Annotated in this window: 48 protein-coding genes and 1 tRNA gene (1 of these 49 cut by a window edge); 31 read left to right on the top strand and 18 right to left on the bottom strand. The window is 66.6% G+C overall.

Features of this window, described 5'->3' with window-relative positions; genetic code table 11:
- The 18 genes in view from MBENS4_RS03680 to MBENS4_RS03595 are tightly spaced (at most 28 nt apart) and all read left to right on the top strand, a layout consistent with a single transcriptional unit that may run on beyond the window.
- A protein-coding gene (locus MBENS4_RS03680; RefSeq protein WP_052321982.1) for a HyaD/HybD family hydrogenase maturation endopeptidase crosses the window boundary here: on the top strand, nt 1–253 show its 3' portion. It extends 476 nt beyond the left edge of the window; 253 of the gene's 729 nt are visible here — the last part of the coding sequence; the start codon falls outside the window, past its left edge; its stop codon occupies nt 251–253.
- A complete protein-coding gene (locus MBENS4_RS03675; protein ID WP_039388869.1) occupies nt 253–567 on the top strand; it encodes a HypC/HybG/HupF family hydrogenase formation chaperone in 315 nt (104 codons plus the stop codon). Before MBENS4_RS03680 ends, MBENS4_RS03675 begins: the two co-directional genes overlap by 1 nt.
- Nucleotides 567–1,001 carry a hydrogenase-1 expression HyaE gene (locus MBENS4_RS03670; protein WP_039388866.1) on the top strand — a complete coding sequence of 145 codons (435 nt, stop codon included), beginning with the start codon at nt 567–569 and terminating at the stop codon, nt 999–1,001. Before MBENS4_RS03675 ends, MBENS4_RS03670 begins: the two co-directional genes overlap by 1 nt.
- 14 nt (nt 1,002–1,015) lie before the next feature.
- Complete coding sequence (locus MBENS4_RS03665; RefSeq protein ID WP_039388864.1) at nt 1,016–1,906, top strand: hydrogenase expression/formation protein; 891 nt, start codon at nt 1,016–1,018, stop codon at nt 1,904–1,906.
- Nucleotides 1,907–1,908: 2 nt separating this feature from the next.
- Nucleotides 1,909–2,145 (top strand): rubredoxin, encoded by a 237-nt coding sequence (locus tag MBENS4_RS03660; protein WP_039388862.1) that lies wholly within the window; start codon nt 1,909–1,911, stop codon nt 2,143–2,145.
- A gap of 28 nt (nt 2,146–2,173) precedes the next feature.
- A complete protein-coding gene (gene hybE, locus MBENS4_RS23865) occupies nt 2,174–2,839 on the top strand; it encodes a [NiFe]-hydrogenase assembly chaperone HybE (protein ID WP_199904334.1) in 666 nt (221 codons plus the stop codon).
- Nucleotides 2,839–3,858 (top strand): hypothetical protein, encoded by a 1,020-nt coding sequence (locus tag MBENS4_RS03650; protein WP_039388860.1) that lies wholly within the window; start codon nt 2,839–2,841, stop codon nt 3,856–3,858. The genes hybE and MBENS4_RS03650 overlap by 1 nt, the downstream gene beginning before the upstream one ends.
- On the top strand, nt 3,858–4,199 hold the full coding sequence (gene hypA / locus MBENS4_RS03645; RefSeq protein ID WP_039388858.1) for a hydrogenase maturation nickel metallochaperone HypA: 342 nt from the start codon (nt 3,858–3,860) through the stop codon (nt 4,197–4,199). Before MBENS4_RS03650 ends, hypA begins: the two co-directional genes overlap by 1 nt.
- Nucleotides 4,199–5,179: a hydrogenase nickel incorporation protein HypB gene (gene hypB / locus MBENS4_RS03640; protein WP_039388856.1), complete on the top strand. Its 981-nt coding sequence runs from the start codon at nt 4,199–4,201 to the stop codon at nt 5,177–5,179. Before hypA ends, hypB begins: the two co-directional genes overlap by 1 nt.
- 12 nt (nt 5,180–5,191) lie before the next feature.
- Nucleotides 5,192–5,446 carry a HypC/HybG/HupF family hydrogenase formation chaperone gene (locus MBENS4_RS03635; RefSeq protein ID WP_039388854.1) on the top strand — a complete coding sequence of 85 codons (255 nt, stop codon included), beginning with the start codon at nt 5,192–5,194 and terminating at the stop codon, nt 5,444–5,446.
- A complete protein-coding gene (hypD, locus tag MBENS4_RS03630; protein ID WP_039388852.1) occupies nt 5,443–6,609 on the top strand; it encodes a hydrogenase formation protein HypD in 1,167 nt (388 codons plus the stop codon). The genes MBENS4_RS03635 and hypD overlap by 4 nt, the downstream gene beginning before the upstream one ends.
- On the top strand, nt 6,606–7,652 hold the full coding sequence (hypE, locus tag MBENS4_RS03625; RefSeq protein ID WP_039388849.1) for a hydrogenase expression/formation protein HypE: 1,047 nt from the start codon (nt 6,606–6,608) through the stop codon (nt 7,650–7,652). The genes hypD and hypE overlap by 4 nt, the downstream gene beginning before the upstream one ends.
- Nucleotides 7,652–9,181 carry a sigma-54-dependent transcriptional regulator gene (locus tag MBENS4_RS03620; protein WP_039388846.1) on the top strand — a complete coding sequence of 510 codons (1,530 nt, stop codon included), beginning with the start codon at nt 7,652–7,654 and terminating at the stop codon, nt 9,179–9,181. The genes hypE and MBENS4_RS03620 overlap by 1 nt, the downstream gene beginning before the upstream one ends.
- Nucleotides 9,182–9,184: 3 nt before the next feature.
- Nucleotides 9,185–10,567, top strand: coding sequence for a sensor histidine kinase (locus tag MBENS4_RS03615; RefSeq protein WP_199904333.1), 1,383 nt, complete (start codon nt 9,185–9,187; stop codon nt 10,565–10,567).
- Nucleotides 10,564–11,598, top strand: coding sequence for a HupU protein (locus tag MBENS4_RS03610; RefSeq protein ID WP_039388844.1), 1,035 nt, complete (start codon nt 10,564–10,566; stop codon nt 11,596–11,598). Before MBENS4_RS03615 ends, MBENS4_RS03610 begins: the two co-directional genes overlap by 4 nt.
- Nucleotides 11,595–13,046 (top strand): nickel-dependent hydrogenase large subunit, encoded by a 1,452-nt coding sequence (locus MBENS4_RS03605; protein WP_039388842.1) that lies wholly within the window; start codon nt 11,595–11,597, stop codon nt 13,044–13,046. Before MBENS4_RS03610 ends, MBENS4_RS03605 begins: the two co-directional genes overlap by 4 nt.
- Nucleotides 13,046–15,409, top strand: a complete 2,364-nt coding sequence (hypF, locus tag MBENS4_RS03600; RefSeq protein ID WP_039388840.1) for a carbamoyltransferase HypF — start codon at nt 13,046–13,048, stop codon at nt 15,407–15,409. The genes MBENS4_RS03605 and hypF overlap by 1 nt, the downstream gene beginning before the upstream one ends.
- Nucleotides 15,403–16,686 (top strand): DUF3422 domain-containing protein, encoded by a 1,284-nt coding sequence (locus MBENS4_RS03595; protein WP_039388838.1) that lies wholly within the window; start codon nt 15,403–15,405, stop codon nt 16,684–16,686. Before hypF ends, MBENS4_RS03595 begins: the two co-directional genes overlap by 7 nt.
- Before the next feature lie 9 nt (nt 16,687–16,695).
- Here the strand turns inward: MBENS4_RS03595 and MBENS4_RS03590 are convergent, their stop codons facing one another.
- The 5 genes from MBENS4_RS03590 to MBENS4_RS03570 all read right to left on the bottom strand — a co-directional run bounded on the left by MBENS4_RS03590 (nt 16,696) and on the right by MBENS4_RS03570 (nt 25,757).
- Nucleotides 16,696–18,066 (bottom strand): tryptophan halogenase family protein, encoded by a 1,371-nt coding sequence (locus MBENS4_RS03590; RefSeq protein WP_340140785.1) that lies wholly within the window; start codon nt 18,064–18,066, stop codon nt 16,696–16,698.
- 226 nt (nt 18,067–18,292) lie between these two features.
- Nucleotides 18,293–21,259 carry a TonB-dependent receptor gene (locus MBENS4_RS03585; RefSeq protein ID WP_242404763.1) on the bottom strand — a complete coding sequence of 989 codons (2,967 nt, stop codon included), beginning with the start codon at nt 21,257–21,259 and terminating at the stop codon, nt 18,293–18,295.
- Nucleotides 21,260–21,517: 258 nt separating this feature from the next.
- Nucleotides 21,518–22,312, bottom strand: coding sequence for a GDSL-type esterase/lipase family protein (locus MBENS4_RS03580; RefSeq protein WP_039388834.1), 795 nt, complete (start codon nt 22,310–22,312; stop codon nt 21,518–21,520).
- Nucleotides 22,309–23,307: an alpha/beta hydrolase gene (locus MBENS4_RS03575; protein WP_039388833.1), complete on the bottom strand. Its 999-nt coding sequence runs from the start codon at nt 23,305–23,307 to the stop codon at nt 22,309–22,311. Before MBENS4_RS03575 ends, MBENS4_RS03580 begins: the two co-directional genes overlap by 4 nt.
- Nucleotides 23,308–23,321: 14 nt before the next feature.
- Entirely contained in the window at nt 23,322–25,757 is a 2,436-nt protein-coding gene (locus MBENS4_RS03570; RefSeq protein ID WP_084592109.1) for a glycoside hydrolase family 3 protein, read from the bottom strand.
- A gap of 138 nt (nt 25,758–25,895) precedes the next feature.
- Here MBENS4_RS03570 and MBENS4_RS03565 point away from each other — a divergent pair, with 138 nt between their 5' ends.
- Nucleotides 25,896–26,990 (top strand): LacI family DNA-binding transcriptional regulator, encoded by a 1,095-nt coding sequence (locus tag MBENS4_RS03565; protein WP_084591938.1) that lies wholly within the window; start codon nt 25,896–25,898, stop codon nt 26,988–26,990.
- Between the two features lie 6 nt (nt 26,991–26,996).
- On the opposite strand, the gene MBENS4_RS03560 is transcribed toward MBENS4_RS03565, so the two are convergent.
- From MBENS4_RS03560 to MBENS4_RS03540, 5 genes are all read right to left on the bottom strand, one after another.
- Nucleotides 26,997–27,830, bottom strand: coding sequence for an aldose 1-epimerase (locus MBENS4_RS03560; protein ID WP_039388828.1), 834 nt, complete (start codon nt 27,828–27,830; stop codon nt 26,997–26,999).
- Nucleotides 27,831–27,832: 2 nt separating this feature from the next.
- A complete protein-coding gene (locus MBENS4_RS03555) occupies nt 27,833–29,230 on the bottom strand; it encodes a sugar porter family MFS transporter (protein ID WP_039388826.1) in 1,398 nt (465 codons plus the stop codon).
- A 64-nt stretch (nt 29,231–29,294) separates the two neighbouring features.
- Nucleotides 29,295–30,167, bottom strand: coding sequence for an SMP-30/gluconolactonase/LRE family protein (locus MBENS4_RS03550; RefSeq protein ID WP_039388824.1), 873 nt, complete (start codon nt 30,165–30,167; stop codon nt 29,295–29,297).
- Nucleotides 30,168–30,217: 50 nt separating this feature from the next.
- Entirely contained in the window at nt 30,218–31,003 is a 786-nt protein-coding gene (locus MBENS4_RS03545) for an SDR family NAD(P)-dependent oxidoreductase (RefSeq protein WP_039391693.1), read from the bottom strand.
- Nucleotides 31,004–31,052: 49 nt separating this feature from the next.
- Entirely contained in the window at nt 31,053–32,168 is a 1,116-nt protein-coding gene (locus MBENS4_RS03540) for a fumarylacetoacetate hydrolase family protein (protein ID WP_039388822.1), read from the bottom strand.
- A 254-nt stretch (nt 32,169–32,422) separates the two neighbouring features.
- On the opposite strand from MBENS4_RS03540, the gene MBENS4_RS03535 reads away from it, so the two are divergent.
- The 6 genes from MBENS4_RS03535 to MBENS4_RS03515 all read left to right on the top strand — a co-directional run bounded on the left by MBENS4_RS03535 (nt 32,423) and on the right by MBENS4_RS03515 (nt 42,699).
- On the top strand, nt 32,423–34,558 hold the full coding sequence (locus MBENS4_RS03535) for a hypothetical protein (RefSeq protein WP_242404762.1): 2,136 nt from the start codon (nt 32,423–32,425) through the stop codon (nt 34,556–34,558).
- Nucleotides 34,558–36,189 (top strand): DUF5597 domain-containing protein, encoded by a 1,632-nt coding sequence (locus MBENS4_RS03530; RefSeq protein WP_039388819.1) that lies wholly within the window; start codon nt 34,558–34,560, stop codon nt 36,187–36,189. The genes MBENS4_RS03535 and MBENS4_RS03530 overlap by 1 nt, the downstream gene beginning before the upstream one ends.
- Nucleotides 36,190–36,216: 27 nt before the next feature.
- On the top strand, nt 36,217–36,348 hold the full coding sequence (locus tag MBENS4_RS27135; protein ID WP_255352638.1) for a hypothetical protein: 132 nt from the start codon (nt 36,217–36,219) through the stop codon (nt 36,346–36,348).
- A complete protein-coding gene (locus tag MBENS4_RS03525; protein WP_242404761.1) occupies nt 36,345–39,092 on the top strand; it encodes a glycoside hydrolase family 31 protein in 2,748 nt (915 codons plus the stop codon). Before MBENS4_RS27135 ends, MBENS4_RS03525 begins: the two co-directional genes overlap by 4 nt.
- A gap of 282 nt (nt 39,093–39,374) precedes the next feature.
- Nucleotides 39,375–41,027: an alpha-L-fucosidase gene (locus MBENS4_RS03520; RefSeq protein ID WP_039388818.1), complete on the top strand. Its 1,653-nt coding sequence runs from the start codon at nt 39,375–39,377 to the stop codon at nt 41,025–41,027.
- 40 nt (nt 41,028–41,067) lie between these two features.
- A complete protein-coding gene (locus tag MBENS4_RS03515) occupies nt 41,068–42,699 on the top strand; it encodes a DUF5597 domain-containing protein (RefSeq protein ID WP_084591936.1) in 1,632 nt (543 codons plus the stop codon).
- Nucleotides 42,700–42,834: 135 nt separating this feature from the next.
- On the opposite strand, the gene MBENS4_RS03510 is transcribed toward MBENS4_RS03515, so the two are convergent.
- The 3 genes from MBENS4_RS03510 to pdeM form a co-directional block, all read right to left on the bottom strand.
- Nucleotides 42,835–43,479, bottom strand: coding sequence for a trimeric intracellular cation channel family protein (locus MBENS4_RS03510; protein WP_039388813.1), 645 nt, complete (start codon nt 43,477–43,479; stop codon nt 42,835–42,837).
- A gap of 169 nt (nt 43,480–43,648) precedes the next feature.
- Nucleotides 43,649–44,170 (bottom strand): translation initiation factor IF-3, encoded by a 522-nt coding sequence (gene infC / locus MBENS4_RS03505; RefSeq protein ID WP_039388811.1) that lies wholly within the window; start codon nt 44,168–44,170, stop codon nt 43,649–43,651.
- 168 nt (nt 44,171–44,338) lie between these two features.
- Nucleotides 44,339–45,031: a ligase-associated DNA damage response endonuclease PdeM gene (pdeM, locus tag MBENS4_RS03500; protein ID WP_039388808.1), complete on the bottom strand. Its 693-nt coding sequence runs from the start codon at nt 45,029–45,031 to the stop codon at nt 44,339–44,341.
- A gap of 66 nt (nt 45,032–45,097) precedes the next feature.
- Between pdeM and hemF the strand changes: the two genes are divergently transcribed.
- Together hemF and map are read left to right on the top strand one after the other, a co-directional pair.
- Entirely contained in the window at nt 45,098–45,961 is an 864-nt protein-coding gene (gene hemF / locus MBENS4_RS03495; protein WP_039388806.1) for an oxygen-dependent coproporphyrinogen oxidase, read from the top strand.
- Nucleotides 45,958–46,779 (top strand): type I methionyl aminopeptidase, encoded by an 822-nt coding sequence (map, locus tag MBENS4_RS03490; RefSeq protein WP_255352637.1) that lies wholly within the window; start codon nt 45,958–45,960, stop codon nt 46,777–46,779. The genes hemF and map overlap by 4 nt, the downstream gene beginning before the upstream one ends.
- Nucleotides 46,780–46,981: 202 nt before the next feature.
- On the opposite strand, the gene MBENS4_RS03485 is transcribed toward map, so the two are convergent.
- The 3 genes from MBENS4_RS03485 to MBENS4_RS03475 all read right to left on the bottom strand — a co-directional run bounded on the left by MBENS4_RS03485 (nt 46,982) and on the right by MBENS4_RS03475 (nt 51,738).
- Nucleotides 46,982–48,604 (bottom strand): alkaline phosphatase D family protein, encoded by a 1,623-nt coding sequence (locus tag MBENS4_RS03485; protein WP_039388804.1) that lies wholly within the window; start codon nt 48,602–48,604, stop codon nt 46,982–46,984.
- Between the two features lie 95 nt (nt 48,605–48,699).
- Complete coding sequence (locus MBENS4_RS03480; protein ID WP_039388801.1) at nt 48,700–50,997, bottom strand: TonB-dependent receptor; 2,298 nt, start codon at nt 50,995–50,997, stop codon at nt 48,700–48,702.
- Between the two features lie 282 nt (nt 50,998–51,279).
- On the bottom strand, nt 51,280–51,738 hold the full coding sequence (locus MBENS4_RS03475) for a PilZ domain-containing protein (RefSeq protein WP_144400840.1): 459 nt from the start codon (nt 51,736–51,738) through the stop codon (nt 51,280–51,282).
- 266 nt (nt 51,739–52,004) lie between these two features.
- Here MBENS4_RS03475 and MBENS4_RS03470 point away from each other — a divergent pair, with 266 nt between their 5' ends.
- On the top strand, nt 52,005–54,098 hold the full coding sequence (locus MBENS4_RS03470) for a RelA/SpoT family protein (protein WP_039388796.1): 2,094 nt from the start codon (nt 52,005–52,007) through the stop codon (nt 54,096–54,098).
- On the opposite strand, the gene MBENS4_RS03465 is transcribed toward MBENS4_RS03470, so the two are convergent.
- On the bottom strand, nt 54,095–54,412 hold the full coding sequence (locus tag MBENS4_RS03465; protein ID WP_039388794.1) for a DUF1905 domain-containing protein: 318 nt from the start codon (nt 54,410–54,412) through the stop codon (nt 54,095–54,097). The two genes, MBENS4_RS03470 and MBENS4_RS03465, sit on opposite strands and share 4 nt — an antisense overlap.
- Nucleotides 54,413–54,415: 3 nt before the next feature.
- Nucleotides 54,416–55,417 carry a peptidylprolyl isomerase gene (locus tag MBENS4_RS03460; protein WP_039388791.1) on the bottom strand — a complete coding sequence of 334 codons (1,002 nt, stop codon included), beginning with the start codon at nt 55,415–55,417 and terminating at the stop codon, nt 54,416–54,418.
- 74 nt (nt 55,418–55,491) lie between these two features.
- Here MBENS4_RS03460 and MBENS4_RS03455 point away from each other — a divergent pair.
- From MBENS4_RS03455 to MBENS4_RS03445, 3 genes are all read left to right on the top strand, one after another.
- Nucleotides 55,492–55,582 (top strand) — tRNA-Ser (locus MBENS4_RS03455).
- A 60-nt stretch (nt 55,583–55,642) separates the two neighbouring features.
- Nucleotides 55,643–56,875, top strand: a complete 1,233-nt coding sequence (locus tag MBENS4_RS03450; protein ID WP_445321500.1) for a tyrosine-type recombinase/integrase — start codon at nt 55,643–55,645, stop codon at nt 56,873–56,875.
- Between the two features lie 428 nt (nt 56,876–57,303).
- Nucleotides 57,304–57,671 (top strand): ArdC-like ssDNA-binding domain-containing protein (locus MBENS4_RS03445; RefSeq protein WP_039391687.1); only part of this gene is annotated, 368 nt, incomplete at its 3' end.

Below are 57,671 nucleotides of genomic sequence, written 5' to 3'. Positions count from 1 at the left end.
GGACTTTGGCATCGTGGGCGAGCGCCGCACCGTGCCGCTCGGCGATGCCGAAAGCATCGGCAGCTTGGAGATGGTGCTCGAACGCTACGAGGGTGAGCGTCCCGACGCCGAGATCGCGCCGCGCCATGGCGATGACCGCGTGCTGGGCGCAGGCTTCGTGCCGCCCGCCGACTTCGATGCCGAGATGGCCGAACTGGTCAGCCGGATGCCGCTGGATGCGGGCGACGCGGCAGGCGGGGAGGGCGCGCGCTGATGTGCCTGGGTATTCCCATGAAGGTGATCGAGGTCGCCGGGCCCGGCCGGGCGCTGTGTGCCAACGGCGATGTCTGGGTCGAGATCGACACGTTGCTGGTGGGCGATGTTGCCCCCGGCGAATGGCTGATGACCTTCCTTGGTGCCGCGCGCGAGAAGATGGACGAGGTGAGCGCACTGCGCAGCCGGGATGCCCTGAGCGCGCTCGAAGCCATCATGAACGGCGGTGAAGTCGATATCGAGGCGGCCTTTGCCGACCTCATCGACCGCGAACCCCAATTGCCTGAACACCTGCGCAGCGGAGCCCCCAATTGATGACCCCCGTACTCGATTTCTCGCCGCTGCTGGAAGGCATCTGCCAGCGCCATGGTTACCCTATCGTGGGCGAGGCCGATCTCGACGCCGTCCTGGCCGACACGCCGCTGGCCCTGCTGTTCTTCTGCGGGGACCACCGCCGTCTGGCCGAAAGCAACGATGTGGCCGTGGTCCTGCCCGAACTCGACAAGGCGCTGGCCGGGCACGCGCGTGTCTTGGTCTGCGCGCGCGAGGACGAGCGCGCGCTTCAGCGCCGCTTTCGCTTCACCGCCTTTCCCGCGCTCGTCTTCCTGCGCGAGGGACGCTACCTCGGCGCCATCGAGGGGATCCGCGACTGGTCCGACTACCTAGTTGAAATCCCCGAGATCCTGGGGCGCGAGCCGAGCGATCCGCCTGCCTACAAACTGCCCGCCGGTTGCGGCGAGAGCCGCTGAGGAGCCCCCATCCCATGACGTCCTTCCTTTCTGTGCCTGGTATGGGCGCGCCCGGTCTCGGTGCACTCGTCGGCCCGGGCAGCCAGCCCGAGAGCTTCGACGGCTCCAAGCTCGACTACATGATCATGCCCAGCGGCATGAACACTTTCTCCGCCGCCCACGTGCCCGAGGCGGACGATGCGGCGGGGCACGGCCCCGCGCTGGCCGCGCTCGGCGCGATGCTGGACGCGCTGCGCCACGCCGAGGCGACAGGTGAGGGCGTCCGGATCGACCTTATGGGCCTTGCACCGAGCGACCTTACCTTCGTCGACCAGTTGCTGGGCGAGGGCGAAGTCTCGGTTGTCGCAGGCGGCGATGCGCAGGCGCAGGAATCGGTGCTGGCCGGGCTCTGGCGGGTGCGCGTGGCCAGTGCCGATGGCCGCCGCAGCGCGGACTACGCCGAAGTCGGCGCCTTCCCGCAGGACCTTCTGGCACAGGCCTTCGCGGGCGCGCAGGCCCATGTGGACCTGCCCGAAAGCGCTGGCCCCAACATCTTCAACGCGCCTGCCCTTGTCAGCGAGATCAACGAGCACGTGCCCCATGCGCGCGAGGCGGGTCGGGGCCCGCACATCATCAATCTCTCGCTCCTGCCGCACACCGAGGAGGACCTGGCTTTTCTCGAGAACGTGCTGGGTCCGGGCGAACTGATCGTCCTGTCGCGCGGCTACGGCAACTGCCGCATCCGGGCGAGCGGCACGCGCGACACCTGGTGGGTGCGCTACTACAATTCGCAGGACACCCTGATCCTCAACTCGATCGAGATCAGCCCGATCCCCGAAGTGGCGCTGGCCGCGCCCGAGGATATTGCGGATTCGGTCGAGCGTCTGTCCGAGATCCTCGACATCTACGCCCCGGCGGACGCCTGAGCATGTCCGGTGCTCCCTCCACCGACCATTTCTTTGCGGGAAGCTATGGCGGCGATGCGTCCAAGCTGTCCGACCACACGCGGCTGGAATGCAAGATCTGCTGGCACGTGTACGAGCCCGCGGAGGGCTGCACGTACTGGCAGATACCGGCGGGTACGCCGTTCGCGGCGCTGCCCGATCACTGGACCTGCCCGGAATGCGACGGCGCGAAGGGCGACTTCATGGTCATTCCGGACTGACGCCATGGATGGCCTGAGCGAACTTCGCATGTCTGACCTCTCCATGTCCGATCTCTCTGCTCGGATCGAAGGTCTTTACGAGACCATCGCCCGCACGCGCATGGCGGACATCGGCATACTCAATCCCCGTCTCGGTGTTTCGATGCGCGGCTTGCGGCGCTATGGGGAGAACCATGTCGGTATTCTGGTCACGCCCTGGTTCATGAATCTCCTGTTCCTTCCCGTGAATGTGCCGGGTTCGCCGGGCGGGGGGATCCCGCCGCGCATCGGCAGTCCGCGCACCTTCGCCCTGCCCTCGGGGACCTACGAGGGCATCGCGGGACACGAGCTTGACCTGGGCTGGCACTGGAGCTGTTCGCTGTTCTCGCCGATGTTCGAGTTCGCCGACATGGAGGGCGCGGTGGAGACCGCCGACGTTTCGCTCGACCTGCTGTTCGACGCCCCCGAAGGCGCGCGTGGGAACGAGGCGGGGCAATCGGGAACCTCGGAGGAATTTCGCGCCGCAATGGTACGCCCCGAAAACCATGGCACTCTGGATTCGCGGCTTGCGGCAATCGAGGCACGCGAGGCCGAAGCTGTGGCCGAGGCGGAGGCGCGCATTGCCGAGAGTCCCGAGCTGGAAACCGACGCACCCCGCAGTCTCGACCGGCGCGCGCTGTTCGGTCTGCGGCGCAGCGAGGAGCAGCAGGGCTGATGGCGCAGGGGCCTTTCCTTCGCATCGACGTGCCTTTGCCCGGCCCGGGTGAGGGCGAGCCGATCTTCATCGACTACGCGGGCACCGGCCCGGTCGCGCGGCTGGTGACGGGCGCGCGTGCGGACGCGATGCCCGCGATGATCGGGCGGCTCTTCGCAATCTGCGTAGAGGCCCAGCAACTGGCCTGCCGTCTGGCGCTTGCGGCGGCGCAGAACCTCGAAATCGATGGGGCCGAGCTGGAGACGGCCCGCCAAGGCGTCAGCCTGGAGGCGGTACGCGAGACCGGGCTCCACATCCTCCTGGGCTGGCCCGCGCTTCTGGGCGAAGGCCCGGACCATGCGGCGGCGGCGGCGTTGCTGGCGGCCACGCGAGGTGCCGGGGACGCCGGGGCGCTTGAAGAAGTGCTGACGCGGGCGGTTTTCGGATGCTCGCCGGGGCAGTGGCTCGCAGTACAGACAGGCGGCGGTGCCACGTTGCGCTGGGCCTTCGCAGGCGCAACGCCCGCCGCGCGGCTGCTGGCGCGCGCCATCGATGCGAGCGAGGTGCCGCCCCATCCCGCGCCCGCGCCGGGAAGTCCGGTCGAGCGCTGCGCGGCGCAGGTGTTCGTCGCCCAGCTCGATCCCGGAAGCCTCGCCGCCCACCACGCGGCACGCCTGTTCGAGCTCGCCCGGCTGGCAGCCCCCTACATTGCTGGCATGCCCCACGCCGCATTCCTTGCCGCGCGGTCCCACGCGCCCGGCCATGGCCGGGCGGAGATCGCCTGCGCGCGCGGAACCCTTGTTCACGAGGTCGAGGTGGCCGATGGGCGTATCGCGCGGTGCGAGATGCGCTCGCCTACCGATGTCGCCTTCGCGCCCTATGGGCCGGGCCGCATGTGGTTGCAGACCGTGGCCGACGGTACGCTCTCCTGGCCACGCGAACAGCGCGAGGCGGTCATGCGCGAGGTCGTCGCCGCAATCGATCCCTGCATGGAGTATCGCCTCACCTTCGCCGCGCTGGCCAAGCAGGGAGCGCTCTGATGCATGAGATGGCGCTGTGCGAATCCATCCGCCAGATCATCGAGGAGCAGGCTGGCGCCCAGGGCTTTACGCGGGTCGAGCGTGTCGCGCTGGATGTCGGGGCCTTCTCCGGCGTCGAGGTCGAGGCGCTGCGTTTCGGGTTCGATGTCGTGATGCGCGGGTCCCTCGCGGAGGAGGCGCGGCTCGAGATCCACCAATCCAAGGGGCAGGGCTGGTGCCTGCCTTGCGCGCGCGAAGTCGAGATCGCGCAGCGCTACGACGCCTGTCCGCATTGCGGCAGCTACCAGCTGCAGGTGACGGGCGGCGAGAACCTGAGCATTCGTGAACTGGAGGTCTTCTGATGTGTACCGTGTGCGGCTGTAGCGACGGGGAAACCCGGATCGAGGGCAAGGCGCAGGCCCATGCGCACGGCCACGATCACCACCATCATCACGACCATGGGCATCACCACCATGACCATGACCATGACCATGACCATGACCATGACCATGACCATGACCACGATCACGGGCATGATCATCACCATGATCATCATCACGATCACGGGGGCCATCACCACCATGGTGAGCACGGCGATCTGCACTATGGCACGGGCGCGGCGGGGACCTCGGTCCCGGGGATGAGCCAGACCCGCCTGATCCAGCTCGAAGCCGATATCCTGGGCAAGAACAATGGCTATGCGCAGGCCAATCGCGCGCAGTTCGCGCACGATGGCATGTTCGTGCTCAACCTCGTTTCCTCACCCGGCTCGGGCAAGACCACGCTTCTGTGCAAGACGCTGGAGGCCCTGAAGGACACGCTCGACCTCGCCGTCATCGAGGGCGACCAGCAGACCAGCGCCGATGCCGACCGCATTCGCGCAACGGGCGTTCCCGCGATCCAGGTCAACACCGGCAAGGGGTGCCACCTCGATGCGCACATGGTGGGCCACGCGGTGGAAAGCCTGAAGCCAGCCAAAGGCTCGGTCCTCCTGATCGAGAATGTCGGCAACCTCGTTTGCCCGGCGGGTTTCGATCTTGGCGAAGCGCACAAGGTGGCGATCCTTTCGGTCACCGAGGGCGAGGATAAGCCGCTCAAGTATCCCGACATGTTCGCCGCCTCCGATCTTGTCCTCCTCAACAAGGTGGACCTTCTGCCCTACCTCGATTTCGATATCGAGGAGGCCGAGGCCAACGTGCGCCGGGTCAATCCGCGCGCCCGCGTGCTGCGTGTTTCCGCGCGCTCGGGCGAGGGGATGGAAGCCTGGATGCAGTGGCTCAAGGGCGGGGCGATGATGGCCTCGGCCACGCTGCCTGCCAACGCGCCGCTCGCGGCTGAATAGGACCTTCACGCCATGTGCCTTGCCATTCCCGCTCTTGTCACCGCCGTCCTTGCCGACGACATGGCCACCGTGTCGCTGGGCGGGGTGGTCAAGACCGTGTCCGTCGCGCTGCTCGATGAGGTCGCGGTGGGCGATTACGTCCTCCTCCACGTGGGCTATGCGCTCCACAAGATCAGCGAGGAGGAGGCCGAGCGGTCCCTGGCAATGATGGCCGAGGGCGGACTGCTCCAGGCCGAACTGGACGAGATCGCGGGAGACGCTGCATGAAGTACGTGGAGGAATTCCGCGACCGCGTGCTGGCCGAAAAGCTGTCCGCCGCAATCCGGGGCGAGGCCGATCCGGCACGCAGCTACAACTTCATGGAGTTCTGCGGCGGGCACACCCACGCGATCTTCCGCTACGGCGTTCAGGACCTCGTGCCCGCCAACGTCCACTTCGTCCACGGTCCGGGCTGCCCCGTCTGTATCCTGCCGATCCGCCGCCTCGATGATGCCATCGAACTGGCCGAGCGGCACGGCGTGATCCTGTGCTCGTACGGAGACATGCTGCGCGTGCCCGGCTCGAAGCGGCGCTCGCTCCTGAGCGTGAAAGCACAAGGCGCGGACGTGCGCATGGTCTATTCCACGCTCGATGCGCTGGATATCGCGCGCGAGAACCCGGACCGGCAGGTCGTGTTCCTCGGCATCGGTTTCGAGACCACGACCCCGCCCACCGCGCTCGCCATCCGGCAGGCTGAGGACGAAGGGCTCACCAATTTCTCGGTCTTCTGCAACCACGTCCTGACGCCCGCGGCGATCCGCCATATCCTCGATGCGCCCGACATCGACCCCGAGGAGGCCGTGCATCTCGACGGGTTCCTGGGCCCCAGCCACGTCTCGACCGTGATCGGCTCGAAGCCCTACGAGTTTCTCTCCGAGACCTACCGCAAGCCGGTGGTCATTGCAGGGTTCGAGCCGCTCGACGTCCTGCAGTCGGTGCTGATGCTGATCCGTCAGGTCAATGAAGGCCGCGTCGAGGTGGAGAACCAGTACGCCCGTGTCGTCACGCGCGAGGGCAACACCAAGGCACAGGACCTCGTCGACGAAATCTTCGAGCTGCGCCCGGCCTTCGAATGGCGCGGGCTTGGCATGGTGGCCAGGAGCGCACTTGCGATCCGGCCCGCCTATGCCGCCTTCGATGCCGAGGCGCGCTTTGACTTGAGCGAAAAGACCTCGCGCGAGGTCAAGTCGTGCGAATGTCCCGCGATCCTGCGCGGGGTGAAGAAGCCCAAGGACTGCAAGCTCTTCGGCAACGTGTGCACGCCCGACAACCCGATGGGCAGTTGCATGGTCAGCTCCGAAGGCTCGTGCGCGGCCTACTGGACGTACCGCCGCGCCGAGACACTGGCCGAGATGGCAAAGGACAAGGCCATGGCGGAGCAGGCCGCATGACCGCGATGCAGCCGATCCGGGCCAAGCGCTTTCCCGCCGACGCGCGCGTGACGATGAGCCACGGCGGGGGCGGACGTGCGACAAGCGAACTCATTGCCTCTGTTTTCGCGCCCCATTTCGCGAACCCGCTGCTGGAGCAGGGCCATGACACGGCGCGGCTGGACCGTCCGGCCGGGCGCATCGTCGTCTCGACCGATGGGCACGTGATCTCGCCGCTGTTCTTCCCCGGCGGTGACATTGGTTCGCTCGCCGTCCATGGTACGCTCAACGATGTGGCGATGGGGGGCGCGCAGCCGATTGCGCTGACGGCCGCCTTCGTGATCGAGGAGGGCTTCCCGCTTGCCGATCTCGAACGTATTGCCGCCTCGATGGGCGAGGCCGCCCGCCGCGCCGGGGTGCCCATCGCAACCGGGGACACCAAGGTTGTCGAGCGGGGCAAGGGCGACGGCGTCTTCATCACCACGACTGGGATCGGTGTCGTGCCGGAGGGTGTCGAGATCGGCCCGGACCGGCTTGCTGCGGGCCAGGCGATCCTCCTTTCGGGCACGCTGGGCGATCATGGCGTCGCGATCATGTCGCAGCGCCAGGGGCTGGAGTTCGAGACCACGATCACCTCGGACAGCGCCGCGCTCCACTACATGGTCGCCGACATGGTGGCCGCGGTGCCGGGCATCGCGTTGCTGCGTGATCCCACGCGCGGCGGGCTCTCCTCCACGCTCAACGAACTGGTCGAGGGCACGCGGCTGGGCGTGCTGATCGAAGAAGCGGTGATCCCGGTGAAGGGCGAGGTCGCCTCGGCCTGCGAGCTGCTTGGCCTCGATCCACTCCACATCGCCAACGAGGGCAAGCTGGTCTGCATCTGCGAGGAAGCCGATGCGCAAACGCTGCTCGCCATCATGCGCACCCATGGCGAGGGCACCGATGCCGCGCGGATCGGCTCGGTCACAGCCGAAGAGCCCGGCTTCGTGCGCATGACCACCGCGATCGGGGGCACGCGCATTGTCGACTGGCTTTCGGGCGAACAATTGCCGAGGATCTGCTGATGCCCGATTCCGTCTCCAGCTTGCCGGTGGTGCTTGTCGTCGACGACGAGATCCGCTCGCTCGAATCGCTGCGCCGCATTCTCGACCACGATTTCGAGGTCCTGACCGCCGCCAGCACGGCGGCGGCCGAACGGCACCTGGAGGCGCAGAACGTCCACGTCATCCTGTGCGACCAGCGCATGCCCGAACGCACCGGCGTCGACTTCCTGACCGAAGTGAAGACCCGCTGGCCCGACGTGATCCGCATGATCATCTCGGGCTACACCGACGCCCACGACATCATCGATGGCATCAATGACGCGGGGATCTTCCAGTACATCACCAAGCCTTGGCATCCCGACAACCTGCTGCTGACACTGAAGGCCGCCTGCCGCCTGTTCGACCTCCAGCGCCAGAATGACCTGCTGGCCATCGAGCTGAAGATGCTGCCCGAAGCGGCCGACAAGCTGGTGGGCGAGAGGCGCGACAAGCTGCGCCGTGCCTACAGCTTCGAGGACGGCATCGTGCGCGCGCCGGGCAGTCCGATGGAGGATGTCTGCCGCCAGCTGGCCGATGTCGCGCCGTATGACCTTCCCGTCCTTCTGTTCGGCGCATCGGGCACCGGCAAGGAACTCGCCGCGCGCGCGCTGCACTATGGCTCGCACCGCTGGGACAAGCCTTTCGTGGTCGAGAACTGCGGCGCGCTGCCCGACGAGCTGCTGGAAAGCGAGCTCTTCGGCCACCGCAAGGGCGCCTTTACCGGCGCGGTTGCCGACCACATCGGCCTGTTCGAGCGCGCCGATGGTGGCACGGTCTTCCTCGACGAGATCGGCGAGGTTTCGGCCGCTTTCCAGGTCAAGCTGCTGCGCGTGCTCCAGGAGGGCGAGGTGCGTCCGCTTGGCGGAACCGTCACGCGCAAGGTCAATGTGCGCGTGATCGCGGCGACCAACCGCAACCTCGACGAGGAAGTGCGCGCCAAGCGCTTCCGTGCCGACCTGTTCTACCGCCTGGCCGGGATGATCGTGCGCCTGCCTGACCTCAAGGACCGTACCTGCGACCTGCCCGTCCTTGTCGAGGCCATTCTCGGGCAGGCGACGAAGTCCATGGACAAGCCGGTCCGGGGCGTGAGCGAGGCGGCCATGGCGCGGCTCGTTGCCTATCCCTGGCCGGGCAACGTGCGCGAACTCCAGAACGAGGTGCAGCGCATGGTGGTGCGCGGGCGTGAGGGCGACTGGCTCGATGTCGATGTTCTTTCCTCGCGCGTGCGCGGCGGCGGCGAAGGGGCCGCCCTGCGCGTCGAGACCGCGAACGAGGCGCCTGCCGAGAGCCCGGCTCCCGCACCCCGTTCGGGCGCCCAGGAGAGCGGTACGCTCAAGGAGCGGGTCGAGGCTTTGGAGGCCGAGATGATCCGCGACGCCCTGATCCGCCACCGCTGGAACAAGAGCCAGGTTGCGCGTGAACTGGGTCTCTCGCGCGTGGGGCTGCGCTCCAAGCTCGACCGCTACGGGCTTGAGAACGTCCATCCTATCGCCCGCCGGGTGGCGCACTGATCCGTGGCGGACCAGGGACACCGAGGGACCCCGACACCCCCGCCGCTGCTGGCGGGCGGGATCGACGGGATCGCCGGGGCCCTTGGCGAGGGCGGCGGCGAGGAGCTGTGGATCGAGGTCATCCAGCAGATGGATGCGGTCTATTCCGAGCTCGTGGAATCGCAGACCGCGCTGGAGGAACAGCACCGCGAGCTGGGCGAGGCGCACGACTTCATCGGTTCGGTACTAGATGCCATGACCGATGTCGTCATCGCCTGCGATGCCGAGGGGCATATCCTGCGCACCAACCGCGCCCTTGTCCGCATCCTGGGTGAGAGCGAGGAGGCGCTGCTCGGGCGCGAGGTCGAGGCGCTCTTTGCGCCCGGCGAGCGCAAGGACGTGCATGCGGCCATGAACGAGGTGCGCGCAGGCACGCTGGTCGACCAGCGCGAATGGCACCTCCAGATGCCGGGCGGAGCGCTTGGCCTCATCTCCACCAATATCGCCCCGCGCCGCGAGGGAAGTGTGCGCTCTTGCGGCTTCGTCTTCGTGGGGCGGCCGCTGGGCGAACTGCAGCGCGCCTACCGCGAACTCGACGAGGCGCACAGCACGCTGAAGCGCACGCAGGAACAGCTCCTGATGAGCGAGAAGATGGCCGCACTCGGCCGCCTTGTCGCGGGCGTCGCGCACGAGCTCAACAACCCGATCAGCTTTGTCTTCGGCAACATGTACGCGCTCAAGCGCTACGGCGAGGCAATCGCGCGCTATCTGGAGGCGACGGGGCGCGCGCCCTCCGACCCCGAACTGGAGGCGCTGCGCACGCAGCTGCGCATCGACCGTATCCTCGAAGACATCGGCCCACTCGTCGACGGGACGCTGGAAGGCGCCGAGCGCGTGCGCGACATCGTCCAGGACTTGCGGCGCTTTTCCTCCAACCAGGAGGAGACGCCCGAGACCTTCAATCTCACCCGGCTTGTGCGCACCGCGGCGGAATGGGTGGCCAAGGCCCAGCGCGCGCGGCCCGACTTCCACTTCGAGCTGCCCGATCCGCTCGACGTGACAAGCCGCAAGGGCCAGCTGCACCAGATCGCGGTGAACCTGATCCAGAACGCCTGCGACGCGCTGGAGGGGCGCGAGGCCGGCGAGGTGCGGGTGACGGCCTGGCGGGAGGGCGCGCTGGTCTACCTGGAGGTAGCGGATAACGGACCGGGCATCGCGCCCGCCAACCGCGACAAGATCTTCGAACCTTTCTTTACCACCAAGCCGATCGGTTCGGGTACGGGGCTGGGGCTCTACGTCAGCTACAACATGGCCGCTAAGCTGGGCGGCAGCCTTGCCTACGCCGAGAACGCGTCGGGGGGCGCCTCGTTCATCCTGGCGCTTCCGGCTGGCGAGGGTACGCCATGACGAGGCCCGTGCGCCTGCTCTGGCTGCAATCGGGGGGCTGCGGGGGGTGCACGCTCTCGCTGCTCGGCGCGCAGGGGCCCGATCTCGTCTCGGCCCTGGAACTGACCGGGGTGGAGATCGTCTGGCACCCATCGCTAAGCGCGGCCAGTGGACGCGAGGCGCGCGCGCGGATCGAGGCGGTGGCCTCAGGAGACGAACCTCTCGACATCTTCTGCCTCGAAGGTTCGGTGATGACCGGCCCCGATGGCACCGGCCTGTTTCACCGCATGGCCGGAACCGACGAGGCGATGATGCGCGTGATCGAGCGCGTGGCGGTTCGGGCCGATTATGTCCTGGCGGTTGGCAGCTGCGCGGCCTTCGGCGGGATCACGGCGGCGGGCGGCAACGAGGTCGGCGCGGTGGGGCTTGCCTACGACGGGCGCCAGGCAGGCGGTTTGCTGGGCCCCGAATTTCGTTCGGGCAAGGGCCTGCCGGTCATCAACATTGCGGGCTGTCCGATCCACCCCGACTGGTTTACCCAGACCGTTCAGCAGATTGCGGCAGGGGTCTTCGATGAACGCGATATCGACGAGTGGCAAAGGCCGCTCGCCTACACCGGGCATCTTGTCCACCATGGATGCGCGCGCAATGAGTTCTACGAGTTCAAGGCGAGCGCGGAGAACCTGTGCGACATGGGCTGCATGATGGAGCACCTGGGCTGCAAGGGCACGCAGGCGCGCGCGGACTGCAACATCCGCGCCTGGAACGGCTCGGGCTCCTGCCTGGATGGCAACTATCCCTGCATCAACTGCACCGCGCCGGGTTTCGAGGAGCCGGGCCATGAATTCACCCAGACGCCCAAGATCTCCGGCATCCCGGTGGGCCTGCCGACCGACATGCCCAAGGCCTGGTTCGTCGCGCTCGCCTCATTGTCCAAGGCGGCCACGCCCGCACGCCTCAAGGACAACGCCGCGCGCGACCGCATGGTGACGTTGCCCAGGGACAAGGCGCGTGGCGCAGCTGCGGCCAAGCCGGACAAGGGCAAGCGATGAGCGGGGAGGGCACGCGCCTCATCATGGGGCCCTTCAACCGGGTCGAGGGTGATCTGGAAGTACGCCTCGACACCAGCCTCGACACGGTGGTCAGCGCCGAGGTTTCCTCGCCGCTCTACCGGGGGTTTGAGCGCATGCTGGTGGGAAAGCCGGTCCACGACGCGCTGGTCTATGCGCCGCGCATCTGCGGCATCTGCTCGGTCTCGCAGTCGGTCGCGGCCGCGCGCGCGCTGGCAAGGCTCAGTCCCGCTGCCGTGCCTGAGGCGGGGGCCTACGCGGTGAACCTTGTCCACGCGGTTGAGAACCTGGCGGACCATTTCACGCATTTCTACCTCTTCTTCATGCCCGATTTCGCGCGCGAGGTGTACGCCAGGGAAGCCTGGTACGCGCCCGTCGCGGCGCGGTTCCGCGCGATCAAGGGCAGTGCCGCGCGCGAGGCCTTGCAGGCGCGCGCAAGCTGGATGGAGATCATGGGGCTGCTTGCCGGCAAGTGGCCGCACACGCTCTCGATCCAGCCTGGCGGATCGACCCGGGCGATCTCGCGCGCCGAGAAGGTCCAGGTCCTCACCCTCATCCGCCGCTTTCGCCAGTACCTGGAAACCACGCTCTTCGGGGACAGCCTGGAAGCCGTGGGCGAGCTGACAAGCGCCGAGGCTCTCCACGCCTGGAGCGAGGGGCGCAGCAGCGACTTTGCGCAGTTCCTCCAGGTGGCGCGCGCGCTGGAGCTGGACCGGCTCGGGCGCACGCGCAACGCGCACATGAGCTTTGGCGCCTATGAACTGGGTGCAGGGCATCTTTTCGCGCAAGGGGTGTGGGTGGCCGGAGCGGTGCAGCCGCTCGAGACCGCCTCCATCGCCGAGGATGTGAGCCATGCGTGGTATGCGCAAGGCCCCGGGGCGAAGGGGCCGCTGCGCGATGCGCCGGTGCCCGACGTGCAGAACGAGGATGCCTACTCGTGGTGCAAGGCGCCGCGTCTGGGGGGGCAGGTGGTGGAGGTCGGCGCGCTCTCCCGCCTCCTCGTGGAGGGCCATCCCCTCGCACTCGATATGGCCCGTAAGGGCGGCCATGTCGCCGCGCGTATCGCGGCGCGCATGCTCGAACTCGCCCTCGTCGTACCGGCGATGGAAACGTGGATTTCCGCGATCGATCCCGAGGCGCCCTTCATCGATCACAGCGCGCTGGCTCCGGCCGGGGAAGGTGCCGGGCTGACCGAGGCCGCGCGCGGATCGCTCGGGCACTGGCTGCGCGCGGACGCAGGGCGGATCGACCATTACCAGATCATTGCGCCCACCACCTGGAACTTCAGCCCGCGCGACAAGCGCGGCGTTCCGGGCCCCTTGGAGCAGGCGCTGGAGGGAACCCCGATCCGGCCCGGCGAAGAGGAGCCGGTGGCGGTGCAGCATGTGGTTCGCTCGTTCGACCCCTGCATGGTCTGCACGGTGCACTGATGGCGCGCGTCACCGATGCCCTCACCGGGGATCGCAGCTACAAGGCCCTGCGCGTGCGTGGACAGGTGCAGGCGGTCGGCTATCGCCCCTTTGTGTGGCAATGCGCCCACGCGCTCGGGCTGGCGGGCGATGTTGCCAACGATGGCGAGGGCGTTCTTGTGCGCGTCGCAGGCCCATCCGAGGCGCTTGACCGTTTCGAGGCGCGGTTGCGCCTTGAGGCTCCGCCGCTCGCCCGCGTGTTCTCGGTGGAGGTCGTGGACACTGCGCCGTTCGCCTGCGATGAGGAGTTCACGATTGCGCGCAGTGGCGGCGGGGCGGTGGCAACGGGCATCGTGCCCGATGCGGCGACCTGCCCGGCGTGCCTTTCCGAACTGCGGGATCCGGCCGACCGGCGCCATGGCTATGCGTTCGGAAACTGCACCCATTGCGGTCCGCGTCTCTCGATCATGTCCGCGCTCCCCTATGACCGCGCCCGCACCAGCATGGCCGATTTTGCGCTGTGCGAGCCTTGCGCGTGCGAATACGCAGACCCGGCCGACCGGCGCTTTCACGCCCAGCCCATCGCCTGCCCCGCCTGCGGCCCCCGGCTCGAGCTGACCGGCGAAGGGAAGGGCGCGCCCGATCCGCTGGCGAGAAGCGTCGACCTGCTGCGCAAGGGGCGCATCGTCGCGATCAAGGGGCTGGGGGGCTACCATCTCGCCTGCCTTGCCACCGATGCCGAGGCCGTGGCGAAGCTGCGCACGCGCAAGGCGCGCGATGCCAAGCCTTTTGCGGTCATGGTTCCCTCTCTGACAGCCGCTTGGGAGCTGTGCGAGGTGTCGGACGAAGCCGCGCAGGCGCTGGCGAGTCCGGCCGCGCCCATCGTCCTCCTGCCGCTTCGCAAGGACGGGCCCGCCTTGCCTGAGGGCGTGGCACCGGGGCAGGATCATCTGGGGCTCCTGCTGCCCTACACGCCGCTCCACCACCTCCTGATGGATGCGCTGCAGGCGCCGCTGGTGATGACCTCGGGCAACCGCAGCGACGAGCCGCAGGTGACCGATGATGGCGAGGCGCGCACGAAACTTGCGGGGATCGCCGATGCCTGGCTTGGCCATGACCGCGCCATCGTCAACCGTATCGACGACAGCGTGATGGCGTTCGATGCGCGCGGGCCCGTGGTGCTGCGCCGGGCACGCGGACTGGCACCCGATCCCATCCTGCTGCCCGATAGCCTCGCCGCGGCCACGCCGATCCTGGCCATGGGGGGCGAGCTCAAGGCGACCTTCTGCCTGCTGCGCGGGCGCGAGGCCGTCCTGTCGCCCCATATCGGAGACCTGGAGGACGCCGTCGCGCGCGCCGACTATCGGCGCATGCTTGACCTTTTCTGCGATCTCTATGCCTTCACGCCGGGCGCGATTGCGGTGGACGGACACCCGGACTATGCCTCCACCCGGATCGGCATGGCCCTGGCGCAAGAGCGGGGCCTGCCGCTGGTCACCGTCGATCACCACCACGCGCACCTCGCGGCGTGTCTGGCCGAGAACGGCATCGCGGCGGGCGAGACGGTCACGGCCCTGGTGTGCGATGGCCTTGGCCTTGGCGGCGATGGTACGCTGTGGGGCGGCGAGGTGCTGCGCGGCGGCTATGCCCGCGCCGCGCGGACCGGCGCGCTGCCTGCCGTGGCGCTGCCGGGTGGAGCGGCGGCGATGAAGCAGCCCTGGCGCAACCTGCTCGCGCACCTCCTTCATGCTTTCGGGGACGAATGGGTCGAAGCGGTGCCCGTGCTGGCCGAGCGCGTGCCCGCAGGACCATCGCGCCAGGTCCTGCAACGCATCATTGCGCAGGGGCTCAACAGTCCGGTCTGTTCCTCGGGCGGGCGATTGTTCGATGCGGTGGCTGCGGCGCTTGACCTGTGCGGACCGAGCATTTCCCACGAAGGCGAGGCGGCCATGGCGCTGGAGGCCGCGGCCCGGCCTTTCGTGACGGGGGAGACCGGCTATCCCTTCGCGCTCACCCATGATGCGGGGGGGCTTGCGCGGCTGGACTTCGCGCACCTGTGGCAAGCGCTCGCGCGCGATCTCGGCGCGGGCGTGCCGCGAGGGATGATAGCTGCGCGCTTCCACCTGGGACTGGCTGACGCCCTTGTCGCGCTGGCGGGCGTATGGGAGGCGTCCTTATCCCATGGTCGGGTGGCGCTGAGCGGCGGGGTGTTCAACAATCGCATCCTGCGCGAGGCGGTGGCGCAGCGGATCGAGGATGTGGGCGCTGTGCCGCTTGTCCATCGCCGCGTTCCGGCAGGCGATGGCGGGCTTTCGTTGGGGCAGGCGGTGGTAGCCGCAGCGCGGCTTGATGGGGACTGGCAGGAGGACACGGGGACATGCTGAACGAACACGACCTCAGGCGGCGTATCGTCGGGGAAATGCACCTGCGGCGCTGGCCCCACGTCTGCGCGCCCTCCACGATCATACAGTTCGTGCGCGTGCTTGAGCCGGACCAGCGCGAGGCCGAACTGCGCTGTGTCGAGACACTGCCCTCGGGCGGTGTCGCCGGGCGCAGCGAGAACCCGCGCCACCGCGCCGGATCGCTCGGGCCCGGTATTGCCTTTGGCTGGGAGCGCCAGAGCGAGGCCAGCACGACGACGCTCTTCATCGACCGCCTGCTGGTGGACGCGCAGGGCAACTTCGCGCCCGATCCGGCCGCGCTGGAAGCTCTGAGCTGGGCCAAGGGGATGCCGGGCAAGGTCCTGCGCGCGATCCGCGTGCTGATCGTGCCTGACGAGGACGCTGCCCGCACGCTGATCCCGGCGATGGGTTACGATCCGCTCGACCTCGTCAGTTGCCATATCTCCTGCCAGGACGGCGAACAGGCCGCGCGGGTGTGGTCCGATTTCCGCTTTCGTGATGAGGGCTACGGTCAGATCCTGGTGGCGGCCAACGGCATGGCGGGCGGCGATCTCTCGCGCTCGGTCCAGCGCCTGCAGGAACTGGGTAACTACCGCAACCTGGCGCTGCTCGGCCTGCCGGTGGCGCAGGATGGCTGGAAGCTGCTTGACCGGATCGAGGATGAACTCAGCGATCTTACCTCGCAGGTCGCCGATCCCGAAGTGCGCGACGATGATCTCCTGAGCGAGGTCACGCGCCTCTCGATGGAGCTGATCGCCCATTCGACCGAGACCGATTACCGCCTGAGCGCGACCGAGGCCTACGCCACCATCGTCGAGGATCGGCTGGAGGGCCTCCACATTCGCGCCTGTCCGGGGCATCCCTCGCTTGCCGACTTCACCCAGCGCCGCTTCCTGCCCGCCGTGCGCACCTGCGCGGCCCATCGCCGCCGCGAGGAGCAGCTGGCCCAGCGCACCGAGCGGTTGGTCTCGCTGCTGCGCACCCGCGTCGAGACCCGCATCGAGAACCAGAACGGACGCCTGCTTGCCTCGATGGAGCGATCAAGCACGCGCCAGCTGCGCCTGCAGCAACTGGTCGAGGGGCTCTCGGTCGTGGCGCTCAGTTACTACGGGATCAGCCTCATCGCGCACATGCTCGAAGGGGTGGAACTGCTGGCTCCGCACTTCCATGCGCACCTTGTCGTCGCCGCGCTGACCCCCGTCATGGTGATCGGCATGTATCTGGGACTGCACCACCTCAAGAAGCGCATCCTCGATTGAGCGCGGGTATTATGCCGCCGGGGCGGGCTTTGCGGCGCAGGTCCTGGCGATGAAGGTCGCGTGGTCGGGCAGCCGCTCGGCGGCGCGGGCAAGCGTGGTGCGGCGCTGGTCAAGAAGGGCGCGCAGGTCCCCCTCGGGGAGCAGGTGCGTGCGCGGATTGACCGCACGTGGGAGCACGCCCTGACCCAGCAGGATGGCAACCCAGCTGGGTTCCTGGTGGGATTCCAGATCGTACATGGGAACCCGGCCGCAGGCTTCCCAGGCGTCGAGCTTGGCGCGAAGGGTGCCCGGCAAGTCCATGGCCGCGACCTGGCGCCAGAGCGGTTCGGTCCGGCGGGTGCGGCAATAATGGGCGATGATGAAGTCGCGGATGCGCTCGTACTCGAGCGCGGTCTGGCGGTTGTATTCCGCGGCGAGCGCAGGATCGGGGACCTTGCCGGGCAGGAACTCGACGAGCCGGGTCACGCCGGTCTGGATCAGCTGGATCGCGGTCGATTCCAGCGGTTCGAGGAAGCCTGCGGCAAGGCCGATGGCAATTACGTTGCCCTCCCAGAAACGGCTGCGGCGTCCGGGCGTGAAGCGCAGCAGGCGCGGTTCGGCCAGGGCCTCGCCGTCGAGACCGGCGAGGAGCTGCGCGACAGCCTCGTCGTCCGAGATGTGGGCGCTGGAATAGACATGGCCGTTGCCGGTGCGGTTCTGGAGCGGGATGCGCCACTGCCAGCCCGCCTCTTTTGCGCTTGAGCTGGTGAAGGGCGTGAAGCGCCCGGCGCGTGCGCAGGGAACAGCCGCCGCGCGGTCGCAGGGGAGCCACTGGCTCCAGTCCTCGAAGCCCACGCCCTGCGCCTGGCCCAGGAGCAGGCTGGCAAAGCCGGTGCAGTCGAGGAACACGTCGCCCTCGACGCGTCGATCCCCGTCAAGCTGGAGCGCGCGGACGTGGCCGCTCTGCGCATCGAGCGCGACATTCTTGATGCGCCCCTCGATGCGGGTCACGCCCATGCCCTCGGCCAGACGGCGCAAGTAGGCGGCGTAGAGTGCAGCGTCGAAGTGGAAGGCGTGGCGGAACTGCGCGGCTTCGCCCGAAAGCGCTTCGTGCGGCACGAACCGGTCCTGGGAGGCCAGCACCTCGGCCATCGCGAAGTCGCCGAGCGCCGGAACCTGCCCCTCGCGGGCAAGGCGCAGCCAGTGCTGGTGGACGGGAAGTCCGGCAATGTCGGCGCCGTAGTCGCCAAAGCCGTGGAAGTGGCGGTTGCCGATCTCGCCCCAGTCGGCGAATTCGATCCCCAGCTTGAAGGTGCCGTTGGTGGCGGCCACGAACTCGGGTTCGTGGATGCCCAGGAACCGGTTGAGCTCGCCGATCAGGGGGACAGTCGCCTCGCCCACGCCGATGATGCCGATGTCCTCGGATTCGACGAGGGTGATCCGCGCGGCGGGGGAGGCAGGAAACGGGCCAGTACCGCGGCCGAAATCCAGCCTGCGCTGCCGCCTCCGGCAATCACGAAGTGGACAGGCGGGGTATCGGGTCCGGCCATTGGCATGTTGCTCCCGTCAGAAGTCGGCCCCGACCTCTTCCTTGCGGAAAAAGCCGGGGCCTTGGGAGGAGCTGGTATCAGAAGCGCGTGCGCACGACCATGGCGACGCGGCGGTCGGTCTCGGTCCAGCTGTAGCGCGGCTGGAAGCTGGGATCGCCCACGCGCAGGTACGTGCGCGAGGTGAGCAGGTTGGTGCCCTGCACGCCGACCTTCAGGTGCTCGTTCACGTTGACCAGGATCGAGGCATCAAGCTGGCCGTAGTCGTCGTTCCAGACCGGGTAGTTGATGTTCGCAGCCGACGTGGTCAGCAGGTACTTCTTGCGCCAGTTGTAGGCGACGCGGGCCGAAACGCCGGGCGTCTCGTAGATCGCGGCCACGTTGTAGGACCACTTCGAGAGGCCTTCGAGCGGCAGGTTGAGGCCTGCATTCTCGCCGTTGGCGGTATCGAACACGTTGACCGAGGAGTTCGCGCCACCGGTCGAGTCGACGTAGGTCAGGTTGCCGGTGAAGCCCAGGCCCGAGAGCGGTCCGGGAAGGAAGTCGAGGAACTGGGTGTAGGCCAGCTCGAAGCCCTTGATCTTGCCCTTGGCGCCGTTGGTCTGGCGGTTGACGTCGAAGGTGATCGTCTCGCCGCCGCTGGTGTATTCCTGCTGTTCCAGGCCGACGAAGATGTAGTCGCTGATTTCCTTGTAGAAGAGCGCCAGCGTCAGGCTGTTCGAACGGCCGTAGTAGTACTCGAAGCTGAGGTCGAAGTTGTTCGAGCGGGTCGGCTTCAGGTCCGGGTTGCCCGCGGTGCCAGTGAACGCGGTGGTTACGCCGCCTACGCCCGTGCCGTTGGGGTTGCCGTCGTTGTCGAACGAGAAGTTCAGCGAGGTGTACGGGTTGAGCTGCGCGAAGGTCGGACGCGAGATCCCCTTCGAGGCCGCGAAGCGGACCTGGAAGTCGTCGGTCACGAAGTAGCGCAGGTTGAAGCTGGGCAGAACATCGGTGTAGCTGTTGCTGCCCGAGGTGATCGAAGTGCCGAGGTCACCCGAGGCGAAGGCGAGTGCACGTTCGTAGTCGGAGCAGTCGGTCGTGGCCGAGTTGCAGTTGACGCTCAGTGTTCCGACGTTGATCGCCGAACCCAGCGAGTTGAGCTTGGTGTGCACCACACGCACGCCCAGGTTGCCGTCGAAGCGGCCGACCGGGCTGTAGTCCATGCCGAAGCGCGCCATGGCGTAGCCCGCGAGAACTTCCTGGCCCTGGTTGTTGATGCCGCCCTGGCCGGTGGTCTGCGAGAAGTCGTCGCTGAGCGGAGCCCAGCCCCAACCGTTCGAGAGCGTGGCGCCCAGGTAGTCGAAGGCATGGCCCGTGCCCTGGTTGACGAGGCTGGGGGCTGGCAGCCACAGGCCCGAAGTCGGGTTGCTGGCTTCGCCGCGGAAGAAGTTGTTGAAGTCCACGAACGTCGACTGGTTGGGCAGGTCCGCGATCTGCGGGCCACCCGGGTAGCCGGTTTCATCAAGGCGCACTTCGTTGCCCGGAAGCCAGTACTGGCCCGAAAGAAGACCCCAGTTGTAGGTGGTCTGACGCGTGATCGCGGTGCGGTCCGACCAGCGGCCGCCGACCTTGAGCGACTTCAGGAAGCCTTCGTCGAACTTGTATTCCACATCGCCGCGGATCGCCCACTGGTCCGCCTCGTTGTCCTCGAGGTGGTCCATCGCGGCCGCCCACCAGTTCGCGCTCTTTTCCGCCAGCGACTGCGAGGGGTCGGTGGGACGCATGTTCAAGTAGGGCGTGTTGCCGTCGAGGTCGAAGTCGAAGGTCGTGCCCACGTCCGTACCGGTGAAGGCGGTCATCGAATAGACGCTGGCGGTCGACTTCGAGTACTGGACATCGGCCGTGACGGTCCAGTGGCTGTCAGGCTCCCACAGGGCCTTGAACGAGTAGTCCTGGTTCTTCTTGTCCTGGCTGCCCGCGCGCGTGTCGAGCAGCGGCTGCTGGTTGTCGGCCACGCCCGAGACGAGCTGGTTCTGCTCACCAAAGACGAAGCCCGGGGTCGTCGGGTCCATCTGGGTTGAGTTGCCGATGTAGTATTCGGTGTCGCGCGGCTTGGCGGTCGAGATCAGCGCCTCGGCGGTGAACTCGAGCGTGCTCGAGGGACGCCACTGCAGCGAGGCGTCGAAGGCGCGGCGTTCCTGCTGCCAGTCGATGCGGCGGAAGCCAACGCTGTTGGGGACGTAGACCGTGTCGCCTTCGGCATAGCCATTGGCATCCTCGGTCATCTCGCGCTGGAGGAAGCGGTCGGCCGAGATCGAGTCGGTGCGGTTGCCGATGTTGCTGATCGAGTAGGAGACGAGGACGCCGATTTCGCCCAGGCCCGTGTCGAAGCGGTCGCTGACGAGCGCGCTGCCCGACAGGAAGCTCTTGGAACGCAGGTCCGCGTAGTTCACGTCGCCCGAAACCGCGGCCACGAAGCCCGGCGCATCGAAGGGCTTGCGCGTGCGCAGGTCGATGGTGCCGCCGATGCCGCCCTCGACCATGTCCGCCGAGGGGTTCTTGTAGACGTCCACGCCCGACATGAGATCGGCCGAGATGTCCTCGAAGGAAAGCGAGTTGCCGCTGTTGGCCGAGAACACGTCGCGGCCGTTGAGCTCGGAGCGCACGAAGGACAGGCCGCGGATGAAGACGCCGCCGCCTTCACCCGAGAGACGCGCGGGGTCGCGCGCTTCGCTGGTGCGCTGGAGGGTGACGCCCGGGATGCGCTGGAGCGCTTCGGAAACCGAACGGTCGGGAAGGGCGCCGATGTCCTGCGCGGTGATCGAATCGACGACGACTTCGGCGTCGCGCTTGCGGTCGATCGCGCTCTCGAGCGAGGCGCGGATGCCGGTGACGATGATCGCCTGCTCTTCGTTCAGCGTGGCTTGGGCAGGCGTGTCCGCCTCCTGGGCCGCGGCGAGCGCGGGCATGGCGCAGATCGCGAGTGCGGTCGCGGACGTGCCTGCGCGCAGGAGCATGTCCCCACGGATTCCGGTGAAACTGTTACGAATGCGAGTGAACGCTGCCATTTCGGTGCCCTCCTGTCCCAACTCTGCTGCGCTGCATCTATTGGATAGCGCTATCATTTTGCGATGCGGCAAAACTATAGGTACGAATGCTGACGATTGCCGCGCCGTGGCGCTGGCTACTATCACCGGTGAAATACCCGCGCAACACAAAATGATGACCGCTAACATTTGTCGGTGCAGTGTTGCGCGAACGCGTCACGGTGCGCGCTTCCTATTGGAAAAACGCTTGGAAATCTCCGATTTGGGTGAACTGATCGCTTAGCGAGTACCCTCGTTCAGGGCCCGTGCGATCGCCGCTGCGGCGATGGGGGCCATGACGTCATAGCCGGCCGCGCTGGGATGGATGCCGTCCTTCGTGAATTCCGGTTTCAGCAGGCCCTTGTCGGTCTTCATCGCCGGGGCGTAATCGGCAAAGGCGTAGCCGCGAGCGGCGGCAAGCTGGCGCAGGTGGGCGTTGATCGCGCGCAACTGGGCGGGCTTGCGTTCGGCCTCCACCCACTGCGCCTCGGGCGTGTTGGTCACCGGCAGGATCGAGCAGAGCACGACCTGGATGCCGTGGCGCTCGGCAATGTCGGCCATCGCGGTGATGTTGCTGACGATGCCCTCGGTGGTCTCCATCTGGAGCATGCCCGAGACATCGTTGACGCCGCCCAGGATGACCACGGCGCGGGGCTTCAGGGCGACGACGTCCTGTTCGAAGCGGACCAGCATCTGTGCGGTGACCTGCGCGCTGATGCCCCGATTCACATAGGGCTTGCCCGGGAAGAAACGCTCGAGGTTCCACAGGTCGGTGATCGAATCGCCCATGAAGACGACACGCTGTTCACCCGGCGCAGGCGGCGCGAGCTTCGCGTTGGCGGGCGCGTAGAGATAGCGCTCGCCGAAGTCGCGCATCATGGACGGTACGAGCTTGTCGCGGAACGGGCCGGCCCAGGGCCCCCAGTCGCGGGTCTCTTCGATGGTGCGGCGTTCCGGGCTCGACTGGTAGGGCGCGGGCGCGTTCGCTGCGATCAGGAGGGCCGCGCCGGCAAGCAGGAGGCCAAGGCGTTTCATGCCGCGAAGACTCCGTGGCGCTGGCCGTAGGCGTAGAACAGGTCGGGCCAGGCGTGGGCGGGCGTGGCGGGATCGAGGCGTACGCCGAAGCCGTGCCCACCCTTGTCGAAGCCGTGGAATTCGCACGGGCGCTGCTGGGCTAGCATCGCCGAGTACATCGCGAGCGAATTCTGGATGGGAACGAGCCCGTCGTCGCTCGCTCCGGTCAGGAAGACGGGCGGCGTGTCCGCGCCGACGCGCTTCTCGACCGAGGCATGTTCGGCGTCCTTGGCGGGGGCGCCCTGCCCCAGCAGGTTGTCGCGGGAACCGGCATGGGTGAAGGGCTCGGCCAGCGAGATGACGGGATAGATCAGCCCGGCAAGGTCGGGGCGTGCCGAGACTTCGTCGATCGCGTCGAGCGGCGCATACGTCTTCTCGGCAAAGCGCGTGGCCAGGCTGCCGCCCAGATGGCCGCCTGCCGAAAAGCCGAGCACGGCCAGCCGTTTCGGGTCGAGCGCGAACTCACGCGCGCGCGAACGGATGATGCGCATCGCGCGCTGCGCGTCCTGCAAGGGCACAAGGGCGCGCTTGGACCAACCCTCTGCGGGAAGGCGGTAGGAGAGGATGAAGCAGGTGACGCCGCGCTGGGTCAGCCAGCGGGCCTGCTCCTCGCCCTCGTTGTCCCAGGCAAGGAAGCCGTAGCCGCCGCCCGGGATCAGCAGCACCGCCGAACCATTGCGGTAGGCGGGCTGGCGCACCTCGAGCCAGGGCGTGCCAACGCCGGTGACGATGCGCTCGTCGAAGCTGGGGTCCGTGCTCCCTTGCGCGACCTTGCGTTCGGGCAGGCGGGCAGGGGCCCCGGGCGCCTTGCCCGGCCAGAGCGGGATCGTCGGGCCAGAGGTGGTGATTGCCGTGGGGCCCGCATGCGCGGGGCGGCTGCGCGCGGTGGCCGCAACGCCCAGCGCGGCGAGGCCGCCGAGCAGGGCCCGGCGCGAGGTGGCGTGGGAAGCGGTCATCGCGCGTAACCTCCTTATTCGGGGCAGACGGTTCCGGCCGGGTCGGTGGCGATGCGCATGTCCGAGATCGAGACCGCGAAGGGCGCCTTGGCCTTGAGCGCGAAGGGCTTGGTGATGCCGCCCAGATACGTGCCGTGCTGGCCAAAGCACTTCAGCGAGATCTTGAGCGAGGACCATGTGCCCGGTTGCGCCAGCGCTTCGTCGATGCGCACCGTGCCCGAACCCAGCGAGAGCGTGACGGGGGCCGTCGGCGCGGTGTCGAGGCGGTAGATCACCTCGACGTTCATGTCCGCATTCGCCTCGCGGTCGAGCTTGAGGTTGGGGCCGTCGATGCGCATCTGGCCCTCGCCCGTCCAGTCAAGCCGGATCGCGCCTTCCTGCCGGTCGGCGCTGTCGACCAGGCGCTGCGAAACCGCGCCGTCGAGGCCCATCGTGAAGGGCTTCGCAAGAATGCCGTCGGCGATGTAGGTGCTGGTGTTGGTCGCGCTGGCGTCGATCCCGGGCTCTTCGCCAAGGGCGGGCACGTGGCCGCTCTTCGCATAGCTCAGGCCATAGCCGAGCGCGAACAGCGGGTCGTAGTCCGCATCGCCCTGGTTGAGGCGGAACTGGTCGGCGCGCTTGGGCCAGCTGAAGGAGAGGGCGCCGGTGAAGTCGGTCGCACCGCCCACCAGCACATCGGCCACGCCTGCGCCTTCCGAACCGGGATACCAGGCCGCGACGAAAGCGTCGGACTGGTTGATCTCGGGGTTGACCCAAAGCGGGCGACCCGAGAGGAAGACCGAGACGGTCGGGATCCCGGCCGCCTTCAGCTTGGTAAGGAGCGCGAGTGCCTTCTTGTCGCCGGGCTGGAATTCGAGGCTGCGGATGTCGCCGCGAAGCTCCGCGTAAGGTTCTTCGCCGAAGACGACGATGGCGACGTCGGGCTTCTGCGAGAAGCTGCCGTCGACAGAAAGGGTGGCCGTGCCGCCGCCCGCTTCGAGCGCCTGCTCGATACCGGCGTAGATCGAGGTCGCGCCGGGGAAATCGGCGTTGGTGTTGCCATCGCCCTGCCAGGAAAGCGTCCACCCGCCCGACTGGCGGCCGATGTCGTCGGCCGCATCGCCCGCGACGAGGACGTTGGCGCTCGACTTGATCGGCAGCACGCCTTCGTTCTTGAGGAGGACGAGGCTCTCACGCACGGCGCGCCGGGCAATCGCACGGTGCTCGGGCGCACCCATCACGTCCTGCCACTTGGCCTCGTAGGGGCGGGCCGCGTCGAACAGGCCGAGCTTGAACTTGATGCGCAGGATGCGGCGCACGGCATCGTCGATGCGCGCCATCGGGATGGTGCCGTCCTCGGCGTGCTTGAGCGTCGAGTTGAACAGGCCCTTCCAGCTGTCGGGCGCCATCGCCATGTCGAGCCCGGCGTTGAAGGTGTCGGGGCAATCGGTGTTGGTGCAGCCCGGGATCTGGCCATGGCCGTTCCAGTCCCCCACGACGAAGCCGTCGAAGCCCATGCGGCCCTTGAGGACATCGGTGAGCAGGGCCTTGTTGCCGTGCATCTTGATCCCGTTCCAGCTCTGGAACGAGGCCATGACGGTCATCGTGCCGGCATCGACGGCGGGGGGGTAGCCTGCATCGTGGATGCGGATGAGGGTGTTCTCATCGACCTGGGTGTCGCCCTGGTCGATGCCCTCGGTGGTGCCGCCATCGCCCAGGAAGTGCTTGACGCTGGCCGAGACACGGCCCGCCTGGACGGTGTTGGGGGTGCCGGGCGCGCCCTGCAGGCCCTCGATCATCGGCGCGGCGTAGGCGGCGACGAGCGCGGGGTTCTCCGAGTAACCTTCGTAGGCGCGGCCCCAGCGGTCGTCCTGCGGCACGGCGAGCGTCGGACCGAAGGCCCAGTGGATGCCGCTCGCGGCGGTTTCGGCGGCGGTGGCCCGGCCGATCTCGCGCATCAATTCGGGGTCGTGCATCGCGCCAAGACCGCTGTTGTGCGGGAAGAGCGTGGCGCCCACGACATTGGAATTGCCGTGAACGGCATCGATGCCGAAGATGATGGGAATGGCGACGTGGCCCTTGCGCTTCTCCAGCGCAACCGCATCGAAGGCGTGGCTGGTGGCGATCCAGGGCTCGGCGGGCGAGCGGTCGGGCGCGCCGATCGGGGGCGAGTTGCCGCCTGCGAGGATCGAGCCGAGCGGATATTCGCGCAGGTCCTCAGGCGTGATCGCGGCGGTGTCGGCCTGGATCATCTGGCCGACCTTCTCGCGCAGAGACATCTGGGCCATGAGCTTGGTGATCTTCGCCTCGATCGCGGGATCGATGAAATCGGGGCTCTTGGCGGCGGGCCACTTGTCCGGGTGCACCGGAGTGGGCGCGGGGGCCTCGTCGCCCAGGGCAGGCTGGGCCAGCGCGAGCGCCGCGCAGGAACTGAGCGCAAACGCCTGCGCGATGCGGTTGAAACGCCTCATGTCATCCTCGTCCAGAAATTCTTCGCGGGAACCGTAGGGCATGCAGAATGATTGCGCTACCATTTTTCGTTGACGTGAAATTTTTGGCATCGCCCTGCTACGCCTTTGCCTTTGGCGAAGTCCTGCTAAAGTCGGCATATGGCAGATAGTGAGCGCAAACGCCGGTCCCCGCGATCGCGGCAGACGGGAGCCCCAACGATTGCAGACGTGGCCGCGATGGCGGGCGTCTCGATGATGACCGTTTCGCGCGTGATCAATGCCGAACCCAAAGTGCGCCAGTCCACGCGCGACACCGTGAACGAGGCTATCGCCAAGCTCAATTACGCGCCCAACCGGGCCGCGCGCAGCCTTGCGGGCGCCTCGCAGATCCGCATCGGCCTGCTCTATTCCAACCCGTCCGAAGCGTTCCTTTCGGCCTTCATCGTCGGCAGCCTGGAAGAGGCTGGCCGGCTCGACGTGCAGATCGTCATCCAGAAGGTGGAAGAGGGCGAGGAACTGGCTGCGGCGGTCGAGCGCATGGTGGCAGGCGGCGTTGACGGCGTGATCCTGCCCCCGCCGATCTGCGAATCCGAGGAAGTGCTGGGCGTTCTGCGCCAGTCCGACATCCCGACCGTGGCCGTCGCCACGCCCAAGGAGCAGGACGGTATCGCCACGATCCTGATCGACGATGCGAGCGCGGCGCGCGAGATGACCGCGCACCTCGCGTCCCTCGGACATGAGCGGATCGGCTTCATCCTCGGCCATCCCGACCTGGCGGCCAGCAAGGATCGCCATGAAGGCTACCGGCAGGGGCTGGCTGATGCGGGCTATGCCTATGACGAGGCGCTCGTCGCGCAGGGCTTCTTTACCTACCGCTCCGGGCTCGATGCGGCCGAGCAGCTGCTTGCACAGGACAACCCGCCGACCGCGATCTTTGCCAGCAACGACGACATGGCGGCTGCGGCCGTCGCGGTGGCGCACCGGCGTGGGCTCGACGTGCCGGGCGATCTCACCGTCTGCGGGTTCGACGATGTGGCGATGGCGACGACGATCTGGCCCGAACTCACCACGATCCACCAGCCCATCGCGGCGATGAGCCGTCAGGCCGTCGAGCTCCTCGCGACGTTCCTGCGCAACAAGCGCAGCGCCGAAGTGGGCGAGCAGCGCATCATGGTCGATTACGAGCTCGTCCGTCGCCAGTCCGACGCGGCCCCGCGCCGCCGTCCGGCAACGCGGGTACCCGCGACGGTCTGAGCTCTCTCAGGCCGAGCGGATCGTCATTTCAAGAGCGCGCGTCGCGCCCGGCTCGAGCGGGGCGGGGGCGTCGCGGTTGACGGCGTCGGGCATGGTCGTCTGCGGTTCGGCGCAGAAGAAGTCGGCGCCTTGCGGAACGAAGAGGTGGAGATAGGGCGTGCTCGCGCTTTCGAGCACGAGGTCGCCGTCGGGCCGGGCGATGCGCACGGTGCCGTCCCATCCGGTGTAGCAGTTGTCGACCAGATGCGGCAGCTCGAGCGGGGCGGGCGTGCTCCAGTTGCCAAGGGCGTCGGGCGCGGTGTGCTCGGTCGGGAGCATCTCGGCATCGCCCAGCCACAGGCCCTTGGCCCCAAAGGAGATCGCGGTGACCTCGCCGCGCGCGAACCAGGGATGGAAGCCCAGGCCCGCAGGCATCGCGCGTGCATCGGTGTTGGTGATAGCGAGGCGCGCAGTGAGCCCTTGTGCGCTCAGGCACAGCGTCTGGGTCAGCGCGAAGGACCAGGGCCAGGCGGCATCGGCCGTATGCGCGTGGACCAGAGTGACCGAGTCCTCCCGGCTATCACGCACCATCCATTCGCCCAGCCAGGCCGTGCCGTGGATCGGATGCGCAATAGCTGGATGGTTGGGGGTGAGCGCGAAGGTCTCGCCCTCCCAGTCAAAACGGCCGTGCGCGATCCGGTTGGCGTAGGGCGCGAGCGGAAAGCAGGCGCTTTCCAGCGGCTCTGCGCTGCCCTCGGGCATGGGGCGCAGGATGTCCGCGCCCCGCCGGGTCAGCGCGCGGATCAGGCCGCCCGCTGCCGGATCGAGCATCAGGGCCCAGTCGCCCGAGGCAATGCGCATCGTTACATGTCCTCGAGTTCGCGGCCGCGCGTTTCGATCACGGTGGCGCGCACGAAGAAGAACGAGACGAGGGCGGCCAGCGCATAGAGCACGTACGTGACCGAGAGGCCGGGTGTCTTGGCCAGCGTCGGGAAGCTGACCGAGATCACCGCGTTCGCGATCCACTGCGCAAAGCCGGCTACGGCGAGTGCCGAACCGCGGATCTGGTTGGGGAACATCTCACCGAGCATCACCCACATGACAGGGCCCCAGCTGACGTTGAAGAAGACAACGTAGGCGTTGGCCGAAATCAGCGCGATCAGCCCTGCATGGCCCGGCAGGCTCACGGTCCCGTCAGCGGCGGTGACGGCGGTCGAGAAGGCCCAGGCGACCACGCCCAGCGTCACGGTCATGCCCGCCGAGCCGATCAGCAGCAGGGGCTTGCGGCCCAGGCGATCAATGAAGGCGATGGCGATGAGGCAGGCGCCGATCGAGAGCGCGCCCGAGATGATGTTGATCTGGAGCGCAGAGTCTTCGGTGAAGCCGACTGCCTGCCACAGCGTCGCGCCGTAGTAGAAGACGACGTTGATGCCCACGAGCTGCTGGAACACGGCGATGCCGATGCCCACCCACAGGATCGGGCGAATCTTGCCCGTCGCCTTGTCGACGAGGTCGGAGAGCTTGGGCTGGTGATGGTCGGCGGCGAGCGAGGCTTCGATCTCGGCGACCTTGCGCTGCGCGGTGGCGGCACCGAAGAGGCGGGTCAGCACCTCGCGGGCTTCCTCGATGCGGCCCTGCGCGACAAGGTAGCGCGGGCTCTCGGGAATGCCCAGGAGCGCGAGGAAATAGATCAGCGCGGGGATTGCCTGGAGCCAGAACATCCAGCGCCATGCCGGGAAGTCGAGCCAGAGCGTGGCGGTCGAACCACCGGCCCAGCGCGCCAGCACGAAGTTGGCGAGGAACGCGCCGGTAAGGCCGGTGATGATCATCACCTGCTGCACGCTGGAGAGGCGTCCGCGCACTTCGGCGGGCGTCATCTCGGAGATGTAGACCGGCGAGGTGACGCTCGCCGCGCCGACCCCGAGCCCGCCGATGATGCGCGCGATGATGAAGATGGCCGAGGACCCTGCCGCGCCGGCCAGAAGCGCGGAAACGAGGAACAGGCCTGCGGCCAGCATCATCGTGCCGCGCCGCCCGATGCGGTCGGACAGGCGGCCTGCAATGAAGGCGCCGAACGAGGAGCCGACAAGGATCGCACCGACATTGATGCCGATGCCCAGACTGCCGAGGTCAAAGGCCGCCTCGAGCCCGTTCTGCGTTCCGTTGATGACGCCCGAATCGTAGCCGAACATGAACCCGCCGATGGTCGCGACGGCGACGACGAGCGCCACCAGGCGGGTGTTGATCTCAACCCTGTCCATTCCAGTAATCCTTTCCCAGCGGGCCGCCGCACGTCTTGGTGGCAGCGTGCGGCCCGCGCGCAAATCAGGTGTTGGCGCTGCGTGGAGGCGCCGCGGGTACATCGACCCGGAAGGTGAAGAGATCGCCCGCCTGCGGCTGTGCGGCCAGTTCGGCTTCGCTCAGGCCCTGGCGTGCGGTCGTGGCGTAGGCGGTCCGACCGTCCGGGCCGCCCAGTGTGATCTTGGTGACGTTGCTGACAGGGAAGCGGACCTCGTGGGTCAGCGTGCCGTCGGGCGCGAAGCGGCGCGCCGCTGCCCCGCCGAAGAAGCCCTGCCAGATGCCGCCTTCTGCATCGCAGATCGCGCCGTCGGGATGGCCCCAGTCGTCGCGATCGGGCGTGGTGAAGTCGAGGAAGAGTTCGCCGTCACCCGCCGTGCCGTCGGCCTGGATGGCGTGGCGGTAGACCCGGCGCCCGATGGTGTCGACGTGGTAGAGCCAGCTGCCGCACGGCGAGATCGCGGGGCCGTTGGTGATGGTGATCGCCGGAATGCCGGCCTCGCGCACGTCCCCCTTGTCGAGGACGAAGACGACACCGGTTTCGCTCTCTTCCAGATTGTCCATCGAGCCGAACCATACGCGCCCCTCGGCATCGATGGCCGCATCGTTCAGGCGGTTGTCGGGCAGGTCGGTGTGGACCTGCGCGATCCGGGTGAGGGTACCGCTCCCAGGATCGAGGCGGTGCGGGCCCGACTGGAGGCCGACGATGAGGCCGTCGTGCGCGCTCGGCAGGACCCAGCCTACGTGCTCGGGCGTCGCCCAGCGGCTGAGCGCGTGGGTCTCGGGATCGACCTTGAAGACGGTGTTGCCCTTGATGTCGACGAACCACAGTGCGCCGTCGATCCAGCAGGGGCCTTCGCCCAGGTGCGCACCGACTTTCAGGAAATGGTCTGCCTGCATCGCTCTCACTCTCTCGTCCTTGTGTTCTTTATAGGCTCGAAGGGGCCGGATCAGCGCCAGCCGGCGTCGATCCAGTAATCGTGGCCGGTACACATACGGGCCCCGTGCGAGCTGAGGAAGAGGACAAGTGCGGCGACATCATCGGGCATGATGCGGCCCGAAAGGCATTGCGCAGCCACGATTTCCGCTTCGCCTTCGGGGCTGTACCACTTTTCCTGGCGCGGCGTCTTCACGTTGCCCGGGACCACCGTGTTGACGCGGATGTTGTCGCGGCCAAGGTCGCGCGCGAGGCTGCGGGTCATGCCCGAGATCGCGGCCTTGGCGGTCTGGTAGAGAACGAGGTCAGGCAGGCCCAGGTGCCAGGAGATCGAACCGAAGTTGATGATCGCGCCGCCACCGGCGGCCTTCATCGCGGGGATGACGGCCTGGGCCGCGAAGAACTGGTGGCGCAGGTTCACGTTCATGCGCTCTTCCCAGAACTCCGGGGTCACGTCGGCGACAGCATGGCGGTCATCGTTCGCGGCATTGTTGACGAGCACATCGACGCCGCCCAGCTGCGCAACGAGATCCGCCATCGTTGCCTGCACCGCGCCGATGTCGGTGAGGTCGAGGTGGTGGTAGATCGGCGCATGGCGGGCATCGCGTGCCAGTTCGCGGGCCAGTTCCTCCCCGGCCTCGTCCTGGATATCGACGAAGGCGACCTGCGCCCCTTGCGCCACGAACGCCTTGACGAGGCCCTCGCCGATGCCGCTCGCACCGCCCGAGACGATGACCTTCGCGTCCTGGAGTTCGGGATAGATAGCGCTCACGCCATCGGTGGAAGCCTTGCTCAGCATCGTGTCCTGCTCGCCCACGTCGATTCTCGTTCTTTTGGTTGGATGGTTTTCAAAGAAGCCCGCGCTTGGCGAGATTCTGGAAGAGGTCGGAAAGGCCGAAGGTCCAGGGTGCGACCTCGGCCGAAGTCCGGACGGTGTTAGTCAGCGTGCCCAGGCGCGCGCTCGAGATGGTGACCGTGTCGCCCACCTTGTGCGTGAAGCCCTTGCCCGGCTCGTCGCGGTCCTGCGTGGGGGCAAACAGCGTGCCGCAGAACAGCACGAGGCCGTCCGGGTACTGGTGCTCGCTCATCGCCTGGCCCAGCAGATCCTCGGGATCGCGGCTGATCTCGCGCATCGTCGAGTGGCCTTCGAGGCGGTAGCCGTCGGTGCCCTCGATGGTCATGGCGACATCCGCGCTGCGCACGTCCTCGATGGTGTAGCCATCGTCGAAGAGGCGGATGAAGGGACCCAGCGAACAGCTGGCGTTGTTGTCCTTGGCCTTGCCCAGGAGCAGCGCCGAGCGGCCCTCGAAGTCACGCAGGTTGACGTCGTTGCCAAGCGTCGCGCCCACGGCCTTGCCGTCGGGGCCGGCCACCATCACCACTTCGGGTTCGGGGTTGTTCCAGCTGGAATCCGAACGCACGCCGATGTCCGCGTCCTGGCCCACAGTCGCCAGCACCGGGCACTTGGTGAAGACTTCCGCGTCCGGCCCGATGGCGACTTCGAGGTACTGCGACCACAGGTCCTCGCCGATCAGCGTCTGCTTGAGCGCGTCGGCCTCGGGCGAGCCGGGGACGGTGGTGCGGACCGAGCCGCCCAGCGCATCCTCGATCTTGCCGCGCAGCTCCTGCGCCTTGCGGTAGTCGCCGCGGGCGCGCTCCTCGATCACGCGCTCGAGCGCGGAGACCGCGAAGGTCACGCCGCAGGCCTTCACGCACTGCAGGTCGATCGGGCTGAGCAGCGTGGCCTCGTCCAGAACCTCGATTCCGCCCAGTTCCAGGCCGCCTTCGCGCACGTTCTGCGCGATGAGGTCGGCGACGGTCGGCGCGACCTTGGCCATGTCGAAGACACGTCCGTCGCGAATTAGAATGGGTGTGGGGCCTTCGCTGGTCTCGATACGGCCAAGAAACGTGCCGGAGCGCCAGTCTTCGGGCAGGCCCCTGTCAAGGGCCGGTATATTTTTCATCAGTGCTATTCCCCTCCGCAGGTGTTAGCGTTATCTATGACAACCACGACAGCGTCAAGACGCGACTTTGGGATTGGTCGGCCATAAGGTTCGATCGTGAGGAGAGCGGGGCAGTTATGGCCTGGGGCAAGGCACGTAGGGCGGCGTTTTATGCGCTCACATTACCTCTTGCGGGGGCGGCCTTGGCTGCGTCCGTGGGCCCGGTCCTTGCACGTTCCGAGCGAGCCGAATCGGCTTCCTACGATTGGCAGCACGTGCGCGTCGGCGGAGGTGGTTTCACGCCCGGCATCATCTTCAGTCCCATCGAGAAAGGGCTGGCGTACCTGCGCAGCGACATGGGCGGGGCCTACCGCTGGGATGCGAAGGCTGAGCGCTGGGTGCAGCTTCTCGACGGCGTCTCCGAAGGCAGCTTCATGGGCATCGAGAGCGTGGCCGCCGATCCCGTCGATGCGGGCACGGTCTATCTGGCGGCGGGCATGCACAAGGGCGGCGCGGCCGCCATCTTCCGCTCGCGCGACTATGGTGCGAACTGGGCGCGCAGCGATGTTCCCTTCGCGATGGGCGGGAATGAGGACGGGCGTGGTCTGGGCGAACGGCTCGCCATCGATCCGTCCGATAATCAGCGCCTGTTCTTCGGCTCACGGCACCAGGGCCTGTGGCAGAGCGAGGATGCGGGCGCGAACTGGCGCAAGGTCGATGCCTTTCCGCTGGAGGGGCTGGGCATCCCCGAGGGGCGCCGGGCAACACATGGCGGGCTTTCCTTCGTGGTATTCGATCCGGCGGTGAAGGGGCGTGTCTTTGTGGGCAACGCCGATCCGGAAGGCGCACGCCTCTACCGCTCCGAGGACGGTGGACAGACCTGGCAGGCGGTTGCGGGCGGCCCGGGCAGGGGGCTCCTGGCAGTAAAGGCCGTGGTCGGCAGCGATCACGTGCTGACGGTTACGCTGTGCGACGCGATCGGTCCCAACGGCATCACGCGCGGTGCGGTCTGGCGCTTCGATCCGGCGCGGGAAAGCTGGCAGGACGTGACGCCCCAGAAGGGCCCGGAAGCGCCCGTGGGTGGCTACATGGGCGTGGCTGTCTCGGCGCAGGACCCCGCCACGCTGGCCGTCAGCACCGTGGACCGGGGCAATCCCGTCGACACCGTCTGGCTGAGCCACGATGCAGGGGCGCACTGGGAGGCGCTGTGGACGCGCTCGGTGCGCGACGTGTCGGCAACGCCCTTCCTCGATTTCGGCGCCAAGGCCAACTTCGGGCACTGGATTGCGGGGCTTGCCATCGATCCCTACGACGCCGGGCACGCCGCCTATGTGACGGGCGCGACGGTCTATGCCACGGACGAGCTGGACGCGGACGGCACGATGCACTGGCAGCCCTGGACCAAGGGCGTGGAGCAGACGGCGATCATCACGATGGTCAGCCCGACCGGAGGCGCGCACCTCATCTCCGGGTTCGGTGATATCGGTGGCTTCCGGCATGACGACTTCGCGGTTTCGCCCGCGACGCAGCACGTGAACCCGTTTCTTTCCAATACCAACACGCTCGACTATGCGGGTGATGCGCCGCAGGTCCTGGTGCGCAGCGGCAATACCCACGCCCGCACGGTGCCGGACACCTCGCTTGCCTGGTCGCAGGATGGCGGGACGAACTGGATGCCGCTCTACGTGCCCAAGGGCGAGCGCCACACCGATGGAACGCCTCTGCCTGAGGAGACCGGCAATGCGGCGATTACGGTCTCGGCGGACGGGAGCACCTTCCTTGTCGAGACGGACGAGCCGCAATACTCGCGCGATCACGGGGCAAGCTGGGACGCTGTTGAGGGCCTGCCTTCCCGCGTGCGGGTGACCTCGGACAAGCGCGATGCCCGCCGGTTCTATGCCATCGACTTTGCGAACAACCGGATCGTGCGCAGCTACGATGGCGGCGCGCACTTCATGGAGGCGGGCGGTCATGGACTGCCGGGTGATCTCTCGCCGGCCTACTCGGCCAACCGCGAGGCGCCCGCGCCAATCCTCGCGGATCCCAACCGTGCCGGAAACCTCTGGCTACAGCTGGGCGGTGACTTGTGGCACTCGCCCGATTTCGGGGAGAACTGGGATCGGACAGGCGGCGACCTCGACGTCGAGCGCTATGGCCTGGGCAAGGGCGCGTCCGATGCCGATGTCCCTGCGCTCTATGCTCTGGGGACGAAGCAGGGCGTGCGTGCGATCTGGCGCTCGCTCGATGGCGGTGCGAACTGGCAGCGCATCAACGATGACAAGCACCAGTGGGGCCTGCGCATCCGCATGGTGACCGGTGACCCGCGTCTGTTCGGGCGCGTCTATATAGCAACCGACGGCCGCGGTATCGTCTACGGCGATCCAAAAAGCGGCGCGGGGGAGAGGAAGTGATGAAGTTTCCACCTATCGCAGCGTCCCTGGCGCTTCTGGCGGGGGGCGCAATGGCCGTCCCGGCGTGTGCCGCGCCCGGCGAATTGCCGCGCCTGGAAAGCAAGGGCGGGCGCCATGCTCTGATCGTCGATGGCGCGCCGTTCCTGATGCTGGGCGCGCAGGCCAACAATTCGAGCAACTACCCCGCGATGCTGGACGAGGTCTGGCCTGTGCTGGAGGCGATGCACGCCAACACGCTGGAGATCCCGATTGCCTGGGAGCAGGTCGAGCCGGTCGAGGGGCACTTTGATTTCAGCTATCTGGAGGCGCTGCTCGCAGGTGCCCGCGCGCACAACACGCGTATCGTCCTGCTCTGGTTCGGGACCTGGAAGAATACCAGCCCCAGCTATACCCCGGCCTGGGTGAAGCTCGACAACGCGCGCTTTCCCCGCATGAAGGCGCCCGATGGCTCGGACCACTACGTGCTTTCGCCACTCTCGCAAAATACGCTGGAGGCAGATCGCCGGGCCTTCGTGAGGGTCATGGAATACCTGCGCGATCATGACGCGCAAAACACCGTCATCATGGTCCAGCCCGAGAACGAGACCGGCTCCTACCGGGTTCCGCGCGACTATTCGGCTGCTGCCAACGCGCAGTTCGCCAAGGCCATTCCGGCCCCGCTCGCCAAGGCCGAGGGCAAGTCGGGGACCTGGGAAGAGGTTTATGGAAAGCAGGCCCCGCGCGCGTTCCAGACCTGGCACGTCGCCCATTTCGTGAACGAGGTGGCGAAGGCGGGCAAGGCGGTGAAGAATCTGCCGATGTACGTCAACGCCTCGCTTGCAGGTCCCTCCAACGTGCCCGATCCCACCGGTGTCGCCAGCGGCGGGCCGCAATGGGACGTGCTCGACATCTGGAAGGCGGCCGCGCCCGACATCGACTTTGCCGGGCCCGACATTTACGACCGCGAGAGCGCCAACATTGTTGCCTATCTCGACAAGTACGCCCGGCCCGACAACGCGCTGATGGTGCCCGAGATCGGCAATTCGATCGAGTTTGCACGCTTCTTCTGGCCCACCATCGGGCGCGGGGGGATCGGTTTTGCGCCGTTCGGCATGGATGACACGGGTTTCTTCAACTACCCGCTGGGCGCGCGCATGCTGGATGACGAAACGCTGGGCGCCTTTGCTCTTCCTTATGCGACGCTTGCCCCCATCGCGCGCGAATGGGCAAGGATCGCCTACACCCGCCCGACCTGGGGCGCGGCCAAGCCCGACGACGGCTCGCCGCGCGAGACGGTGCTGGGCAAGTGGAAGATCAGCGCGGACTGGGGGCAGTGGCAGTTCGGTGAGAAGGACTGGACCTGGCTCCCGTCCGAGCCGCCCGAATGGGCCGAGGCGCCGGTGGGCGGTGTCGCGGTCGCGCAGCTGTCCCAGACCGAGTATCTCGTCATGGGCGATCACGTGCGCGTGCGCTTCAGTCCGGCCGATGGCGCGGCAAACGGCGTGGTCGTTTCGGTCGAGGAGGGCACCTTCGAGAACGGAAAGTGGGTCCTGAAGCGCCGCTGGAATGGCGACCAGACCGACTACGGGATCAATCTCATCGACAGGCCGCAGGTGCTCAAGGTCACCACCGGTTTCTATTCATCCAAGTGAGAGCCTGACAGGGCAGGGGATACGAAAATGAAGTTTGTGAAATTGTCAGCGCTGCTTGCCGGCTCTGCGCTCTGTTCGATGCCGGCGCTGGCCGCCAGCGTGGAAAAGATCGAGGGCGGCGTCATCGTCACCCCCGACAGCGTCCGTCCGACACCGTGACGGTGACCCTCCACGGCGATGGCATCTTCCATGTGGTGGCCGATGCCAAGGGCTTCGAGGCACCCGCCGCCAACGCCAGCCTGATGGCGCCCAATCCGCCCAAGGCGGGCACCTACAAGGTGAGCGAGAAGCAGGGCTATGTCTTCGTGAGCGCGGCCAAGGCCAGCGCTGCGATCAACACCGCGACCGGGCAGGTGCGCTTCTATGACGCCAAGGGCGCGGAGCTCCTGAGCGAAAGCGCGCCTGCCGTATTCACGCAGACTTCGGCTGACGGCACGCCCTATGTTACCGTCTCGCAGCAGTTCAACCGCGGCACCGACGAGGGCCTCTATGGCCTCGGCCAGCACCAGCAGGCGGTGATGGACTACAACGGCAAGGACGTGGAACTTGCCCAGCACAACATGGATATCGGCACGCCCTTCCTCGTCTCGACGAAGAACTATGGCCTGCTCTGGGACAACGAAAGCATCACCCGCTTCGGCAACCCCATGCCTTACGCGCTGGTGGGCGAAGAGGGCGGCCTGAAGGTCACCTCGGACGGCAAGCCGGGCTTCAAGGCGCAGTACTTCCTCGACGGCAAGCTCGCCGTCGAGCAGCAGGAAGCCTCGATCGACTACCAGTACATCGAGGACCAGGCCAAGTGGCCCGAAGCCGCCAAGGCGAAGACCGAAGCTGCGACCGAAGGCCAGAACACGGCCGGCAACGCGGTGCAGACCCAGACCGTGGTGTGGACCGGCACGCTCCACCCGGAAAAGACCGGCACCCACCAGTTCCAGCTCTACGGCTCGAGCTACTATAAGGTCTATGTCGACGGAAAGCTGCTGCTCGACCGCTGGCGCCAGAACTGGAACCCCTGGTACGCCGATTTCGAGGTGCCGCTGACGGCGGGCAAGGACGCCGAGGTGCGCATCGAGTGGGAACCCAACGCGGGCTACATGGCGCTGCTGCACAAGGACCCGATGCCCGAGGCCGACCGTCATTCGGTCTGGTTCACCAGCGAGGTCGCGCGCGACAAGGACTACTGGTTCATTCCGGGCAAGGACATGGACGGTGTCGTTGCGGGCTACCGCGAGCTGACCGGTAAGTCGGAAATGATGCCCAAGTGGGTCTATGGCTTCTGGCAGTCGCGCCAGCGCTACGAGGATGAGAGCCAGCTGCTCGACGTGCTCCACACCTACCGCCAGCTGAACTATCCCATCGACAACATCGTGCTCGACTGGCGCTACTGGAAGGACGATGCCTGGGGCAGCCATGACTTCGACGAGACGCGCTTCCCCGATCCGGCCGCGATGGTCGAGGACGTCCACGCGAACAACGCCGAGATCATGATCTCGGTCTGGCCCAAGTTCTATCCCACGACCGACAACTACAAGGAACTCGATGCCGCGGGCGCGATGTACCACGGCAACATCGAGCAGGGGAACAAGGACTGGGTTGGCGTGGGCTACCTCAACTCCTTCTACGACCCCTATTCGGAAAAGGGGCGTGAGATCTTCTGGGACCAGATCGAGAAGAAGATCGCGGTCAAGGGCTTCGACGCCTGGTGGGCGGACGCCTCCGAGCCGGACCTGCACTCCAACCTCTCGATCGAGAAGCGCATCGACACGATGGGCCCGACCGCCGCGGGTCCTGCGGCCGAGTTCTTCAACTCGTTCCCGCTGATGAACGCCGAGGCGTTCTACGACGGCTGGTCGTCCTACAAGAGCGACGTGCGTCCCTTCCTGCTCACCCGTTCGGGCTTTGCGGGCCTGCAGCGCTACAGCTCGGCCGTGTGGTCGGGCGACGTTGCGACGCGCTGGTATGACCTCAAGGCGCAGATCTCGGCGGGCGTGAACACCGCGATGTCGGGCTTTGCCAACTGGACGCACGACATCGGCGGCTTCTCGGTCGAGCCGCGCTGGACCGTCGAGAACCCGACGCCGGAAGACCTTGCCGAATGGCAGGAGCTGAACCTGCGCTGGTTCCAGTTCGGTGCCTTCAGCCCGATCTTCCGCAGCCACGGCGAGTTCCCCTACCGCGAGATCTTCGAGATCGCGCCGGAAGGTTCGGACATGCGCGCCTCGATGGTGTGGTACGACAAGCTGCGCTACCGTCTGATGCCCTACATCTACACCCTGGGCGCGGATACCTACCTCAAGGACGGCTCGATCATGCGCGGCATGGTCATGGACTTCCCCGAGGACGCGAAGGCCCGCGCGGTCAACGACCAGTTCCTCTTCGGCAAGGCCTTCCTGGTTGCGCCGGTGGCGGATTACCAGGTGCGCGAGCGCGAGGTCTGGTTCCCGGGCCAGGGCCTGACCTGGTACGACTTCGAGACCGGCAAGGCCTATGAAGGTGGCACCTCGGCGACCGTACCCGCACCGGCCGAGCGCATGCCGCTGTTCGTGAAGGCGGGCTCGATCGTGCCGATGGGCCCGGTCATCCAGTACGTCGATGAACAGCCCGAGGCGCCCGTGACGCTGGTCGTCTACACCGGCGCGGACGGTGCGTTCTCGCTCTACAACGACGATGGCCGCTCGCTTGGCTACAAGACCGGTGCGTTCGAGCGCATGCCGATCCGCTACGACGATGCCACCGGCACCGTCACGCTCGGCGCGCGCGAGGGCAAGGGCTACAAGGGCATGCCCAAGAGCCGCACCGTGCGCGTGAAGTGGATCGCACCCGGCGACAGTGTGGCCGAGGCGACGAGCTATGATGCGCAAGTGACATGGAATGGCAAGGCGGTGCGGATCGAGCGTCCGTAACTGTCTTGCGGGGTCTGGCCTGCCTCGCCTCTCCTCCTCCAAAAGTGAGGCAGGCCAGACCCTCCCATGCAGAAGTGTGTCTCCTCGGGCAAGTCCTGAGGGGGCGATATTGACTATAAATCATAGTAGTATCGCCCAATCGTGCCGTTTTTTCGGCCTTTTGAATTAATTTGAAACAAACGCCGATGCCTCAATAATTGGTGGTAGCGTTACCTTTTCTGGGAGAGCCGTCCGCATGTCAGCGCCACGCAGGAACAGCCGAGCCACGAGGCGGTGCGCGCCATGCTGAAAGGACTTCATCCTTCGCGCCGTGGGTTCCTCGCCAGCGCGCTTGGGGCCGGCGGTCTCGCCGGACTGGCCGGATCGGCGCAGGGGCAGATCGCGACAAAGCCGGGGCCGGTCGAACCGACCTGGAATTCGCTGGTGGCGAACTACCGCTACCCTGACTGGTTTCGGGACGCCAAGTTCGGCATCTGGTCGCACTGGGGGCCGCAGTCGGTGCCCGAGCAGGGCGACTGGTATGGCCGCTTCATGTACATGCAGGGCCACCCCATGTACGAGCACCATCTGCGCACCTATGGCCATCCCGCCGATACGGGCATGATGGAAGTCCAGAAGCGCTGGACCGCCGACAAGTGGGACCCCGAGGGTCTGATGGACCGCTTCGTGAAGGCGGGCGCGAAGTACTTTGTCAGCCTCGCCTGCCATCACGACAACCTGGATTGCTACGATTCCGCGCACCATGGCTGGAACTCGCTGCGCGTCGGGCCGGGGCGCGATGTGGTCGGGACCTGGGAGAAAGCGGCGCGCCGTGCAGGGCTCAGGTTTGGTGTCTCCAACCACACCTCGCACGCCTGGCACTGGTACCAGCCAGCCTATGCCTACGATCCGGAAGGACCGCGCGCCGGGGAGCGCTATGACGCGTACCGGCTGACGAAGGAGGATGGCGCAGGCACCTGGTGGGAGGGCCTCGACCCACAGGATCTCTACACCGGCCGCCACATGGTCGCGCCCGATGGCATCGAGACAATTGCGGCCATGAACGCCTGGCATGATGCGCACGACGGCGAATGGATCGAGACCGTGCCGCCCGGTGACACCGCCTTCGCGCGCCAGTGGTTGCTGCGCCAGATGGACCTGGTGGCAAAGTACCGTCCTGACTTCTGCTACATGGACAATTACGAGCTGCCCTTCGGGCCCTATGGCCTGGCGGCCGCGGCGGACTACTACAACCGCTCGCTTGAATGGCATGGCAAGATCGACGTGGTGCTGACCGCCAAGCAGCTGACCCCGCGCGCGCGCTTTGGCCTTGTCCAGGATGTCGAGCGTGGCTTCACCGATCATCTCTGGGACGAGCCCTGGCAGACCGATACGTGCCTGGGGGACTGGTTCTACAACCGGGCGCGCTTTACCAACAGGAGCTACATCCCCGCCGCCGCTGTGGTGCAGCGCCTTGCCGACGTCATTTCGAAGAATGGCAATCTGCTGCTTTCGGTGCCCCAGCGCGGCGATGGCACGATCGATGCCGAGGAAGAGAAGATCCTCGATGATCTGGCGCGTTGGTTCGCGGTGAACGGCGAGGCTGTCTATGGCTCGCGCCCCTGGCACGTCTACGGCGAGGGACCGACCCAGCTTCAGGTGGGCATGCAGAACGAGGGCGGATTTGACGGCTTCGTGCCGGGCGACGTGCGTTTCACGACGAAGGACGGAGCGCTTTATCTCTTCGTACTGGCGACGGGCGATGCGCCGATCCAGGTCTGCGCGCTTGGCCGCCGGGTGCTAGCGCAGGCGGGCAAGGGCCGGATCGCGCGGATTACACAGCTGGGCGGTGGCCCGGTGCACTTCCGCCAGGACGCAGACGCGCTGCACCTCGACCTGGCGCCGGGGGAGCTTTTCGTGCCGGTGCTCAAGATCGAAGGGCCGGGGCTGGTCTGAGCGCCCCGGCACGCACGCAATACATAAACAGGAGAGAGCGATGTTTCGGCGGATGGTTCGGTGTGGTTTGGGGGTGGCAGGTGCCTTGGCGCTGTCGGTCCTGCCCGCGATGGCAGGCGCCGATGAGTTGCCTCGGATTGCCACGAAGGATGGGCGCCACGCGCTGATGGTCGATGGTGCGCCGTTCCTCATGCTGGGCGCGCAGATCAACAACTCCAGCTCCTGGCCCGCCGCGATGCCTGGCGTCTGGCCCGCGATGGAGGCCATGCACGTCAACACCGTGGAAGCGCCCATCGGCTGGGAGCAGATCGAGCCCGAGGAGGGGAAGTTCGACTTCTCGGCCGTCGATACCCTGCTGGAAGAAGCCCGCGCGCATGACGTTCGTCTGGTTCTCCTGTGGTTCGCGACCTGGAAGAACACCAACCCGCAGTACGCGCCGGCCTGGGTGAAGCTGGACAACGCCCGCTTCCCGCGCATGCGCCGGGGCGATGGAACCTTCCACTATGCACTTTCGCCTTTCGCGAAATCGACGCTGGAGGCCGACAGTCGCGCCTTCGCTGCACTCATGGAGCACCTGAGAAAGGCCGACCCGCAGAACACGGTCATCATGGTCCAGGTCCAGAACGAGCCGGGCACCTATGGTCTTGCGCGCGACCATTCGCCCGAGGCCGAAAAGGCCTTTGCCGCCCCCGTTCCCGAGGCGCTGCGCCGGAAGACGGGCAAGGGGAAGGGGACCTGGCAGGAGCTCTACGGGCGCGATGCCGAGCTCTATTTCCACTCCTGGCATGTCGCGCGCTACATCGATGCGGTCGCCGCCGCAGGCAAGGCGGTGAAGCCGCTGCCGATGTATGCGAACGCGGCGCTGACTGGCAATCCCTTCGACTGGCAGGATCCCAATACCTACGCGAGCGGCGGCCCGGCCAACACCGTGGTCGACGTCTACAAGGCGGCCGCGCCGCATCTCGACCTTGTCGGTCCCGATATCTACACCACGAAGCACAAGGACTACCTCGGCTTCCTTGACAAGTACGACCGCCCCGACAACGCGCTCTTCGTGCCCGAGACGGGCCATGCGAAGGAGTACGCGCGCTTCTTCTTCGAGGCCATGGGGCGCGGCGCGATCGGCTGGTCGCCCTTCGGGATCGACCGCTTGCGCTACCTGCCGAGCTTCCCCGTCACCTCGAAGCTGAACGATGAGGCGTTGACCCCGTTTTCGGCGAACTATGCCCTGTTCGAGGGGCTCGACCGGCTCTGGGCCAAGTGGGCCTTTGCGGGCAAGACCTGGGGCGCGGCTGAGCCGGAAGACCCGGCGGACGAACACCGCGAGGTATTGGATCTCGGCCGCTACAAGGCCGAGGTCAGCTTCGGGCGCGGTGACTGGGGCATGGGTGGGGCCAAGGGCAACGACTGGCCCAAGGGCGGTGCGGTCCTCGCTGAAATTGCTCCCGACGAATACCTCGTCACGGGCCGTTTTGCGCGCGTGACGTTCGAGATGGCGGATCCGTCCCGCGCGAACCTCATCCTCGATCGCGTCGAGCAGGGCCACTACGACGCGGCGGGCAACTGGGTCTTCGAGCGGGTGTGGAACGGGGACCAGGTCGACTGGGGGCTCAACTTTACCGCTGCCAACCAGATCCTGCATGTGAAGCTGGCGAGTTACCCGGTCCGGTAAGAAAAAGGATTTCCGAGGGCCATCGCCCTCGGGCTCCCCATACTGTCTGCCTCACCTTCCGCCCGCCACGGTGGCTGAGAGAGGCAAGGTCGACGTTATGCGGTCAAGGGGCGATGGCCCCTTGAGATACTCCTTCTACCCCTTGTGCCGCGGCAGCCATAGCCCCCAATGTATGGCCGCACCGCGCAGGCAGAAGCCGCACAGCGTGGCGAGGATCGTTGCGAGACCAGAGGACAGCCCGGCCATGGTCAGGCCCAGGAACACGCCGGCCGCCAGCAGCGCGGCGGTCACGTAGAGTTCGTTGCGCAGGAGGATCGAGGGCACGCCTGCGACCACGTCGCGGATGACGCCGCCCATGCACGCGCTCATCACCCCCATGACCACGGCGGGAAGGGGAGCCGCGCCCAGGCTCAGGGCCTTGCCCGTGCCGAAGACCGCAAAGGCCGCAAGGCCGCCCGCGTCGAACCATTCCAGCGCACGTTCGGGCCAGATGCGCGTGGGCAAGAGCCAGACCAGAATGCCGACCGCGATGCACAGCACCAGCGGGGCCGGGGAGAGGATCCAGTTGACCTGAACGCCGGTGAAGACGTCGCGCAGCGAGCCTCCTCCGATCCCGGCGACGGTGGCGAAGAAGATCGAGGCGATGATGTCGAGGTTCTTGCGCGCCGCGACGAGTGCGCCCGAAACCGCGAACACGGCGATCCCGGTGTAGTTCACGATGTCGAGGATCGGTCCGACGAGAACGAGTTCGGCGGGGACGAGTTGGGTGGCAACAGGCATCCCCCAGCCTTACACGCGCCCGGGCGCGAGGGGGAATAGGGGGCGACCCGCAGGCGCTGCGTTGTCCGAAGGAATTTTCGTATCGCAGGAATTCGCGGCCCCTGAAACGACAGAAGGCGCCCCTGTCGGGGCGCCTTCCGGAAGTTCGTGGCGCGAAGGCCCGAGATGCTTACTTGGGCGAGAGCACCATGAGCATCTGGCGGCCTTCCATGCGCGGGTAGGCTTCGACCTTGGCGATCTCGGCGACGCCTTCCTGCACGCGGCGCAGCAGGTTCATGCCCAGCTGCTGGTGCGAAAGTTCGCGGCCGCGGAAGCGCAGAGTGACCTTCACCTTGTCGCCCGCCTCGATGAAGCGCTGTACGTTGCGCATCTTCACGTCGTAGTCGTGGTCATCGATGTTCGGACGCATCTTGATCTCTTTGATCTCCTGCGTCTTCTGGGTCTTGCGCGCTGCGTTGGCCTTCTTCTGGGCCTCGTAGCGGTACTTGCCTACATCGAGAAACTTGCACACCGGCGGATCGGCGTTGGGCGACACTTCCACGAGGTCGAGGCCGACATCGGCCGCACGCTCGATTGCGTCACGCGTCGAAAGGACGCCAACATTCTCGCCGTTCTCGTCGATCACGCGGACCTTGTCGGCTTGGATGAACTTGTTGTAGCGCGGTCCGCTCTTGACCGGTGGCGCCATCATGCGCCGGGGTGGGGGTGCTATATGCGTTCTCCTGAGTCGTTACTCTGAAATCGTGCGAATGCGGGCGTCCTTAATGCGAATCGTCGCCTCGCGCAAAGTGCGATTTTCCGAACGTTCCACAATGAATGCCCCGGCCGGAGACCCGGCCTTGTCCACCTATATAGGCAATCAGGCCGCTTTTCGCCAGAGGGGGTAGCGAACGAGCCGCTTTTGCGCCGGGATCAGGGCATCGATGGCCTGTGCAGGCTGCAGCGCGCCCAGGATTGCAGGATCGTCGGCCGCCATGCCTCCGGTGAGCGCGCCGAAGGCCGGGAGGATGAGGCGCGTCTCGCTCGCCACGGTGCAGGCGCGGCGGATGCGGCGCCCGCGCGCGGTGACCTCGAGCCGGGGGTGAAAGTGCCCCGAAAGTTCCTGCTCGGTGACGTTGGGATGAGCCTCGTGGCGCAGCGCAATGCCCGCCACGGTCAACTCGGCAAGGCAGGTGCCGCCCGCCGCCGTTCCCAGTTCGGGGTCGTGGTTGCCGGTGATCCAGACCCAGTCGAGCGCGCGGGTGAGGGCATCGAGCATGCCCGCCGCGTGCGGCTCCAGACGCTCGGGCCCTGCGCTGTCGTGGAAATTGTCGCCCAGTGCGAAGACCCGGCGCGCGCCGGTTTGCCGTACCGCCTGCGCCAGACGCTCGAGCGTCTCGCGGCTGTCGTAGGGCGGCAGCATCTGTCCGGTGCGGGCGTAGAAGCTGGCCTTCTCCAGGTGCAGGTCAGCCACCAGCAGCGCATCCTCGCGCGGCCAGTAGAGCGCTCCGGGGCGCGAACCGGAGCCTTCCAGCAGGACCATTTCCTGCGCGCAGAACGAAAAGGGAACCATGGCTTTTCCTTGCCGTGTCCGGTCCGATTTGGCAAGCGCGGGACGACAACGAGAAACAGGACAGCTATGACCGATTGGGCCCCCTACACCCGCCGCGCCAGCGAATGGTTCGAAACTCTGCGCAACAGCATCTGCGCCGAGTTCGAGGCGATCGAGCGCGAAGCCGGCAGCGAGGCCTCGTTCCAGTACACGCCCTGGCGGCGCGATGCGGTCGACGATGAGAAGGGCGAGACCGGCGGCGGTACGCGCGGACTGATGAAGGGGCAGGTGTTCGAGAAGGTGGGGGTGAACATCTCCACCGTCCACGGCGCTTTCGGCAAGGAGTTTGCCGGCTCGATCAACGGGGCCTCGGTGGAGCGCCCGGAATTTTCGGCCACAGGCATCAGCCTCGTTGCGCACATGGCCAATCCGCATGTGCCCGCGGTCCACATGAACACCCGCTTCCTCACCACGACCAAGGCGTGGTTCGGGGGCGGCGCGGACCTCAATCCGCCGCTGCCCTACGATGAGGACACCGAGGAATTCCACGCGGCCTTCAAGGCGGCCTGCGACGCGCATGGCGAGGATTACTACGAGCGCTTCAAGGCCTGGGCGGACGAGTACTTCTACATTCCCCACCGCAAGGTGCACCGCGGCGTTGGCGGGATCTTCTACGATCACCTGGAATGCGCTGATGAAGCGATGTGGGAGGCGAACTTTGCCTTCACGAAGGCTGTGGGCGAGACGTTCCTGGCCATCTTCCCCAAGCTGGTGCGCCGCCGCATGGGGATGGACTTCACGCCCGCCGACAAGGCGCAGCAACTGGAATGGCGCGGGCGCTACGCCGAGTTCAACCTCGTCCATGACCGGGGCACGCTCTTTGGTCTCAAGACCGGCGGCAACATCGATGCCATCCTGATGAGCCTGCCGCCCGAGGCGACCTGGAGTTGAGCCGCCAGGACTTCTGCAAGGCGCCCTGGGAGGTTGATCTCATGGCCGAGGCGGGGCGACTGCTCGCGTCCGTGTTCGGGCTGATCGACCGGACGCCGCTGGCGGGCAAGTCCACGCTGGAAATCGACACGATGGTCGAGCGCTTCATCGTCGATGAACTGGGTGCGCGCCCGGCGAGCAAGGGGCAGTACGGCTTTCCCTACGTGCTCAATTCCTCGATCAATTCGGTCGTGTGCCACGGCATGCCCAAGGACAGCGATGTCCTGAAGGATGGCGATATCGTCAACTTCGACATCACGCTGGAGAAGGGCGGCTACATCGCGGATTCCAGCAAGACCTATCTGGTCGGAGACGTGCACCCGGCCGCGCGCAAGCTGGTCGAGACGACGTATGCGGCGCTCTGGAAGGGGATCGCCCAAGTGCGTCCCGGCGCGCGGCTGGGCGATATCGGGCACGTCATCGAACGCCATGCGCACCGCGCAGGCTATTCGGTCGTGCGCGAGTTCTGCGGGCACGGCATCGGCCAGCAGATGCACGAGGAACCCCAGGTCCTCCACTTCGGCCGCCCGGGCACGGGCGTCCTGATCGAGGAGGGCATGACCTTCACCATCGAACCCATGCTCAACCAGGGCCGACGCGGGGTGCGTCAGGAAAAGGACGGCTGGACCGTACGCACGCTGGACGGTGGCCTCTCCGCGCAGTTCGAGCACACCGTCGCGGTGACGGCGAGCGGGGTGCGCGTGCTGACGCTGCGGCCTGAAGAGCGTGCGATGGCCGCGAAGCTGGAGCAGGCCGGGGCGTCTAGATTGAAGAAATAAAAGGATGTTCCGAGGGCCATCGCCCTCGGGCCCCCGCAATCGGCAGCGGCAGTTCGTCTCCGGCACCATCGCGCCACAAGGGCGAGGATGTCATGAAATGGGGCTTCGCCCCGGGCGCACGCGTCCCGGAACGCGCTGCGCTCGACAGGTATGGGGAGCCCGAGGGCGATGGCCCTCGGATGTCCCTTTTTCTACTCTCTGATCAAACCGCCGCGAAGGCGCGCGTCCCCCAGTTCACCACGCGCTCTTCCTGAGTCGTGCCCGAAGTCGTGCGCGCGGCGATGGTGCTCATGAAGTGCCAGGCACCGCGCACGCTGTCTTGCGTGAGGTCGAGCGAGACGTAGCCACGGCGGCTGGCGTCGCACAGCGAGAGGCCGGGGTTGGCACCTTGCAGCGCGCGGGCGAGGTTCTGCGGGGCAACCGAGGGCAGGTAGCTCTCGAAGCCTGGCGAGGTGACCGAGTGGCCTGCGTATTCGACGCCGACCGGGGCGCCGTCGACGCTGAGGTTCTGGCCCCAGGCGTTGTGGCTGTCGCCCGAGAGGACGACGAGGTTCGCCTCGGCCTCGCGCGCGGCGCGCAGCAGGCGTTCGCGGGCGGCCGGGTAGCCGTCCCAGGAATCCATGTTGAAGGGCAGGCCGACCTTGGAGGCGGCCGCGATACCCATGAGCGCCTGGCGCACCTTGGGATCGGCCCCGTTGGGGGCGATGTCGGCCATTTCGGCGGGCGCCTTGAGCGGGCCCATGACGATCTGCTGGGCCAGGACCTGCCAGCGCGTGCCGGACTTGACCGACTGCGCGATCTCGCGGTTGAGCCACTTTTCCTGCGTCGCGCCCATGACGGTGCGGGCCGGGTCCTGCCAGGCGCCGTCGCGAAATTCGATCATGGCCCGGGCGATGTCGTCCTTGCCTGCGAGCGCCTTGGCGAAGTCGAGCTGTTCGACGCGCCCGGTGACGCGGGTCTCGGGGCGAAAGATCGTGGCGAGCGAGCCGATCTGGAAGCTGTTATAGGGGGTATCGGAGACCGGCATCCATTCGCGGTAGACGCGCTCGGCAATGGCGCGGCGCGCGCTCCAGGAGCCTTCGGTTTCGCTCTGGTGGTTTTCCGCGCCGCCCTGCCAGGCATCGTTCGCCAGTTCGTGGTCGTCCCACTGCGCGAGCATCGGGAAGCGGCGGTGGAGGGCCTGAAGGTCCGGATCAAGGCGATAGGAGGCGTAGCGCAGGCGGTAGTCCGCGAGCGTCAGGATCTCGTGGTCGGGCTGAACCTCACGGCCCGCCATGGCCGTGGCCGGGTAGGACCCGTTGGGCGCGTATTCGTAGAGGTAGTCGCCGACGTGGATGACGAGGTCGAGGTCGTCGCGCCTGGCGGCGTGGGCATAGGCGTTGAAGAAGCCGAAGGGCATGTTCGAGCACGAGAACAGGCCAATGCCAAAGCGTGCGACATTGCCGGTGGGCAGCGTGCGGGTGCGCCCGATTTCGCTCATCGAGCCATCGGGGGCGATGAAGCGGTAGTGGTACCAGCGGTCGGGGGCGAGCCCCTTCACCACCAGCTTGGCGCAGTTGTCATGTTCGGGCGAGGCAATGACTTCGCCGCCCGAGATGACCTTCGTGAAGGCCTCATCGGCGGCAACTTCGCAGCGCAGTTTCGTCGCGCCGCTGCCGACGTAGCGCGTCCACAGGAGGACCGAATTGCCCGAAGGCTCGCCGCTCGCCACGCCGTGGGTGAAGCCCTGGGCGGTCATCGCCTGGGCAAGACCCGGCAGTGCCAGGGCGCCGAGGCCAAGGAGGCTGCCCTGGATGAGAAGGCGGCGGTCGAGAGTGAGAGGCATGGCAGGCAGGGTCCTGTGTCGCAGGCTATCGGGAAGTGCGGATGGGCGGCGCAGCCGGGCGCGGGGCGTGTTCCGGGCCCGGCCGCGCCGGATCGTCAGAAGCGGGCCTTCACGGTCACGCCGTAAGTGCGCGGCTCGGCCGGGATGAAGGTGGGGTGCCCGAAGGCGCCGCCGGTGTTGCCCGCATCGAGGAGGTACTTCTCGTCGAAGAGGTTACGCGCCCAGCCTGCAATTTCATACTGGCCGTTGGCAAAGGTCACGCCGCCGCGCACATTGGCAAGCGTCACGCCCGGCTGGCTGATCGCCTCGGTGTTGGGCGTCTCGAAGTAGATCTTCGAGCGGTAGGTCACGCTGGGCGAGAGGAACAGGCTGACGGTCTCGGTCACCGGCGCATCGATGATGAGCCCGGCCGAGGCCTGCCACTCGGGCTGGAGGCGGAAGCGCGAACCGGCCAGGTTGCCGTTCTCGGGATCGTTGTCGATACCGCCGTCGATCCAGCCGCCGTTGGCGTAGGCGCGCAGCCAGGAGGTGGGCCTCACTTCGACTTCGGCCTCGACGCCCAGGTTGCTGGCCGAGCCCGCGCTGATCGTGCGCGCGTTGCCGCCCGCCTCGATGACGGTGACCTGGAAGTCGGAGTACTGCTGGTAGTAGACGCCGAGCGAGCCCGAGAAGATGCCGCTCGCCACCTTCACGCCGCCCTCGTAGTTCCACACGGTCTCGTTGCCGACCTCGTTGGGGCCGGCATAGCGCGCGCCGGTGTCGGCATCGGTGAGCGTCGTCACCTGGACCGAGGGCGAGCGGCGGCCCTTGGAGATGGTGGCGTAGAGATTGACCGCGTCGGTCACGCGCAGCAGCGCGTTGAAGCGCGGCAGGAATGCAGCATAGCTGCGGTCCGCGTAGACCACCTCGCCGTCGGTGTTGGCATAAGGCAGCAGCGGCTCGCCGTAGATCGGGGCGACCGGCTGATAGGTCGAATAGCCCGAGCGGCGCTTCTCGATGAGGACGCGCGCGCCCGCGTTGAGTTCGAGTGCGGGGGTCGGGATCCAGGTCGCCTCGCCGAACATCGACCAGGACTGGTTGCGGCCCTCGTTCTGGAACCAGCTGGCATAGGGCGCGCTCTCGATCAGGCCGCCGGTGGCAAGGCCGGTGGCGAGCGCGGCGGGCACGGAATTTTCCGGCGCGACGCAGCCAAGGCCGGGGATGATGTTCGCCGAGCACTGCAGGTAGGTGCCGACTTCGCTGGAGAAGGGCACGTACTGGCGCGTGTCCTCGATCATGTAGTTCCAGCCGAAGTGGGCGCGCCACTGGTCATCGGCATAGGCGAAGCGGCCCTCGTGGCTGAACTGCCAGCCGTCGGCCTGCTCGGCGAATTCCAGATAGGAGGCGGCCGAACCATCGGCGTCGAAGACTTCCAGCGAATCGAAGTTGCGGTAGCCGTTGACGGTGGTGAAGCTCCAGCCGTCCGCGAAGTCCCAGTTGAAGGTGAAGTTCACGTCGTAGACGTCACGGTCGAGGCCCAGCTTGTCCTTGCCCAGGACTTCCTGCGAATTGGGCGAGCCGCCCAGGTACGCATCGCCGTAGACGTCGTCTACCGCGGTCGAGCCGAGCGTGCGCGAAAGGAACGGCGTGCCCGAGTTGCGCTGGCGGTCGTAGGTGAAGACGAGGTCGGCGGTGATGTCCGGGGTGGGGGTGAAGCGCAGTGAGCCGCGCACGCCCAAGGTGTTGATGCCGTAGAGGTCATCCTGGTCGGGCGCGAGGTTCTTCACGTAGCCGTCTCGGTTCTTGTACTTGAACGCGACGCGGCCCGCGATCACGTCGTTGCCCGCGTTCAGGAAGCCGCCTGCTTCATAATAGTCATAGTTGCCGTAGCCGCCGGAAACTTCGGCCGAGAGGCCGGGCTTGGGCTTGGCCGAGACCATCGAGATCGCGCCTACTGTCGAGGCGGTGCCGAACAGGGTCGCCTGCGGGCCCTTGACGACCTCGATGCGCTCCATGTCGTAGATGCCCTGGTAGGCCCCGCGCGAGCGCGAGATGTCGACGCCGTTGTAGTAGAGCGTGACGCGCGCGGCGTCCTGCGCCGAGCCGCTGTCCGAGGTGATGCCGCGGATCACGATGCCCGGGTTGTTGGCGCTCTGCTCCTGGATGTTGAGGCCGGGAACGTAGGCCGAAAGCTCGTCGAGCTCGGAGACGCCGATCTCCTCCATGCGCTCGCCCGAAAGCGCGCTCAGGGTCACGGGCACGTCCTGCACGCGCTGTTCATAGCGCTGCGTGGTGACGATGATCGCGTTCTCGCTTTCGCCAATGCCATCGGCCTCGGCGGCCTGTGCGGCAGAGGCCAGCGCGACAAGGGACGAACCGGCGACAAGTGCGGAGAAGACAGCGGAAAGTTTCACGGAAAAAAGGTTCCCTCACGAAAGAAGCGACACATTGGAGTGGCTTGCGGGACGCCCCCTAGCCGGTGTTTGTGACAGCCGCGCGAACCCTGCCGCGTGAAATGGGGCAGGGTGTGCGATGCCGGGCAGGCCCTTTGTCGCAAATTTACAATTGGGAACAGCCTGTTCGTGCAGGCACCAGGATGTGCCTTCGACAGACACGCAGACGCAGCCGGACGCGGAAGGGCCGACTGCGAGGGATGTACGGGAGGTTCAGAAAGGACGGCGCCGGGGCGCGGCGCCCTAGCAGGCGTAGAGCGGGGCGCTCTCGACCTGGTGTGCAGTGCGCAGGAGGCGGTTCTCCACCTGCCCGCCCAGAGTTCCGGCCATGTTGCCGTTGCGACGCTGGTTGGCGAGGCCGATCCCGTGCAGGTCAAGCGGGGCGGACAGATGCACGCCGAATTCACGGCCTTCCACCCAGCGGACCTCACCCTTGAGGCCGAAGGTTCCGGCGAGGTCAAGCTCGATCACTTCGCCGCAGCAGGGAAGCAGGTCCTTGCTGGCAAGACACATGCCCTGCTCGGATACGTTGCGGATCATCACCGGGGTGCCGTCCAGACCGGGCAGCGTCATCACCGCGCGCATCAAGGTGCGGTGGCGCGGCGCGCGTGTCACGCGGGCCATACGGCCACCCCGCGCCTTCATCGCACCCGCTTCCGGCGTCAGCTGCGTTTCCGTTAATCCGGCTTCCCTATCCAGCATTCCCATATCATCCGGTCTCCTCGCTGGTCTCCCGCACCGGGCGGCAGACTCTCCTCACTCTCAAACAAGATGATGCGCGGGACATTGCTGGCGAAGCGTTAACCCTCGCCCCGGGGCATTTGCGATGAAAACGATTGAATTTGCGCCATGCGCCGGGTTAATCTTTTCCGGCCTGCCCCGGCCTCGCACGTATCTGGTTGCAAAGACTGCATCTGAGCACGGCAAGGCTTGCCGCGCGCCAAAAAATCTTCACATGACATGGAACGATGCTGCGCCAGTACGAACTAGTTGAACGCGTCAAGGAATACGCGCCCGAGGCCGACGAGGCCCTGCTCAACCGTGCCTATGTCTACACGGTCCAGAAGCATGGAACCCAGAAGCGGGCGAGCGGGGACCCCTATTTCTCGCACCCCGTCGAAGTCGCGGGCCTGATGACCGAGCTCAAGCTCGACCAGCAGACGATCATCACCGCGCTCCTGCACGACACGGTCGAGGATACGCTGGCGACGACCGACGAGATCGAGAAGCTCTTTGGCGCTGACGTTGCGCGGCTGGTCGATGGTGTCACCAAGCTCTCCAAGATCGAGGTGATGACCGAGAACGAGCGCGCGGCGGAGAACCTGCGCAAGTTCCTCCTTGCCATGAGTGAGGACCTGCGCGTCCTCCTCGTCAAGCTGGCCGACCGGCTCCACAACATGCGCACGCTCCACTTCATCAAGAAGCCGGAGAAGCGCCAGCGCATTGCGCGCGAGACCATGGAAATCTACGCGCCGCTGGCCGAGCGCGTGGGCATGTACGAATACATGCGCGAGATGCAGCTCCTCGCTTTCGAGCAGCTCGAACCCGAGGGCTATGCCACGATCACCGGCCGCCTTGCCCAGATCCGCAGCCAGGAAGGCGGGCAGGTCGATGCGATTGCGCTCGCCATCAAGCAGGCGCTGGCCGAAGCGGGCATCGCGGTCGAGGTGACGGGGCGCGAGAAGCACCCCTATTCGATCTGGCGCAAGATGAAGGAGCGCCACGTCTCCTTCGAGCAGATCACCGACATCATGGCCTTCCGCGTCCTCACCGAGAACCCGGACGACTGTTACCGCGCGCTGGGCGTCCTGCACCAGCATTGGCAGATGATCCCGGGCCGCTTCAAGGACTACATCTCGACGCCCAAGTCGAACGGCTACCAGTCGCTGCACACCGCGCTGATCTACGAGAACTCGATGCGTATGGAAGTGCAGATCCGCACCCGCGAGATGCACCGCCTCAACGAGTTCGGCCTCGCCGCGCACTGGGCCTACAAGCAGGGCGGCTCGCGCCCCGACGGGCAGGTCGGCTGGCTGCGCGACCTCATCGAGATCGTCGACAGCACGCACGACGCCGAGGAACTGCTCGAGAACACCAAGCTCGCGATCTACCAGGACCGCATCTTCGCCTTTACCCCCAAGGGCGCGCTGCACCAGCTGCCCAAGGGCTCGACCGCGGTCGACTTCGCCTTTGCGGTCCATACCGACCTGGGCAGTGCGGCCGTGGGCGCGAAGATCAACAACCGCCACATGCCGCTGCGCACGCGCCTCAACAACGGCGACGTGGTCGAGATCATCAAGAGCGAGGGCTCCGAGCCGCAGCTCTCCTGGCTGGGCTTCGTCGTCACCGGCAAGGCCCGCGCCACGATCCGCCGCGCGGTGCGCGCCAAGGAGCGCGCCGAGATCGCCGAGATCGGCTCCAAGCTCTACGACGAGATCGTCACCCGTCTGCCCCAGCGCATCGGCAAGAAGGCGCTTCACGCGGCGATGGAGCGGCTGGGAATGCGCGGCGAGGAAGACCTCATGTTCGCGATCGGCTCGGCGCATGTGACCGACCGCGAGGTGATGGAGGCTTTGGTGCCGGGCAGCACCGAGACCATGCCTGACGATCCGGAATGGACGCGCAGCGAGAAGGCCATCTCGATCAAGGGGCTGACGGCGGGGATGGGCTTCGAGCTCGCCAAGTGCTGCCACCCGGTGCCGGGTGACCGCATCGTCGGCCTGCGGCGCCCCGACCACAAGGTCGAGGTCCACACGATCGATTGCCTGACCCTGGCCAACGGCGTGGATGCCGACTGGCTCGACCTGTCCTGGGGCTCGCGCACGACGGGGGCGACCGGACGCCTGCGCCTCGTGCTCTACAACCGGCCCGGCACGCTCGCCGAAGTCACGCAGATCTTCGCCAACGCGCATGCCAACGTCGCCAGCCTCAACATGGTCCAGCGCGACGATCCCTTCGGTACCTATGAGGCGGATCTCGAAGTCGCCGACCTGGCCCACCTCACGCGCATCATCGCGGCGCTACGGGCAAGTGCGGCGGTGACCGACGCGGAGCGCATCTAGAAGGTCAGCTCGACCTCGACGGGTTCGTCTTCGGCAAGGTCTTCGGTCTTGCGCACGGCGGCCTTGACCGGCAGCAGCCAGGCGCCGTCACCCTTGCTGGGAAAGACCGAAGTGGCAAAGTGCGTGTCGCCGATGCGCGCCTGGACCTTGATCGAGCCGAAGCCGCGCCCCAGGCCCTCCAGCTTGCGCATCAGCGCGGTCGCGCTCAGCGTTTCGGCATTGGCACCGGTGATGCTGAGGAAGTACCAGGTGCCCCCGTTCGCGCCACCCGTCCAGCGCCAGAGCGGGGCAGTGTGGGTGAGGACCTCGCTCAAGGCTCACATCCCTGCGCGCTTTGCGGCTAGCCCGACTTGCCGGACAGGGACGGGCACGTTGCACACATCAACGCCGCCTGCGGGCACATTGTAGAACGTGTCGTGGCGATTCGCACGCAGGTAAGCGTAGTTTGCAAAGCTGTCGCTGTCCGTGGCCATGGCCTCGTATGCGGGAAGATCGGGGACCTGGCTGCCGAAACGGACAGAGGCGATCTTCGTCCGCTCCTGCGGTGTTTCGTAAAAACCCATTTCGCCCGTGCCGCGTGGTAGCGAGGAGAGGTACTCCATGCCCGCGATGATCCGCCCAACGACGGCAATGTTGCGATCGAGCTGTCGCGGCGCTTGTCCAATCACGGTGTATAGCTCTGCACCTGTACCGGTGTCGGGCGAATAGTTGCGGCCCACGCCAACATACCCATAGCAATGCACCGGCCAGCTCAGCCCCTTGGCATCGGTGGCCAGGGGCCAGCCTTGAGCGAAATAGGTTCCGGGCGCATAAGCATCGGGCAAAAGCAGAGGCTCCAGTGGACGCAACGGGTTGTGCTGCGGATCTGGTGCAAATAGCGGAGGCCCGAAAGGCGGGGTGCTGGCTGCCACATACTGACTTTGCGGTACCTGTTCCAGTCCCTCCGGCAAGGGCTTGGGGTGGTCGGTTTCACCATCGGGATCTCCCCATTGCACCACGTAATTATCCTGAACGCGAACAACGGCGATGCCATCATACCAGTGGCTTGCGATCAGCTTGCGAATATTGTCGACCCAGCCTTGCGAGAAGGGGGCAGGGATCAGCTGGATCACCACCCGGCGCAGCTTGCCGCTTGCATCGGGAGACAGGTCCATGACCATGAGGTCGGCAGGGTCGATCCGGCGCCAGTCGGTCGCTGGCGCATTGGCTACCACGCCACTAGGCGTCACCTGTGCCTCGGCTTTCTGCGCCGAGAGGGCGGGGGCAAAAGCCATTGCGGCAACGAGCAGGGGCAGGCCGCCCTTGAAGAAAAAGTGCATGGAACGACGATGCCACGCGTAACCCGCTTGCGAAAGCTGAAAAGTCCCGCTAGTGGCCACCGCTCCAGCGATGCGGAGCGGTGGCCGAGTGGTCGAAGGCGCACGCCTGGAAAGTGTGTATACGGTAACCCCGTATCGAGGGTTCGAATCCCTCCCGCTCCGCCACTGGTGGCAACGCCCACATTCATAATCGTCCACGAAAAACCAAGGAATACCTTGGCTTACGTGGTGATTCGCGTCCTCCTGCATCCAGCCCCATCCACCGGTGTCCGATTGGAAATGTGGGAAGGAATGTGGGAGAATTTGGGCATGGGAAAGCTCTCCGTAACCGCTGTAAAAGCCGCCACGCGACCGGGTCGATTGGGCGATGGTGACGGCCTCTACCTCGTCGTTCAGCCGGGTGGTTCGAAAAGTTGGGTCTGCCGGGTGCAGAAGCATGGAATGCGCCGGGACTTCGGCTTGGGCAGTGCCTCGAAGGTGTCGCTTGCCGATGCGCGCGAGCGAGCACGGGAGATTCGAGGTTGGGTCGAGCAGGGGCTCGATCCGATCTTCGAGCGGCGAAAGGAGCAAGGTATTCCGACCTTTCGCGAAGCTGCCGCCAAGGTGCTGGCGAGCTATCGCAAGACCTGGCGCAACGAAAAGCACGAAGCCCAATGGTCGAGTACGCTCAAGGCCTATGCCTTCCCCCATATCGGGGATCTTCAGGTCAACGCCATCACCGGCCCCATGATCCGCAACCTGCTGGCTGAAATCTGGCTGACCAAGCCCGAGACCGCACGGCGGGTGCGCCAACGGGTCGGGACGGTGCTCGATTGGGCTTACGCATCGGGCTACCGCGATTCGGAAGCGCCCATGCGCGCGGTGACGCGTGGCTTGCCGCGTCAGCCCAAGAAGGAGGGGCATTTCGCGGCCATGCCCTTCGACAAGGTCCCGGCGTTCTTCGTCCGCTTACGTGAACGAGAGTCCTTCAGTCGTCTCGCGCTGCAGTTCGCGATCCTCACCGCCGCGCGCTCGGGAGAAGTTCGCCACGCAACTTGGGACGAGATCGACTTCGACGCGGCTCTATGGACGATTCCCAAAGAGCGCATGAAAGCCCAGCGCGAGCATGTCGTGCCTTTGACGTCCCCAGCGCTGCGCATTCTTGAGCGTTGCAACGAATTACGGCTGACCAATTGCCAGCTGGTCTTTCCAGGCGCGCGGCGCAATGCGCCGCTATCCGACATGACGCTGACCAAGCTGCTCAAGGAAATGAAGGAGCCTTATACAGCGCATGGGTTCCGGTCGGCCTTTCGCGATTGGGTGAGTGAGACGACCAATTATCCAGGCGACGTGGCCGAAGCGGCCTTGGCCCATGTGGTCAAGAACAAGACCGAGGCGGCCTACCGGCGGGGCAACCTCTTGGAGAAGCGACGTGGCATGATGAAGGACTGGGCCGCTTTTTGCGCGCCGCGCCTGTGAACTCGGTGAGGCAAAGCGGGCTCTGAGACGGGCTGATGCAAGCTAGCAGGGCTGACCCGCGCCGTTAGCGCGACCGGGCTCTATTTCGCTGAGGCTCAACCGAGCCACCAGCTACGCCGCCGTCTCGTCGGCAGAGCCGTGACGATCCCTGTCAGGGGCAGGATGCGGCTCGCATCCCTTCAAGTGTCGCCGCGCTGACCCGCGCGGCGGCGTTGGCCTTTGTCGGCTCCAAGGTGACGGGGGGCGTCGCTGCCCGATAGCCCCGCCTCGACGGGGCGCAACCCGTCCGCTGCGCTCCCGGGTCCTTCACGTTGTTACGGTCTTGCAGGTGCGCCCCGCCTTTTGCCGGCGGGGCTGCTGGTTCGCTCCTGCCGCCCCCCGCCACCCTGGCGCCGGTCAATGGCGGTTGAAGGAAGGAGTGAAGGAGCATGGCCAAGGACAACCGTCAGAGCCTCTATGGAGAGGTCACGAACCGGATCATTGCCGAACTGGAGGAAGGCCGCGTGCCGTGGGTGCAGCCGTGGGACGCGGCGCGGTGCCCGGTGACGATGCCGAACAACGGAGTAACCGGGCGCATCTACAGCGGCATAAACGTGTTGATCCTGTGGGCGGCCGGGATCGGGGGCGGCTATTCCTCGCAGCGCTGGCTTACCTACAAGCAGGCCGAGAAGGCAGGCGGCAACGTGAAGCGCGGGGAGAAGGGAACGGTCATTTGTTACGCCGATCGTTTCACGCCCAAGGACGAGGCGCAAAAGGCCCGGAGCGAGGATCGCGACGCGCGCACCGTGGCGTTCCT

This window comes from Novosphingobium sp. MBES04, from assembly GCF_000813185.1.
GTDB classification, from domain to species: domain Bacteria; phylum Pseudomonadota; class Alphaproteobacteria; order Sphingomonadales; family Sphingomonadaceae; genus Novosphingobium; species Novosphingobium decolorationis.
Note: the sequence above shows the minus strand (reverse complement) of the source record. Positions and strands in the feature narration are given on the sequence as shown.

Coding starts and splice junctions, on each gene's coding strand:
- MBENS4_RS03675 (WP_039388869.1), top strand. CDS start 253: ATGTGCCTGGGTATTCCCATGAAGGTGATCGAGGTCGCCGGGCCCGGC.
- MBENS4_RS03670 (WP_039388866.1), top strand. CDS start 567: ATGACCCCCGTACTCGATTTCTCGCCGCTGCTGGAAGGCATCTGCCAG.
- MBENS4_RS03665 (WP_039388864.1), top strand. CDS start 1,016: ATGACGTCCTTCCTTTCTGTGCCTGGTATGGGCGCGCCCGGTCTCGGT.
- MBENS4_RS03660 (WP_039388862.1), top strand. CDS start 1,909: ATGTCCGGTGCTCCCTCCACCGACCATTTCTTTGCGGGAAGCTATGGC.
- hybE (WP_199904334.1), top strand. CDS start 2,174: ATGTCTGACCTCTCCATGTCCGATCTCTCTGCTCGGATCGAAGGTCTT.
- MBENS4_RS03650 (WP_039388860.1), top strand. CDS start 2,839: ATGGCGCAGGGGCCTTTCCTTCGCATCGACGTGCCTTTGCCCGGCCCG.
- hypA (WP_039388858.1), top strand. CDS start 3,858: ATGCATGAGATGGCGCTGTGCGAATCCATCCGCCAGATCATCGAGGAG.
- hypB (WP_039388856.1), top strand. CDS start 4,199: ATGTGTACCGTGTGCGGCTGTAGCGACGGGGAAACCCGGATCGAGGGC.
- MBENS4_RS03635 (WP_039388854.1), top strand. CDS start 5,192: ATGTGCCTTGCCATTCCCGCTCTTGTCACCGCCGTCCTTGCCGACGAC.
- hypD (WP_039388852.1), top strand. CDS start 5,443: ATGAAGTACGTGGAGGAATTCCGCGACCGCGTGCTGGCCGAAAAGCTG.
- hypE (WP_039388849.1), top strand. CDS start 6,606: ATGACCGCGATGCAGCCGATCCGGGCCAAGCGCTTTCCCGCCGACGCG.
- MBENS4_RS03620 (WP_039388846.1), top strand. CDS start 7,652: ATGCCCGATTCCGTCTCCAGCTTGCCGGTGGTGCTTGTCGTCGACGAC.
- MBENS4_RS03610 (WP_039388844.1), top strand. CDS start 10,564: ATGACGAGGCCCGTGCGCCTGCTCTGGCTGCAATCGGGGGGCTGCGGG.
- MBENS4_RS03605 (WP_039388842.1), top strand. CDS start 11,595: ATGAGCGGGGAGGGCACGCGCCTCATCATGGGGCCCTTCAACCGGGTC.
- hypF (WP_039388840.1), top strand. CDS start 13,046: ATGGCGCGCGTCACCGATGCCCTCACCGGGGATCGCAGCTACAAGGCC.
- MBENS4_RS03595 (WP_039388838.1), top strand. CDS start 15,403: ATGCTGAACGAACACGACCTCAGGCGGCGTATCGTCGGGGAAATGCAC.
- MBENS4_RS03585 (WP_242404763.1), bottom strand. CDS start 21,259: ATGGCAGCGTTCACTCGCATTCGTAACAGTTTCACCGGAATCCGTGGG.
- MBENS4_RS03580 (WP_039388834.1), bottom strand. CDS start 22,312: ATGAAACGCCTTGGCCTCCTGCTTGCCGGCGCGGCCCTCCTGATCGCA.
- MBENS4_RS03575 (WP_039388833.1), bottom strand. CDS start 23,307: ATGACCGCTTCCCACGCCACCTCGCGCCGGGCCCTGCTCGGCGGCCTC.
- MBENS4_RS03570 (WP_084592109.1), bottom strand. CDS start 25,757: ATGAGGCGTTTCAACCGCATCGCGCAGGCGTTTGCGCTCAGTTCCTGC.
- MBENS4_RS03565 (WP_084591938.1), top strand. CDS start 25,896: ATGGCAGATAGTGAGCGCAAACGCCGGTCCCCGCGATCGCGGCAGACG.
- MBENS4_RS03560 (WP_039388828.1), bottom strand. CDS start 27,830: ATGCGCATTGCCTCGGGCGACTGGGCCCTGATGCTCGATCCGGCAGCG.
- MBENS4_RS03555 (WP_039388826.1), bottom strand. CDS start 29,230: ATGGACAGGGTTGAGATCAACACCCGCCTGGTGGCGCTCGTCGTCGCC.
- MBENS4_RS03550 (WP_039388824.1), bottom strand. CDS start 30,167: ATGCAGGCAGACCATTTCCTGAAAGTCGGTGCGCACCTGGGCGAAGGC.
- MBENS4_RS03545 (WP_039391693.1), bottom strand. CDS start 31,003: ATGCTGAGCAAGGCTTCCACCGATGGCGTGAGCGCTATCTATCCCGAA.
- MBENS4_RS03540 (WP_039388822.1), bottom strand. CDS start 32,168: ATGAAAAATATACCGGCCCTTGACAGGGGCCTGCCCGAAGACTGGCGC.
- MBENS4_RS03530 (WP_039388819.1), top strand. CDS start 34,558: ATGAAGTTTCCACCTATCGCAGCGTCCCTGGCGCTTCTGGCGGGGGGC.
- MBENS4_RS27135 (WP_255352638.1), top strand. CDS start 36,217: ATGAAGTTTGTGAAATTGTCAGCGCTGCTTGCCGGCTCTGCGCTCTGT.
- MBENS4_RS03520 (WP_039388818.1), top strand. CDS start 39,375: ATGCTGAAAGGACTTCATCCTTCGCGCCGTGGGTTCCTCGCCAGCGCG.
- MBENS4_RS03515 (WP_084591936.1), top strand. CDS start 41,068: ATGTTTCGGCGGATGGTTCGGTGTGGTTTGGGGGTGGCAGGTGCCTTG.
- MBENS4_RS03510 (WP_039388813.1), bottom strand. CDS start 43,479: ATGCCTGTTGCCACCCAACTCGTCCCCGCCGAACTCGTTCTCGTCGGA.
- infC (WP_039388811.1), bottom strand. CDS start 44,170: ATGATGGCGCCACCGGTCAAGAGCGGACCGCGCTACAACAAGTTCATC.
- pdeM (WP_039388808.1), bottom strand. CDS start 45,031: ATGGTTCCCTTTTCGTTCTGCGCGCAGGAAATGGTCCTGCTGGAAGGC.
- hemF (WP_039388806.1), top strand. CDS start 45,098: ATGACCGATTGGGCCCCCTACACCCGCCGCGCCAGCGAATGGTTCGAA.
- MBENS4_RS03485 (WP_039388804.1), bottom strand. CDS start 48,604: ATGCCTCTCACTCTCGACCGCCGCCTTCTCATCCAGGGCAGCCTCCTT.
- MBENS4_RS03475 (WP_144400840.1), bottom strand. CDS start 51,738: ATGCTGGATAGGGAAGCCGGATTAACGGAAACGCAGCTGACGCCGGAA.
- MBENS4_RS03470 (WP_039388796.1), top strand. CDS start 52,005: ATGCTGCGCCAGTACGAACTAGTTGAACGCGTCAAGGAATACGCGCCC.
- MBENS4_RS03460 (WP_039388791.1), bottom strand. CDS start 55,417: ATGCACTTTTTCTTCAAGGGCGGCCTGCCCCTGCTCGTTGCCGCAATG.